The organism is Scytonema millei VB511283, assembly GCF_000817735.3.
GTDB lineage: Bacteria > Cyanobacteriota > Cyanobacteriia > Cyanobacteriales > Chroococcidiopsidaceae > Chroococcidiopsis > Chroococcidiopsis millei_B.
Genome location: NZ_JTJC03000009.1, coordinates 57,672 through 115,342 on the forward strand (window position 1 = coordinate 57,672; position 57,671 = coordinate 115,342).

A 57,671-nucleotide genomic window follows, 5' to 3' on the forward strand; every position below is an offset into this window, starting at 1 on the left:
CGTGCAACAGGCGATCGCCAGCAGTCATTTAGTCAGCGACACCCGCCAAAGCCTCACCGCGATCGTGGAAGCCACTGCTGAAATCGGTCAACTCGTCGCTGGGATTAATCAAGCGACCCAAACGCAAACTCAGCAGTCCCAGTCCGTCACCCAAGCCGTATCCGAAGTGGCAAATATTGCCACCAAAACCTCCGACGATGCCACCCTGCTATCTATCGCCTTCCACGAATTACTCATCATGTCACAAGAACTACAAGCCAGTGCTAGTAAGTTTAAAGTCAGCGACTAGCGATCGGTTATCAGTTGTCAGTTATCAGTTATCAGTTATCAGTTGTCAGCGAAGAATGGGGTGTAGGGTGTGGGGTGTGGGGTGTGGGGTGTGGGGTGTAAGAATTTTGAATGCGTGAATGCGTGAATTTTGAATTGTTTTGCTCCCTCAGCTCCCTCAGCTCCCTCAGCTCCCATTCTTCGAGAAGGGCTATTCTCCGAGAAGCCACCCTTCGGGTGTCTACGCCCTACAGCTCCCTCAGCTCCCCCTACTCCCTGCTCCCTGCTCCCTGCTCCCTAACCATATGAACGACTCGTTCCACGAACAAAGCTATGCTTACTTTCTCCAAGAAGCACCACAATTGCTACAAATTTTGGAGGAAGAACTACTGAATTTGAAAACCGAGTGGAGTATGAATAAGGTTCATACTTTAATGCGGGCAACTCACACGCTTAAAGGTTCGGCGGCTTGTGTTGGTTTGGACAGTATCAGGCAGCTTGCACACTCTTTTGAAGACATTTTTCGCCACCTGTGCCGACCGGAAGTCACGCTCGATCGCGAAACGGAAGCCTTACTATTTGAAGCTTATGACTGCCTGCGTACCCCTTTGATGGCAGAAATTACTGGCAGCCACAGTCATGATGCCGAAGTCTTCGATCGCGCTGCCGCAGTTTTTAGCGAATTGCAAGCAAAACTAGGAGTTAATTTCGCGCCAGAAGTTGAAATTCCTAACTCAGATGAATTGGGGTTTGATGTCACTAAATCTATTTTTGAAGTTGGGGTAGCTCAACGCTTGGCAGAGATCGATCGCGCTTTAGCTGGTGGGGAAGTGGAAACAATTGCCACCACGTTACAAACTCAAGCTGAAGTTTTTTTAGGTTTAGCAGAGTCTTTAAATTTACCAGGATTTGAGGCGATCGCGAGTGCGGCGATCGCAGCTTTGGCTTGCTATCCCGACAAAGCGATAACTATTACCCAAATAGCCTTAGCAGACTTTCAACAAGGGCAAGCATCCATCCTAGCAGGCGATCGCGACGGAGGTGGGAGTCCTTCGGCGCAGTTGTTGGAATTAGTAAAGGGAGCAGGGGAAAAGAGAGCTGGGGAAGCTGAGGGAGCTGAGGGAGAGAAGAGAGCTGGGGGAGCTGGGGAAGCTGAGGGAGAAAATACCAATTACCAATTACCAATCACCACCCCCGACGAAGCAGATTCTTTACTAGAGTCAATCTGGACGATCGCCGAACCTGTAGACGATGGGGCAGCAGAGCCATCAGAGACAGCCACCGCAGCAACCAATACTAACTCCGATCGAGCGGTGTCGCCGCCTTCATCCTTAGCGAAAAGAGATGCAGCTATGTCGGATACAGTCAGAGTTAATGTCGGGCATTTAGAGCGGCTGAACTATTCTATTGGCGAATTGCTGACTAATCAAAACCGCCAAACTTTACAGGATGAAAAACTACAAGGCGGGATGCAAGGGTTACTTGAATTAATTCAACAGCAACAGCAAATGTTGATGGAACTCAAGCAGCGCTTGGACTTACAGGGAAAAGACCGTTCTAGTAAACTTGCCGTGTTGGTGCAATCTTTATTAGCAAATGGAGCGCAACTGCAAGCAACTGGGGATGAAATCGATCTCTATGCTCGCCAGTCTAGCCAGATGTTGGAGAAACAAAGCCGCTTGTTAAATAGCGTGCGAGATGAGTTTTTGACGGCGAGAGTTATTCCCGTCAGCGTTGTTTTCGATCGCCTGCCTCCAATTTTGAGGCAACTAGAAACTCTACACGATAAGTCTGTAGCGTTGGAGTTCAGCGGTAAAGAGGTATTGATAGACAAAGCCGTGGCTGAAAAACTTTACGACCCCCTTTTGCATTTGGTGCGCAATGCCTTCGATCATGGGATTGAGCCTAAGTCTAGGCGATCGCAATTGGGGAAAGCGTCAACGGGTCGAATTGCCATTCGTGCTTTTCATCAAGGCAGTCACCTAACAATTGAAATCCAAGATGACGGACAAGGGCTTAATTACGATCGCATTCGCCAACGAGCGATTGAAATGGGTTTAGTTTCACCAGTAGACGCTAACAGTCTCAGCGAAGTTCAGCTGATGGATTTTATTTTTGAACCAGGCTTTTCGACTGCGGCTCAGGTGAATAATCTTTCAGGACGAGGCGTAGGACTAGACGTGGTGCGCGCTCAGTTACAATCCCTCCAAGGGGCGATCTCAGTTTATTCTCAACCCCAACGCGGTACGACTTTCATTCTCCAAATTCCTTTAAGTTTGACAATTGCGAAATTATTTCTCTGTCAAGTTGGTTCTACTACCTATGCTTTACTCGGTAGCGCGATCGAACAGATCTTACTCCCTCAACCAGAACAATTGCGTCCTTGGCGGGGAGGTAAGGTTTTGCGATGGGGTGAAGCAAATGCAGAACAGTTAATTCCTGTTTTACCCCTGAAAGGAATTTTGCCCTATTTTACGCCGCTAACGGCTCCCGCCGATAGTCCTACCACTCTACAAGGACGCATTGTATTGCTACGCTACCAAGACCAACTTATAGCAATAGAAATAGACCACGCGATCGGCGAACAAGAATTGGTGATTCGACCGCTAGACCCGATGATCGTTCCGCCTAGCTATGTTTATGGTGGGAGTATTTTGGCTGATGGCAAACTTACCCTCGCGATTGACAGTACTGCTTTAGCAAAGTATGTATTAGAGCGACAAGTCACTCAGGGCATGGGGCAGGTGAGGAGCGATCGGGATAGCGGTTTACTTGGTAGCGTTACGCCTATGCATTCAATCCCGCAGCTACAATCAGAATCATCTGCTGTGGGAGCCAAAATCTTGTTAGTCGATGATTCTCTGACTTGGCGACAAACTCTAGCGCTGACGTTACAACAGGCTGGATATCAAGTGGTACAAGCAGATAACGGTCGCGAGGCAATGACACAACTGCGATCGCATCCCGATTTTGGGGCGATCGTCTGCGATTTAGAAATGCCGCAAATGAATGGTTTGGAATTACTCCATTACTGTCGCCAGTCCCCCAGTTTCGCCCAAATTCCCTTTCTCATACTGACTGCTAACACCGACGCTGAAAATCAAAAAGCAGCAATGGAATTAGGGGCAACTGACTATATCAATAAATCGCGATCGCACCAGGAACTTTTGGCAGTTGTGGCTCAGTCGATTCGATGATTTATAGTTCATGCTTTGGGACGTATCTCAAATGCTAGTTGGGAACGGTAGAAGCAAACATCAAATTCTAGGAAAAAATTCATCCGCCCCAATAGTAAAGGCACGTTATCAGACAAACTCCATGCAAATACTAATCGTACAGGATCGAAACCACCTATCTGAGCGGAAACTAATAGTCCCCGTGCCTCTGTCGAAGCTAAATTGCCTGCCAAAATTACAGAAGTTGTTTGTTCTTCCCAGACTGCACCAAGCTGAACCCCGATGTTATGTGGTAAGACATTGACACTCGCACCTGTATCTAATAAAGCTGAACCCTCTACGGATGAATCCCGATACATGAGGGATAGCGGTAATTGAGGCAGCGCATCGGGAACGCCAAACGCATCAAATCCTTGTACGAAGTTGAATCTTTGAGCGTTACGCATTGTGCGTCGGTTGCTCTGACTCTAAAAGCTGAGCCAGTTGGTGAGCTGCTTCATGTGAGTTTAGGGGCGACCAAACCGAGTAGGTAGCTCCTGGTTCTAAAGTGGGTTCCTCTTCTTGAGCAAGTTCTGCAACCAAAAACTTCATTACTTTTAGCTTGTCTGCGCGGCTTAAACCTCTCAGAGTAGGAAATAACTCTGCTACTGTCATAGGGCTTAAAAGAATGCTTGACTTCTTTATTTTCCCATACTCACCAGCAATTATTTGTTTATCAATTTGTTTGATATTACATCATTTGCCGCGCTAACACTGCTCTCACAAAATGACAAAATCTTTCTTCCCCCTGACACTTGCCTCTCTCTTTCGATCTAGCTTATGCTGCTCGAAACGCTGCTAAACGGCTATTTTCACCCGCTAATTATTGGCTTAGGAAAATGTTAAGTTGGCAGAGCGCGATCGCATAAACTCACTATTTACTCAAGTCTTGTAGAAACCTTGTCAGCTCTTAGCAATACGCAACCTCTAGCGGCTGCAACAGAATTAACCACCCACCAGCCGCCGATAATTTCCAAACCCGTCCTTCGGACTAGCCTCAAGGCTTCTACTATTGATGGTGTCTTTGCTGCTATCTTTTCTAGCGTTACCAGTGGTGTTTTACTAACTAACTTTTTGCTTCAGTTGGGGGCAAATCCTTTAGAAGTTGGGATGCTCTCTTCGATTCCAATGCTGACGAGTTTACTACAACCATTAGGAGCATTCTTAGCCGAACGAAGTAGCAGCCGTCACTTTTTTTGTTGGTGGACTTTTATCCCCGCACGACTATTATGGTTAATTCCCATCGCAGGTATTTGTTGGATTGGTTGGTTTAATGCTAACTCTCACCAATTAGTCAGGTTGACTTTGGCAACTATTTTCGCTAGCAATATTCTTGCAGGCTTAGGTACTTCCTCTTGGCTGAGTTGGATGGCGGCTTTAGTCCCCCATCGCTTGCGGGGTCGATATTTTGGTTTTCGCAATAGTGCGGCAAGTTTGACGACTTTAATCGCCGTACCTCTAGCAGGATTGACAATTTCGATTCTGCCTGGTGATACGATTCAGGGATACGGTATCGTCTTGGGATTGGGCATTATTGCAGGAATCATCAGTTTGGCGTGTCAAAATTTCATGGTCGATATCAATCCCCAATTGCCACCACCGTCGCTATTATCGCCATCACAATCGCATTCTCTAGCAGTAGCAGAAGTCATACAACCGCCGCCAATTTTTAGCTTGTTCCGAGATTTAAATTTCGTCAAATTTCTACTGTACTTCGGTTTGTGGGCATTTGCGGTTAACTTAATCGTGCCGTTTTATAACCTTTACTTGCTAGACAATTTAAAACTAGACCTCAATTGGGTGTCTTTATATACGAGTCTCCATGCAGGCACGAACTTGGTGATGCTGCTTATTTGGGGTAAGCTAGCCGATCGCCTGGGGAATCGTCCCTTATTGTTGATAATAGGGATTTTAGTGGGAGTTTTACCTTTATTCTGGCTGGGAACGGGAAATAACTTATTATCACTGTGGCTGTGGTTGCCACTCATTCACCTAGTTAAAGGTTCGCTGTGGGCAGCTATTGACTTGTGTAGTAACAATATCCAAATGGAATTAGCACCCAAGTCTCATCCTTCCAGTTATTTTGCGATCGCTGCTGCCACTGCTGGGGTATTTGGTGCTTTGGGGACAACGGTAGGCAGCCAACTCACAACTTTAGATGCGATCGGTGGTCTCCCTGGAGTGTTTATTATTTCTACTATTGTGCGTTTACTTGCTTTATTTCCCTTGATTTTCGTCCGCGAACCGCGCAGCCAGTCCCTCACCCAAGTTTTACGCCTTCACCTACGGAAACCGCAATTAGTAACAGAGGAGCCTGCAACAAGCGCGACTAATTCTGCACAATAGTAATTAGTTGCAAGTCATTTGTTCATTGTCAGTTGTTATTTGCTAATGACCAATGACCAATGACCAATGACCAATGACCAATGACTAAACAGCATGAATAAAGTAGATTACCTCCGAATTAGCTTAATCGACCGCTGTAATTTTCGGTGTCAGTATTGTATGCCCGAAGGTGCAGAGCTGGATTATATTTTGCGACAACAGCTATTAACGGCTGAGGAATTGCTAACTTTAATTCGCGAGGTATTCATTCCAGTAGGGTTTACGCGATTTCGATTGACTGGTGGCGAACCGTTACTGCATCCGCAGGTTGTAGAAATTGTCCGAGCGATCGCAACTCTACCTCAAACTCAAGACCTGGCGATGACAACAAACGCATTTTTGTTGGCAAACAAGGCGCAAAATCTCTACGATGCAGGATTAAGACGGATCAACATCAGCCTCGACTCCCTCGATCCTGAAGTGTTCGATCGCATTGTAGGCAGTCGCGGACGTTCTCGCTGGCAGCAAGTTTGGGATGGGATTCAAGCCGCGCATCGGGTGGGTTTCGATCCCTTGAAATTGAATGTCGTCGTGATTCCTGGGGTAAATGATTGCGAAGTCTTAGATTTAGCCGCCCTTACCCTAACTCGTTACTGGCACGTCCGGTTTATTGAATTTATGCCCATTGGTAACTCGCAAATGTTTGGCGATCGCGGTTGGGTTGCTTCTGCTGAGTTACGCCAGCGCATCCGCGAGGCTTACGGCTTAGTCGAGTCGCAAGTGCGGGGTAATGGACCTGCGGATGTATTTCAAATTCCTGGGGCAAAAGGTACGCTGGGATTTATCAGTCAAATGTCAGAATGTTTTTGCGATCGCTGCAATCGGATGCGTCTGTCTGCCGATGGCTGGCTGCGTCCCTGTCTGCTCAACGAAATGGGACAAATTGACCTTAAATCTGCCCTGCGCGCTGGTGTTCCTACTGACGAAATTCGCGATCGAGTTACCCAACTACTTGCCCTGAAATCGGATATTAACTACAAACAAAGAGAATCTGGAACATCTACCGGAATTTATGCTCGTACCATGTCGCAAATTGGTGGGTAGAAGTAGGGGCGCACAGCCGTGCGCCCCTACTCAAAATCAAACGGGCAAAAATCAACAAGCCCTCCAATTGACGGAATCGGAGGGCTTGATATTAACAATTACAAAACCTAATCATAAAATTGTCAATGGCGCACCGCAGCCGCACGAGTGTAGCCATCGAAATTAAGCCTGTCTGGAGTAGTATTCAACTACCAACAGTTCGTTCACTTGCAGAGCAACCCATTCGCGCTCAATAACGCTGTTCACTTTACCTTCCAGCTTATTCTTATCAAATTCAAGGTGACTGGGTAGGTTTGCTAAACCAGGATACTGGAGATTATTTTCTACTAACTGCCGCGATTGCGCTTTATTTTTGATACCAATGACCTCCCCTGGACGACACTGATAGCTAGCGATATTAACTTCGCGACCGTTTACCGTAACGTGACCGTGATTGACTAGCTGCCGCGCTGCTGGGATGGTGGGAGCCATACCCATACGAAAAACGGTATTATCCAAACGCATTTCCAACAGTTGCAATAGCACTTGTCCGGTAGAGCCAGTTACTCTTCTTGCCCGCCGCACGTAGCGCAGTAACTGCTTTTCAGTCAAGCCGTAGTTAAAGCGGAGCTTTTGCTTTTCTTCCAAACGGATAGCATACTCAGAACGCTTCTTGCGAGCCTGTCCGTGTTGTCCAGGTGGGTAGGAGCGTCTGGCATTTTTCCGAGTCAAACCTGGCAGATCGCCCAGGCGACGAACAACTCTTAGTCTTGGTCCTCGATAGCGGGACATTCAATCTTCCTCTGCTTAATCTGCGCGAACTATTCCAAAACTACAATTATAAATCTAAAATATGGTATCTGAAAAGCCCTGGTTAGTGGCTAGTGGCTAGTAGCTAGTAGCTAGTGGTTGGTGGCTGGCGGTTAGTGGCTAGTAGTAGAATTCTTCATCTAGTCACTAGTCACCAGCCACTAGTCACTGACAACTGGTCGCTGATAACTGATAATTGATAACTGATAGCTGATACCCTCAAATTGTAGTTATTTACAAATTTCTTGGTGGGAGTGTTATGGGGAAAACAATTTATTTGGTGGCTGGCTCATTGGCGATCGCTGGTTGGATCGGTAGCAATTTTCCTGCAACTGGGGCTGAAATTGTCACCGACTCTTTACGTAACGGTTATCGTGCTTGTACGGCGCGAATGCTTAATTCTGGAGTTTCACCCGAAGCAGCAGCGAGAGCCTGTGCGGGGGCGCTTTACCCGAAGGATGTCGCTCGTTGCGTGACGAGAATTGAGGGGCAGACGGAAATTTCTGCCCAAGATGCTTTAGCGACTTGCACCCAAGCCCGCCGACCTATAGAGTTGTCAAGGTGTGTCGTTGGCATTAGCGAAAATAGCCAAGGGCAACCCGTACCAGGTGTACTAGATTTTTGTGGTCGCAGTTTGTTACCAATTCGTTATGCTGAATGTGTCGTTGGATTGCGGCGAGAAATTAATGAGTTAGCTCCTACCCAAGCAATGGAAACTTGTATTAGTGCAGGCGATCGCCCTTTGGATTTTGCACCTAATTTTATTCCCCAAGGTCAATTACAACAACCAGTAACATCTCCGGCTCTGACTGCACCTGCAACACCCGAACAAACTGCTCCCACACCAGATGCACCTGCATCAGATACGCCGACTCCAGCTACGCCCTAGAAAGGGCAAGGGAGAATTCGGAATTCGGAATTACTTCTGTAGGGGCGGGTTTTGACTGAAGATAGCTTGTTGGCAGTGGTGAATCTTGGGCTAAACCTGCCTCTACGGTTTCCTGATAACTGATAACTGATAACTGATAACTGACTCCCCGTTATGAACCAAGAAATTAAATTACTCGTCCTCGATATTGATGGGACGATCGCGGGTAAGTCAAATCAAATTAATACCAAAGTTAAAAAAGCGATTCAAGCGGTGCGGGCAAAAGGCATACAAGTGGCTGTAGCAACAGGACGAATGTATCGTTCTGCTTTGCGTTTCCATCATGAGATAGGTTCGACTTTGCCCTTACTTGCCTATCAAGGTGCTTGGATTCAAGATCCAGCTACCCAGAAAATGCACCGTCATTGGACTGTTGCCAAGCAAACAGCAATTCAACTGTTAGATTACTTCGAGCAACCTGAATTGCGATCGCTGCTTTCGGTTCATTTCTATATCAACGATCGCCTCTACGTGCGCGAACTGACTTCTGAAACCCGACTTTACTCCGAACGCTCTGGGATTGAGGCGATCGCGGTGGGAGATTTACGCCAAGCTTTAACCACAGAACCAACGAAAGTATTGGCTCTGTGCGACGACACCGAAATCATCGATCGCTTACTCAGCAGCCTGCGTCAGCAATATACCCCCGCTGAACTATACCTGACTAAATCCGTTGCTACCTTCTTTGAAGCAACTAACCCTTCAATCAATAAAGGTGTAGGCGTGCGTTACTTAGCTGAAGAACTCCTGGGGATCGCTGCTGCTAACGTGATGGCGATTGGTGATAACTTTAACGATGTAGAGATGTTAGAGTATGCAGGGATCGGTGTAGCAATGGGTAACGCTCCAGCTGACGTACAGGCGATCGCTCAGTGGGTAGCGCCTAGCGTCGAGCAAAACGGAGTTGCAGTTGCAATTGAAAAATTCTTACTTTAAATCAGTCATTTGTCAGTTGTCATTTGTGAGTGTTCTACTAACGACGAATGACCAAAAATCAGAAAGGACACCAACGACTGTCCGTGTTTCGTCTTGGTGTCCTGACTGGTTCGCTCCTCACACACCCTTATAGTAGAGTAATGTTTTTGATTTGTCACCCCCTTGAACGCTAATTTCTACCTAAAGACAGATAAGATTTGCCTATAGAGCAAGATGCCTTTTACAGTGACCAGTGACCAGTGACCTGTTACCAGTTTTATACTGTTTGCTAGTTCAAAGTTCTAAGGGTGCGCAACTATTTAATACTTCTACTAAGAGTATTCTAAATAGAGATTGAGCGATCGCCACTAAGCCAAGTCGCCCTTGTGCTAAGTTGAGATTTTGATTTTTGACCTCTCCCCAAATGCGACATTGACTATAAAAAGTTTGAAAAGCTTGACTCAGATTCAGAGCTATTTTTAACCAATTTAAAGACTTGCGAGTAGGATTGGGGCAATAAAGATCGTCTAATACTGCGATCGATTCGAGGAGTAGATTTAACTCGGATGGGTGTTGCAAACAAATTTTTGCGTCACTCAACCAAGGAATAGGTTGAGGTGATATAACCTGTAGGCATGAAGAATTAATGTCAGAGTTTCTTGACGTAATTGTAATTATTTTCTCCCGATGAGCCATGTGTAATAGAGAACAACATCGAGCATGAGCGTACTGAATGGGAAATAGGGAATTGGTAGTTGGTAGTTGGTAGTTGGTAGTTGGTAGTTGGTAGTTGTTTTTTGCTCCCTCAGCTCCCATTCTTCGAGAAGGGCTATTCTCCGAGAAGCCACCCTTCGGGTGTCTACGCCCTACAGCTACCTCAGCTCTCTTCTCCCCCCTGCTCCCTGCTCCCTGCTCCCTACTCCCTAAACTGGGTAGTGTCTCAATCCAGTGTTGCAACCAAGCAGCCAGACTGGGTTGAGTTAATTCTAAGTCGATCCACCCTGGGGGAACGACTTGAAAAATCAAGTTTTGTTGATGGTTTTGTTGGGCAATTAGCTGCGATATAGATTGGGCAACTTCTATAGTTGGGGAGTTGACAAGTTGACTTAATTTGAACGCGACCGCGCACCTGTAAACACCGGGACGCTGCTTAGATAACTGTAAAGGAATATAACTTTTGCGATCTGTTAAGGACGGAGTGTCTAATATATACAAACTTAGTGCTGCTTGTATGCACTGTAACAGCGCTCGCGTAGGTGTTAACTCGGCTGCTGGAGGTGACTGACGATCCACTTTTAATTTATAGTTAAAACCTCTATCCCTACCTGGGGGATCTACCGAGGTTTCATGTAAACCAATTAGTTAACCCCTATTTTTTGAATAGTTGCTTGAGAATACTATACTCTAGCGAAACTTACTATTGCTAGAGCGTTCGTTCATCCGCGATTGTACTGAAAAATTTATCGGCTTTCGCTGAAAAAATCTGGCGATTTCAGTAGATTTACGGTACAAAAAAACTTAGTCCCATGTTGTTGACAATCTCTTGTCACAATTTTCCCTAGCTCAACTACAATCATTTGTACAGCTGTTACTTGCAATTCCCTGGTTTGATTGTTTACACTTATCTGTTGTTTTAAATATGAACTATACGGATAAAAAACTAGAAAGTAGGAGAATTGATTAAGTAATTGAGTGATTTAGAATACTAGGATTGTGTTGCAAGAATGTATAGCTAAGTTCGCTTAGCTACGATTGCTATTACTGGTTTGAGGAGTAAAGTTCGCTTGCCAACCAATTTGGCAATGGCTGAGCTTTACAGTGACGTTTCGTCTATCGCCAACTGTTGCAAATTATGCATTCCCCATCCGCTTCTCCAGAGTCGCAAAGACCATTTTTAACCTGGCAACGGATTCTTGACTGGGCGCAGGAACACTATCGCGTTCGCTCTTTCAGTAAAGACGAACGCATTCCGGCTCGACCTGGACTGCTCTATCTCGTTCAAAGAGGTGCTGTGCGACTTGTAGGTACAGCTCAAGTTAGCGCAACTAGTCAGCTATCATCTCGGCGCATCAACAGAACACCTGAAGAAGCTTTTTTAGGCTTTGTTGGCGCTGGACAGCCGTTTGAAATTGTTGCCCAATCTCCGTTTACGCTTCAAGCTTATGCCCATGTAGAACCTACTTTAGTAGTATGGATGTACTGGCATGACTTGGATAACTGGCCCCACTTTCGGCGGGAAGTTCTCGATGCATTTCGCTACCAACATCAGCGCAAGTTACTGTGGCTGAGTGCTTTAGGACAGCGACGGACGATCGATCGTCTCTTGGGATTCTTAACCCTGCTGGTAGAAGAATATGGGCAACCAGCGACAAGTGAAGAAGATCCCGATCTTCTGCGCGGATACTCTCTACCGTTTACACTGACGCACGCCCAAATTGGTAGTGCGATCGGTTCGACGCGAGTAACCGTGACTCGTTTGATGGGTAAGCTACGCCAACGCGGTTTACTCATCGCTCAAGAAGATAATCTCATCTGTTTGCCAGCCGATTCGATCAATCGAGCGAGTTAGTTACAGAGGAGTGAGGAGCGAGGAGCGAGGGTATTGAATATCACAAGAGCTGTGATTGAGAAACTAAAGCCTTTCCTGCCATTTGTCTCTCTTTCCCTCACTCCTAACTCCTAACCCCTCATTATCGCATTCGCACAAATCCAGCATTGGCGATCGCCGACTGTCCTTGCTGCGTCAGCAGTAACTTAGCATAAGCTTCTCCTGCTTGCTGTGCTAAATCGTCATCCTGCTTGACGACAACGTACAAGTTGCGTGTCAGAGGGTATTGTCCGGTTTGAAAAGCATCTGTGTTGAGCTGATTGCGCCGCTGAGGACAGTTATTTGCCGTTGCCAAAGGTTCTTGGTAGGGAGGAGTAAATTGCCCTGGCTGACGACCTAGCGGTAAGGGTCTAATCCTACACTGAGGTACGATTTCTGGAGCCGAGGCGTAGTAAATTCCGCCACGGTTACTAGCTAGCTTTTGTAAAGCTTGAGTTGTCGTACCAACCAATTCGACATTGGCAGCTAATGCTTGACCTGCTAGAACATCCTGTATGAAAAGCTCGACCGTACCACCCTCGCTCATCGGACGGGAATAAGGTTGAATCGGCAGGTTAGGACCACCGAGTTGTTTCCAGTTATTTGCCTTCCCAGTGTAAATTGCTTTCAGTTGTGCCAAGGTTAGTCCTGGTATATTTAGGCTGGGGTGAACTGCGATCGCTAAACCATCAATTGCTACCGGAATTTCTTTTAAATTAAATCCTCTTTGCTGAGCGCGAGACACCTCTCGATCTTGTAAGGGTCGAGACGACTGAGCAAAGGTAAGCCTACCTTCAATCAGCATCCGAATACCAATACTGGTTCCTGGGGAAGCATTTGTCGGTTCTACAAACCGTAACTGAAATTCTGGATAAGCTGCTCTAATTTGCGGATCGATCGCTTGTCGAATTGCTGCCCAAGAAGTACTACCACCATAGCTGAATAACCCTTTAGGAATGCCTGAAACACCGCTAAAACTTGAGCCACTCGATTCTGGATCTGAAGTTATATCGGATGTGTTGGGGGTGGAAGTAGATCTTGGCTGAGGATCGCTGAGTTCGACACTAGTGCTAGAATTTTTCGTCAGCCACCAAAAACCGCCAGCTAAACCCCCAGCTATTATCAACAGAGTCAGAACGAGAACAGCTGTTTCATTTTTTTGCGACGACATAACAGAATAATAAGTGCTGTAATAAGTGCAACATATACTTGCTTGCGTACAGATTATCCACGCAGCAAAGCAGTGTTGCATCCCTGTGAGATCGCCTCTAATTCAAGCGATCGCCCTATGATGAAATCGAGTAATTCGGTTGAGTGTTTTGCTCTCAGTAATCCTATGAATTGAATTCTTATGACTGTTTTATCATAACCTAACCTTAATCTTGTTATGATGAATGACTATTATATATTTAGCGGCTTTTAGCACAAATAATATACACACAACTATACAAAGTCACGCTCGTTGGTCATGAGAATAGGGGTAAGGGTAAGAGTTTCTTACTTACGACTTACGAATTACGAATTACGACTTATTTAACCTAGTGATTAGAGTGTCTGTAAAGATCGTCGCAGTAAAATAACCAAGCTATACCTAAAATAGCTGTAGTTATGCTAGCAACTATACCCGCCATAACCCAGCCAAATGCTCCCACTAATATAACTAATCTTCCTAGTAAAGCTAAAACTGCTTTCGCAGTAATGAATGCAGTAACGGCACAAATTATACTAATCAGTCCCAATTCTAAAAGTATAGATTTAGTATCTTTGGTTGCTAGCTCCTCATCAAAGTATATGTCCCACACCACAGTACACATAGCAACATCAGCAACCGTCAAAAATATTTGCTTGAATAATTCTAAATTTGTTGCAGGAGTTGTTGTGACTATCCCCGCAGCAAAAATCGTAGCTAAAATTACTATAGTGGCTCGTTTTCTTTTTGGATATATCTGACTCATAATTAGTTTCCTGAATCGTAAGCTTTTTTAATAAAGAAGAGTCAGAAGTGGATATTAGATTATTTTACTAAAAGAACCAAGCTGTTCATAAGAAAAGTTTCTGCATATGTAGCATCGATTGACGCTTGTTCCACAGCTACTTTTCTTACTTCTGTCTCCTGTCTCCTGTCTCCTTCTACAGATTACAGCCAGTGTTTTGGATAAGTCCTACCTGGCATGAGATTGTTAAAGACGAAAGTACAAAAGACTAAAACAATTGAACCTGCCAGTACTGGTGTAAACAGAAAACTCCATTCAGCACGGCTCATCACTCCTACTAAAGCAACTGCTCCTCCTGGTGGATGTAGAGTTTTTGTCAGTTGCATGACTTTGATGGCTGTAGCCACAGCTAAAGCCATTACCCAAGGCTCTGAGCCGAATAAATGTACCATAATTAAGCTGACTAATCCGCCGAGAAAATTGCCTACAATACAGTTGCGTGGCTGCGCTAGAGGACTATCGGGTGCAGCAAATAATAAAACAGCAGCCGCTCCAAATGGAGCTGCGATTAGAGGATAATGCGTACTAACGCTGATGTAAGCTAGCGCGGCAATGCCAATAAAGCTACCCATGTAAGAAAAAACAATTTGTTTTAAAGGAAAGCGGGGTTGATATTTAGAGCTGCCGTGAATTTTAGCTAAGAAGTTTTTGAATCGAGCCGATTTAAATTGAAAGTTCCATGTAGACTGGGGACGATTTTTTTTCAAAGCAGCTAGTTCGGCTGTGAGTTGCTCTAGTTGTTGCTGCTGAATGATTAATTGCTGTTGCTGTTGTTCTAGTTGCTGTTGATACTGCTGAAATTGTTGTTGTTTGCTAGTCAATTCAAAGGTAGACATAGCTTTGGTAAGTTTTGTCATAGAGCTAGAATTTGTATTTGGTTTTGCCGCAGTTTTACTAATGTCTTTCATACTTCGATCGCTAAATAATGAATTGCAAAAACTTAGATTAATTCTGTGATATTGCGATCGCACTACTATAAATTGTGTTAACTGATACGGAATATAAACAATTATGAAGGAAGCGCATTTTGAAATTGCTCTAACTGCATACGACCGACAGAAAAGTACCATTTTATACTTGCAACTTAGAGCAAACTACGCTCGCAATAACGCTAGGACTAATCAAATAAATTAAATGGATAAATTAATTTTTTCAAAAAATATTTACAGCGATCGCTAGTATGGGTAGGGTATATTACGCAAGTGTGTCACGCACCAAAAACTGAGAGTGATGCGTTAGCACGATCGCATAATGCATCCTACGTAGATTTCAAAAATTCAATCTGAGTCCTATAGTTCGCTAAAATATTCATCGCTGTATAACTATATTTAATTACTGTAGTTAAAAGCTGATAAAAAATTTCAGAGTCGGTCGAAGTGTTCTTTTTTGAGTTGATGGGGTTCAAAAATTTTATTTTAAGAGAGTTAATCTTGTGTTTTAATTTTATTCATCAAGATTTTAATTACTCTTAGTGTTATGGAATAGCTTTAAGATTTATTGTAATTTTACTGTAACTTTGGTTGCAGCATGTTTGCTACACAGTTGAGTAGAATCCGAAGATTAGCTTCTTATTTTCTGTGTATCCGCGTAGAACTGCTAGTAATGCTATAAATTATGGCTCGATCCAAAGGCAGATTTGTTCGTTGGGTTAATTTTAATTGTTACGCGATCGAAGTTTAAATTGTTACGTAATAGTAGCGAAACTAAACCAAGCGATCGCGATTTAACTTGAAACTCTGAAGTTGGAATTGTTAGTTCATGGGTGCTGTTGAGATAGAACGAAACTGATGATAGAAATTACAGCAAGCGTTTTTTGTACGAGTCTGGGTGCATTCTTATTCCGAAGAGAAATAATTCCTCGTTCCGTTCCGAATTTGCTAGGTCGCCTTCTTTATTGGCTGGGCGTACCGTTGCAAATTTTAGTCCTGACGCGCAAGTCAAATTTATCGCAATCGATTTGGTTGCCCCCAATCTTGACAATTGCAATATTGCTGTTAGGTTTGGGCTTAGCTTATGTCAGTTTGCAGCTACTCAAACAACTGACTCAGTACCGCTCGGTTTCATGGGTAAAACAATTGTCCGATAGTTTCTATCCTAGCGATCGCGCCGAACGAGGCAGTTTTGTCCTCGCTTCAATTTTGGGCAATACTGGCTTCATCGGGTTAGCGATCGTTCCAGCTTTTGTCAGTCAAGACTATTTAGTTTGGGTAGTGTTGTATGGCGTAACGCACAATCTAATTGGTAGTTACGGACTGGGAGTATTTTTAGCAAGTTATTTTGGGCAAACTACAGCAAATCATAAATGGAAAGCTGCATGGCGAGACATTTTGCGCGTTCCTGCTTTATGGGCGTTTGCGCTGGGTTACTACAGTAAACCTTGGCAAATTGTCAGTTTCATCGATCCCTTACTTCAGGCAATAGTCTATTTAGTCATACCTGGAGCTTTCTTATTGATTGGGATGCAATTATCACGGCTTCAAGGAATTCAAAATCTACGCGCGGCGATTATTCCCAGTACGATCAAAACATTTGTTTTGCCCATTTTGGCAGGAATGGCGATAACATTCTTAGGATTTCCTCACGAAGCACGCTTAGCTTTAGTCTTAATGTCTGGAATGCCGAGTGCTTTCGCCAATGCGATTTTAGCAGAAGAATACAACCTCAATCGTTCGCTAGCTGCCAGTACGATCGTTCTCAGTACGGTTTTGCTACCACTGGTACTCCCTCTATGGTTGTATTTATTTAGATAATAGAGATTCTGCATAGAACTTTTCTGCGTCGTTTCTCGATCAACGCAGGCTCGTATCAACTGAACTAGGTAGGGGAGTAAAATCGTAACCCGTACCGGAGTATCTACCAGGCTGAACTCTGACTAGAGTTCCTGATTCTTGGCGATCGCCTGATGGTAAAAACTTGACTATCCCAGTTGCCCCTTTAAACATAAAACCAGAATTGGATAAAGCCTTCTGTAGTTGTTCGCGATTCGTACTCGCTTTTAAACCCGTGAAAACAGCAATTGTTGCATCGTAAGTCAATGCAGTTCGCCAATTACCAGCCCCACCCCAAAACCGCTTAGCATTGGCAATAAAAGAACTATTGGGGAAAGCAGAAGGATGCCAAGGGACAGAAAGCACCATAGTATTAACATCGGCTTGTCCTTGCTGCAACGTGTCGTACGTATACATTGTGTGGCTGCCGAACAAAGTCAATCGACTGCGATTTGCTTGCGCTACTTCCACTGCACGACCCATTCTATTCACATCTGGTGCTAGCAGCAAAGCTTCTGCTCCATCGCTGACTGCTTGAGAGGGAATTTCGCTAGGGTTAAAATTAGCAGCAGCAAAATCGCAGGGGGTACTGGTGATATAACCACCATTTTCAAACACGCTAGAAGTGAACTCCTCTTGAAAGGAGCGACTTGCTTCTGCCTGAGAATCCGCACAGATCGCAATTCTGGTTTTGCGTGCTGTTTTCACTACGTAGCTCGCCAAGGCATCGGCGATCGCCCTTGAATTTGGCGTAGTCCGAAAGATAAATCTACCAACTCCGCCTAAGTTTCGCGCTACGCTGGTGGGCGAGATCATCACCAAACCGCTTTTTTGATAGATCGGAGCAGCGGCGATGGACGCATCGCTAGAGTTATGTCCAATGACAGCCAAAATCTCTGGATCGTTGACAAATTCAGCCGCAATTTGTTTAACCACAATGGGGTTATTATCGTCGTTGGCAACTTGCACTTGAACCAGCTTTCCACCAATCCCGCCACCGTGATTGATCTCGTATTGTGCCTGTGCCACACCCCGCAGCATCTCTCTGGCAACGTTTAAGTTACCTCCTACAGGAACGCTGACACCGATTTTAACTGTATTGCTAATTGCCGCTGCCGAAGCATTATTTAAATAAATCCAAGTTTCGGGATCGTTGCGCTTCACCTGCAAAGCCGCATTAAATTTGGTGACTGCCGTGGAAAAATCTCCGGCGGCAAAAGCTTGTACTCCTGCTTGTTTGTCTGGATTATTGTCGGCAGTAAATAAAACTTTATTACCTAAACTAATTCGTTTTTGCAAAGCTGGGTTGCGGTTGGGCGGATTGAGCAATCCATTGAGAGATGGCTGAGTTGCTTGTTGCCCTCCTCTACCACTGCGATAACTCAACCAAAAAATCAGCGGACCGATCAAGCAGAGGGCGATGAGGTAGAGAACCAGGACAGTGTTTTTTTTACTTTGCAACATAAAGTTTGGAACAGGAGTTAAGTCAAGTATTATTAGGCTTTTCTAGATAACCTTCCCAGCCTCATATTTTCTGTATCGCCATGACTTGGTACAGCCCGGATGTCGAAGAATCTATAAGGATCTAAATCATATTCTTTTTAGCAACAGCACCTTAACAACAGTACTGGGGGCGATCGCAATAATAGTACGAGATGAATACTCACAAACAAAGCTACAGCTTGAGAGTTTGTTTTTTTAACATATAGATAAAATAATATTTAATTTGACCCATAACCAAACAAAATAGAGCCACAACGACTTAAGTACCAACCGTAATTTTACGGAAAAAATATAATGCAGCTGATTTTAACCGTGAAATTACTTACGCAAATTTACTGAGTCTGAGCCTATACGTAAAAGAGATTTACCTAACTATAACAGTAAAGAGTTTGGCGATCGCTTCCTACTTAATCGGTATCTTCTGTAACTACTTCCCACTTAATTGCAGTCGCTTTTATTTGCGATCGCAACTGCATGACAATCTCTTCCATAAGCAGATCGTTGCGACCGTTAGAAGTATATTCTGCCTTGATTTCTACTGAAGAAAAGTTATCTAGCTCTTTGCTGTTAATATTTTTACTAGATAATTCATTTAATATCATTTTTCCTGGTGTGGTTTGTGCCAGTAGCACAGCCCTTACAGCCACTTCATCTTCGGTTAAACAAATAAGGCGACAGCAATAGCGAGTTTCTGCTTTTGAATGCGTAATCAATTGCTCGTCTAACTGTTGAAACCACTGTACCATCGGGCGCAAAAGAAGATTTGCTCCTACCACTGCTAAAGTGCCGAAATAAGCCTGAAATAGCAATCCCGCCCCGACTAAACTACCCACGGCAGCAGCACACCAGAGAGTAGCTGCGGTATTGAGTCCGCGCACGCTGGTTCCTTCCCGCAAAATTACGCCGCCACCCAAAAAGCCAATCCCAGAGACAACTTGGGCTGCTATACGTGTAGGACTGGCATCGCCAGGAATCATTGCTGAGAGCATGACGAACATAGCAGCACCAAGAGACACCAATACATTTGTTTTCAGTACTGAACGAGTTCGCCGCCATTGTCTTTCGCTGCCAATTGCCGCACCGAGGATGAATGCCAGTAGCAGGCGAATTGCAAAATCTACCCAAGTCATTGTTTGTTTAGTTTGGTTGCACCCAAGTTGCTATTGTCGCACTGGTACGAAATCATAGCCAGTACTTGTATTGACTTGACGCACGACTTGTACCAGCTGCACTGGTGCGTTACTATCCCCAGAAGGAAGAAATTGCACTGGATTCGCTGCGCCAGGAGTGGAAAAATCAGTACTAGTCAGAGTTTGTTGAATCCCTTCGCGAGTGGGAGACTTCTGCATTGCCGCAGTTAAAGCCTTGGTTGCATTGTAGGCAAGAGCGGTACGCCAGTTGACCTCAGCCCCCCAAAACTGTCGTGACTGACGCACGAACTGAGATTTCGGATCGGTGTCAATATCCCACGGAATAGCGACTACCATATTCACAGCTGCGTCTCCCGCGACTTCGAGCGTGGTTGAGTTATAAATGGCATCGCCACCTAGAAGTTGCAATCGTCTGCGGTTGACTTGCACGACCTGTAGGGCTTTATCGATAATGCTAGTGTTAGACCCAGTGTTAGGTGCTAACATCAGAACTTTTGCCCCTTGCTTGATGGCTTGGTTAATGCTGTTAGCTGGGCTAAAACTAGGGTCTGATAAGTCAAACTCAGATGTGACTTTGCCACCTCCGAGTAAAACAGCTGTGACAAACTCAGATTTTAAGGATTGGCTGTAAGCACTTTGGGGATTAAAAAAAACAGCAGCATTTTTTTGCTGTAAATTGGTCAGCATGTAATTTGCCAAAGCTCTTGCAGCAATATAATCGCTGGGAACGGTACGAAAAATGTAGGGACTGATGCCGGAAAGCTTAACAGAAGTACTGACCGGAGAGATCGCGACTAACTTGCCCTCATCATATATAGGTTCAACGGCAAGGGTGACTTGACTTGCCCAGTGACCGATAACTGCCAAAATTTCGGGAGTGTTGACCAAAGTTGAGGCAACTTGTCGAGCTTGGTCTTCTTGATTGTTGTCGTTGACGATCGCTACTTTCAAGGGAACACCATTAATATTCCCAGTTTGATTTGTTTCTGTCTGTGCCTGGGCAACGCCGCGTAGAACTTCCAAACTCCCATTCGGACTAGTACCAGTGGGAACGACAACAGCAATTGCGTAGCTTTTGCGATCGCCAATCTTGGCATTGTTGAGGAAAATTACGGTCTCGGGGTCGTTGCGATTTTGCGTTAGTGCTGCTTGTAATTTCTCAGTTGCAACACTCCAATTTCGAGCCGCGATCGCCTCTATTCCTGCCTGTTTTGCTGGTAAAATTTTCCCTGAAAATAATGTTTTGTTGCCAAAACTAATCGCTCCACCCGGAGAAGCACCACCTGTAGTTGACGAGCTAGAATTATTCCCAATTCCGACAAACGATTTCCCAAAAAGATGACTGAATAGTAAAGCTCCTCCCCCTACTAATCCGAGCGTAATTAGTAGCGATAGTAGCAGCAGCACTGTTTCATTTTTACGCGACATATTAGAACTAGGGGTGAGGAGTTAGGAGTGAGGGGACAAGGGAGACAAGGAAGCAGAGGGGCAGAGGGAGCATTTTTAGCCACTAGCCAAAGCGCCACTAGCTACTAGTCACTTGATAACTGATAACTGATAACTGTCACAGAATTCGATCGAGCAGTTGATAAATTATTTTAAATAAAGCTGTGAGGGCAACTGCAATTAATCCGCCACCGATCGCCAGAACCAAAATGCTAGAAACGTTGAGATTGGCGTGCAGGGCGGGAATTAAAACGACAGTAACTGAGGAAATTACTGAAATAATTAATAAATCTACTTTTTCGATCCAGCGACGAGATAAGGCAAAAACTAGAGCGCTCAGAATCAAAGCCGCGATCGCCCAACCAATAGCGGGAGTGGGAAAAAGGCTGGAAAGCGCGATCGCCAGCAAAGCGCCTTCAAAACCGCTAAAAGCCGCTCCTGCTAAAACTTCCCACAGAGGGAAACTCGGTCGTCTGGTTATCGATGGCGGAGTAGGTGGTGTAGGGGTGGGGCGATCGAGCTGATGCAGAGCGGTAAGGACTTCGGCGGCTGACTGGTAGCGCTGCTGCGGTTGAGCTGATAGCATCTTGGTCAGAATGCTAGCCAACCCATTGCTAACCTCAACATGCATTCGCCAATGCCATTGATTGCGACCGGCATCGTATAAATCCGTGGGTTTTTTGCCAGTGAGTAGGTTGACTGCGGTTACAGCCAAGGCATACAAGTCCGTAGAAGGGTAAACTTCCCCACCTGAGACTTGTTCTGGAGGAGCAAAACCCATAGAATAAATTCCGGTCGAAGCAGATTGCGCTCCTCCTGCTTGGCTCGTCACTTGTTTGACCGCACCAAAATCGAGTAAGTAAAGTTTACCGTGGCGATCGCGGATGATATTAGAAGGTTTGATATCCCGATGAATCGCTTTTTGCTCGTGAACGAACTGTAAAACGGGTAAAATGGCGTAGAGCAGTTGCAAGACCTGCGATTCGGAGAACCGACCTTGAGATTCTAGTTCTGCTTCTAGAGTTTCACCGTCGATAAACTCTTGAACGAGATAAAAAAACCGTTCGTGTTTATTGGGCTGCCAACTCGGGACGCTCAATTCAAAAAAAGCCAACAAATCGGGGATTTGGTCGTGGCGATCGCCAAGTTGCTCTAAGGCGACTGCTTCCCGTTCAAATAGAGTTTGGGCAGTCATCAGCTGAGTAGCGCTCAAGTCACCAGAGGGCTTGAATTGCTTCACGACACACTGACGCATCCCAGGCGTATAGCGATCGCGTGCCAAAAAAGCCGCACCGAACCCCCCTTGTCCTAGTAGTTTTACTGGTAGATAGCGCCCCTGTAAAATCAGCGGCATACCGCAACAGGTGCAATATTTTTGTTCTGTTGTTTTGAGAATGGCGCTATTATCGAGATCGGCAAAATGATTGAGCGGACGGGGACAGCCTAAACGAGTGCAGAAAACTTCCATGAACGGCAAAGGCTAGGGGCTAGAAAGATAAGTGGCTGGTGGCTAGTGACTGGTGACTAGTGACTGGTGTTTTCTAGCCGCTAGCCACTAACCACTAGCCACTCCTATAGCTTTTAATTTAGCTGTCTAGCTCAAACAACTCAATTTACTTCCTCGACCTCTGGCGCGACGACTTCTATAGTTTCCTTGGCAACTCGTGGCGACTCTAACAATTCCTTGCCCCAACCAGGAGTTGTAAATTGAGGTAAAATCTCGCGGATAAACGCATCGGCAGCTTTCGAGCGGTAACGGTTGGGGTTTAAGATTGCTGCTAGTGTCCGTCGCACCACGACCCCCTCAATTGCAGAGCGGTGCAAGATACCCATTTGTAGCTCTTTGGCGATCGCGGAAACGGAAACAAAAGCCGCTCCCAACCCCGACTGCACGGCGTTTTTAATTGCCTCAATTGAATTGAGTTCCATTTCAATTTTGAGCCGTCGCGTATCGATCTCGCAGCGAGTTAATACGGAGTCAATGACTTTGCGAATGGTCGATTGGGAGTCGAGAGCGATGAACTGAAGTTTATAGAGGTCGTCTTTATAGATTTTCTCGGCTTTTGCTAAGGGGTGCAGCACTGGTAAGATTAGGGCTAGCTCGTCTTCGGCGTAGGGAGCGATCTGTAAAGATTCGTGTAGCTCCGAGGGAATTTCTCCACCGATGATCGCTAAGTCTACCTGTCCGTTTGCCACGCTCCAAGCAGTGCGGCGAGTTGAGTGGACGTGCAACTGTACCGCGACATCAGGATATTTTTGACGAAACATGCCGATCATGCGGGGCAAAAGGTACGTGCCAGTAGTTTGAGAAGCACCGACAATCAGAGTTCCGCCTTGAAGGTTTTGCAAATCCTCAATTGCCCGACAGGTTTCTTGACATAGGCTGAGAATTTTTTCTCCATAATTGAGCAGCAGATACCCTGCTTCTGTCAGTTGCGCTCTACGTCCGCCTCGGTCGAATAAAGGCACGTCCAATTGCCGCTCTAAATTTTGCACCTGCAAGCTCACCGCAGGTTGAGAAACATAAAGACTGTCAGCGGCACGCTTGAAGCTCCCTTCAGCAGCGATCGCTTTAAGAATGCGTAACTGATCTAAGGTGAAAGGTAGGTCAGACATACAGCTATATCCATGAATACGAAAGGAGACTTCAGGCAACCTACTCGATTAGTAAGAGAACGCGAATGTGTCATCTGCTCAAAGTGGGAAACATTCTGCGAAAATGACCATAACACCACATTAATATATAAAGTTACCTAATAATTCGCGATCGGAGCTTTACAGGAACAAAATATATAAAATTTACTAATAGTAAGTCGTAAGTCGTAAATCGTAAGTCGTAAGTTATTTCCCCCTACTTCTAGTCTCCTCAGCTCCCAGCTCCCTCAGCTCCCTCAGCTGGGCGACTCTCTCTTTCCCCTGCTCCCTTACCCCTAAAATGAATCACAGTTGGTTAACGCCCAGCCATTTTGTCATGCTGGGTCTATTACTAGGATTTGCGATCGCCCATAGTGGTCTAGCCGCCCTGCGAATGCAGGCAGAAAAAGCGATCGGTGCTAGGCTTTACCGAGTCTTATTTGTAAGCGTCAGCTTACCTTTAGCTGTCGGATTGGTAATTTACTTTTTCAACCATCGCTACGACGGAGCGCAACTCTGGCAAGTGCAAGCTGTCCCAGGCGTGCGCGAGATTGTTTGGGTGCTATCGGCTGTTTCTTTCCTCTTTCTCTATCCTGCCACGTTTAACTTACTGGAAATTGCCGCAGTGCAAAAACCCGAAGTCCACCTCTACGAAACGGGAATTATCCGCATCACCCGTCATCCGCAGATGGTAGGACAGTTGATATGGTGTATTGCCCATACTTTGTGGTTGGGGACGAGTTTTACCCTCGTCACTTCCATTGGCTTAGTCTTGCATCATCTCTTTGGAGTGTGGCATGGCGATCGCCGCTTGAGTCAACGTTATTCAGAAGCATTTGAAAAAGTTAAGTCTCGCACCTCCATCATTCCCTTTCTAGCGATCGTGCAGGGACGGCAAACATTATCTTGGCAAGAATTTCTCCGCCCTGCATACATAGGTGTTGCCATTTTTATCTTTTTATTGTGGCGATCGCATCCACTACTGATCCAAGCTACAGCCAAAGTTCCCTGGTAATGGAGAAATCAGAAGTCAAAACTATGGAATTAAAAGTCAGGAACTATAACTAACCACTCCCGACTCCCGGCTCCCGACTCCCGACTTCCTGACAAAATCGATCTTTCCCACTTTTGAATTGATCCCGAATCGATGTAGCATAATTCCAAGTTGATAGCAAACTCAGATAATTCCGCCTAGAGGAAACATGGTATTGTCAGTTAACGAGCGGACGTTTACAAAAGAAGTTTTAGAATCTTCAGTTCCAGTTTTGGTCAATTTTTGGGCTCCCTGGTGTGGGTTGTGTCATTTAATCCAACCTGTACTATCAGAGTTTCACAAGCATGGTGGTCAGCACGTCAAGATAGTGGGTGTAAATGCTGATGAAAATTTTAGATTATCCAATACTTATCGACTCACAACCTTACCCACACTGATTTTGATTGAGAAAGGTATTGTCAGACAGCGATTAGATCGCCTACACAGTCGAGATGAACTTCGGCAAGTCCTAAAGTCAATTCAGTACGACTACGCTAACTCTGTTCGACTTGAAATAGGGGCGAGGAGTTAGGAGTGAGGAGTGAGGGAAAGAAGTCAGAAGTCACAAGTCAAAAGTCGAAAGTGGGAATTGATTGTCAATTGAATCGTCTTCCTTGTCCTTTCTTGCCCTCGCTCCTCGCTCCTCGCTCCTCACTAAAGCTAAAGTCATAGTAAATTTTCCCCATCTAGGTTCTCTCAGGTGGGGTATTTTACGATCGGAGCCATGTGTCACAATTGTTAACAGTTTGGAGCAAGCGATTAGTCGTCAGAGGTTATTCATCATCAGTTATTTGTAATCAATTCTATACAAATGACAAATGACAAATGACAGATGACAAAAAAACTAATAGCTTCAATAAGTTAGTAGTAAAGTTCTCAAAGTAGGCGCAAGTGATGGAAGCAATCTATCAATATGCCTGGCTGATTCCGGTATTACCTCTGGTCGGGGCGATGCTGGTCGGTCTGGGGTTAATATCGGCAAATCAGGCGACTAACCGCCTGCGGCAACTCAATGCTGTATTTGTCATCTCTTTAATGGGAGCAGCAACGGCACTGTCTTTCGCGATTCTTTGGAGTCAAATTCAAGGACACGCGCCCTATAGCAGAACCCTGGAATGGGCAGCAGCCGGAAATTTCCATTTAAGTATGGGATATACGATCGACCATCTGACAGCCATGATGTTGGTGGTAGTGACCACGGTAGCTTTGCTAGTGATGGTGTATACCGATGGTTACATGGCTCACGACCCAGGTTACGTGCGCTTCTATTCCTACCTGAGTCTGTTTGGTTCTTCCATGCTCGGTCTGGTAGTCAGCTCCAATATCGTCCAGATTTACATTTTCTGGGAACTAGTGGGGATGTGTTCGTACCTACTAGTTGGGTTCTGGTACGATCGCAAAGCAGCGGCAGATGCTTGTCAAAAAGCATTCGTCGTCAACCGCGTGGGTGACTTTGGTTTATTATTGGGTATTCTAGGGCTTTACTGGGCAACCAACAGTTTTGAGTTTGGCGAAATTGGCGAACGGTTGCAAACTCTGGTTGAATCAGGTTCTATCAGCAGTTTCTTGGCGGTTGTATTCGCCGTTCTCGTATTCTTAGGACCAGTTGCCAAATCAGCTCAGTTTCCTTTGCACGTCTGGCTACCGGACGCGATGGAAGGTCCCACCCCCATTTCGGCTTTGATCCACGCGGCGACGATGGTGGCAGCTGGGGTGTTTTTGATCGCTCGGATGTATCCCTTGTTTGAAGGCATACCAGCGGCAATGAATGTGATTGCTTATACTGGTGCGTTTACAGCATTTTTAGGGGCAACGATCGCAATTACTCAAAACGACATTAAGAAAGGCTTGGCTTATTCCACCATCTCCCAATTGGGTTATATGGTGATGGCAATGGGTTTAGGCGCGTATGGCGCGGGATTGTTCCACTTAATGACCCACGCTTACTTCAAAGCAATGCTCTTCCTTGGCTCCGGTTCGGTCATTCACGGGATGGAAGCTGTTGTCGGTCACGATCCCGTTTTGGCGCAGGATATGCGACTCATGGGAGGATTGCGGCGCTACATGCCTGTGACGGCGATTACCTTTTTGATTGGCTGTTTGGCAATTTCGGGAATTCCGCCTTTTGCTGGTTTTTGGTCGAAAGACGAGATTCTAGGGGCAGCTTTTGCCACGAATCCTTTACTTTGGGGTGTAGGTTACCTGACAGCAGGAATTACGGCTTTCTACATGTTTCGGATGTATTTCTCGACATTTGAAGGGAAATTCCGAGGCAATGAAATGGAAATCCGCCACGAACTCAAATCCGCAGCCCTCGTACCCAATTTTGGTCCAGGGGCGATGGATACGCGCGAATTGGCAGCAACCGCCAGCAGCCACGACAGTCACGACCACGGACACAGCGAACATCCTCATGAGTCCCCTTGGACGATGGCTCTACCTTTGGTAGTCCTAGCTATACCGTCGATGCTGATTGGTCTGGTGGGTACGCCGTTTGCTAATTACTTTGAGGAATTTATCTATCCTCCCAGCGAAACTGCGGCTATGGCGATGGAGAAAGCTGCCGAGTTCGAGCCGACAGAATTCTACACTTTGGCAGGGGCTTCGGTAGGGATTTCTTTGCTAGGAATTACTTTGGCTTCGTTGATGTATTTGTGGCGCAAGATCGATCCTGCCGCGATCGCTGCCAAAATTCAACCACTTTACGAGCTATCGCTTAACAAGTGGTACTTTGACGACATTTACTACAAAGTGTTCGTCTTGGGTAGCCGTCGCCTTGCCCGTCAAGTCATGGAAGTCGATTATCGTGTGGTCGATGGTGCGGTGAACCTCACGGGCTTCTTTACGCTGATTAGCGGTGAAGGCTTAAAATACCTAGAAAACGGTCGCGCCCAATTCTATGCCTTGATTGTGTTTGCCGCAGTTCTCGGTATGGTAATCGTGTTTGGCGTAACTTAATTCAGGGGCGAGGAGCGAGGAGTGAGGGGCTAGAAGAGAGCTGGGGAAGCTGAGGGAGCTGAAGGGGCTGAGGGAGAAAAACCACGCACCACTCACCACTCACCACGCATCGCTCTCTTTCCCGACTCCCGACTCCCGACTCCCGACTCCCTACTCCCTATTCCCTAGTTAGAGATGAATACAGCTAATTTTCCCTGGCTGACAATCGTAATTCTGTTTCCAATCGTTGCCTCGCTATTCATCCCGCTACTGCCACCCTCCAAAGAGGGATCGACGGGGCGCTGGTATGCTCTGGTAGTGGGGCTAATCGATTTTGCAATTATCGTTTACGCGTTTTACACTCAGTACGATCTGGCTAATCCAGAGTTGCAATTGGTGGAAAGGTACGCCTGGGTTCCCCAATTAGACTTGAATTGGTCGGTAGGGGTCGATGGTTTGTCGATGCCCTTGGTGATTTTGACAGGGTTTATCACGACGCTGGCAACTCTAGCGGCTTGGCCCGTAACTTTAAAGCCACGTCTGTTCTACTTTCTGTTGCTGGCAATGTATGGCGGACAAATTGCTGTATTCGCCGTGCAGGATATGTTGTTGTTTTTCCTGGTGTGGGAACTAGAACTGATTCCTGTCTACTTGTTGCTGGCAATCTGGGGTGGTAAGAAACGGCAATATGCTGCGACCAAATTCATTTTGTACACTGCTGGCGGGTCGCTATTTATTTTGGTAGCTGGTCTGACGATGGCATTCTACGGTGATACCGTAACATTTGACATGCGATCGCTGGCTGCTAAAGATATTCCCCTTAACTTTCAGCTTTGGCTGTATGGGGCTTTTCTGATTGCCTACGGCGTAAAATTACCAATCTTCCCGTTACACACTTGGCTACCCGATGCCCACGGTGAAGCGACAGCCCCAGTACATATGTTGCTGGCTGGTATCCTGCTGAAAATGGGCGGCTATGCCCTAATTCGGATGAATGCGGGGATGCTTCCCGATGCTCACGCTTTCTTTGCCCCTGCGATGGTCATTCTGGGGGTAGTAAATATCATCTATGCTGCTTTAACATCTTTTGCCCAGCGGAACTTGAAGCGCAAAATTGCTTATTCTTCAATTTCTCACATGGGATTTGTGGTCATTGGGATCGCTTCCTTCACCGATTTAGGATTGAATGGCGCGATCTTGCAAATGATTTCCCACGGTATGATTGGCGCGAGTCTTTTCTTCTTGGTAGGGGCTACTTACGATCGCACCCATACCCTAATGTTGGATGAAATGGGTGGTGTCGGGCAACAAATGCGGAAGATCTTCGCCATGTGGACGACTTGTTCGATGGCATCTTTAGCGCTGCCAGGTATGAGCGGTTTTGTCGCAGAATTGATGGTATTTGTAGGCTTTGCAACTAGCGATGCTTATAACCCCACCTTCAAAGTAATTATCGTCTTTCTGATGGCAGTGGGCGTAATCTTGACCCCGATTTATCTCCTTTCCATGCTGCGAGAGATTTTCTACGGGCAGGAGAACAAAGAGTTAACTTCTCACGAAGCTTTGATTGATGCCGAACCACGAGAAATATTTATTATCGCCTGCTTGCTAGTACCAATTATCGGTATTGGCTTGTACCCGAAAATGCTGACTCAAATGTATGATGCCACAACCGTACAATTGACAGCTCATTTACGGCAATCAGTGCCAACATTAGCAGAACAAAAGCCAACACCAGCTGTATCTTTGAAAGCACCTCAATTGGCGATCGAATAGTTGGCTTGTACGAAATTTTTCAGCCCTTGCCGCGTTGTCGGCAGGGGTATTTTATTGTCTACTAAATTTTTTGTAAAATATGCAAAGTTTCCAAGTTTAAACATATCTAATGTGGGAAAAGTCTACCAACAGTTTTTATGTTAGTAGTAAGGTGGATATCGCTTGCCTTATATTTGAATCTCGCTAATTGAGCCTGAATTTTTAAAAGTTAAAATTTCGATCCATACTATTATAAAAAGAGAAATTTCTTGTACTGTAAGAGAATAAATATATAACTACAGGAGCGCACTGAGATGTTTCAGCTCGGCTCTATCTTCTGCTCGTTTGTTGGTTCCATCGGCGGTTCGTTGGTTGGGTCAGTTGCGGGGGCAATTGTAGGTGGTATTGGCGGTTCAATTGGTACAGCACTCCTTGGCTCTTTAGTTGGTTCTCTGGCGGGATCGGTAGTCGGATCGCTGCTGGGGGCTGTTGTTGGTTCGGTTGTGGATTCAGCAATGGATAGACTCAGGGACGAACTCACCGAACAACAGAGAGATATGTATCCGATGAAGTCTGCTGCGGTTTAATTTAAATACTTAATGGGAAAAACGTTTTAATCCAGCTAAGATTCGGGCATAGGGCGTTTCGTGCAGGTGTGCCTTGCCGACAGAGCCGAAGAGATGCAATTTTTCGGCAATCACTTCCTGCATAGCCGCGATCGCCACGCCTGCCATATCGAGTAAGTCGCTGCCATTACCCGCACAAACTTCTGATTTGAGCGATCGCATATAAGCTTGTCGTACTTCAGTATTGACATTAAACTTACACACGCCTAATTGGATGGAACGGCTAATCATCCACGCTGGTAATCCCGACGCGCCATGCAAGACGAGGGGAATATCAATTAAGCGGCGAATGCGAGCAAGGCGATCGAAATCCAAACGGGGTGGACTTTTATATTCTCCGTGAACGTTACCAATCGTGACTGCCAAGGCATCCACCCGCGTTGTACGGACGAATTCCACAGCTTGGGCGGGATCGGTCATTTTGGCTTCTTTTTCCGCGATCGTTAAGCCATCTTCAGTACCGCTGATCCGACCAATTTCAGCTTCGACGATCGCACCAGATTTATGGGCAAGGCGCGTCATCTCCCGCGTAAATCCCATGTTTTCTGCATATGATAAGTGGGAACCATCCGCCATAATCGAGTTCATGCCTGCTGTAAGGGCTTGGCGAATATCGCTGGCGTTAGTGCTGTGGTCTAAGTGGACGGCAATAGGGACTGTAGCAGCGCGTGCGGCTTCCAAGCACATTGCTACTAACGCCGATCTCCCGTACTTTAAGGCACTGGGATGGATCTGCAACATAGCAGCACTACGATTTGCCTCGGCTGCACTCACTACCGCTTTGACTCCCTCCAAGTTATAGATATTAAAGGCTCCGATCGCGTAAATATTCTGCCGTGCTGTTTGGAGGAGTTCTTGGGTAGAAGCAAGCATATTTAAAATCGTAGGGGCGGTTTTTTTGAATATACCTGTACTGGAACAAATAATACTGTGGATAAACCCGCCCGTACAACCGTAGGGGCGGGTTCACCCGAAATCTTGGTCGAAGTCACAGTTAATTGGTAAACCCGCCCGTACAACCGTTAAAAAATCACCTGAATTTCATCGAGTTGGGAAATCGCCACGTCTGCTGCTTCTAAATGGGCGGCTTCTGGTCTGCCCCAACAGATACCGATACAACCCGCTGCCCCTGCGTTGCGTGCCATTTCAATATCGGCAGCGGAATCTCCTACCATTAAAGTATCGTGGGGCGCTACACCCAAGGCTTGACAGGCTTGCAAAAATAGTACCGGATCGGGTTTACTGACACCAGTATCTACACCCATCTGTAACTGCACGTAAGCTTCTAGTTGATGGCGCTGAACGAAGGCGCGAACTCGTTCGGTGGAAGCGGCGGAAAGAATTCCCAGTTTGAGACCAGCATCGCTGAGATATTTCAGTACTTCCAAGCTGCCTACAAATAGGGGCGAAGGGGCAGTACCAATATACCGATCGGCTTCCTCAAAGGTACGACGGGCGATCGCCAAGGATTCAAACCAACTGCGCCCAGTCTCGGCGATATAAGCAGCTGCGGCAATTTCCGTTTCGCGCCGACTGCCCACGGCTAACAGTCCTGTCGGATCGAGGCGATCGCCATTAATTCCAAATGCCATCAGCAGAGGTTCGCCAATCCCAGGAATTTGGGCATCGATCAGGCGCGATCGCTTTTGTCCTAAATTGCGTAAATACTCTTCAGAATTTTCTAACGTGCCATCTTTATCGAAGACAATTGCTTGGATATTACTGAAGCGCTTGTCTTTACACTGAATTGTTGCCATATTTGTATTAACTTACGCTTCTACTGAAATTTATTGTAAGTTCTGTAAATGAGTATTTCTACCTTTTAATTTGCCCCATGCAGTTAGCTAGACCTCAAGTTTACTAGAGCTTTTAGTCTTTTGACTTTTAACTTTTAACTTTTGACTTTCTCGGTAATGGGCTTCATTTTACGACAAGCACGCCTGGACGAGCGTGTCCAAATCGAACGATTAATTGCTGCTTCTGCACGGGGTTTGAGTCGAGCAGATTATACTGACGAGCAGATTGAAGCTGCGATCGCTTCGGTTTTTGGTGTCGATACAGATCTGATTGTAGATGGTACGTACTTTGTTGCCGAAGCGACTGAAATGTTAGTGGGGTGCGGTGGTTGGAGTAAACGCAAAACGCTATTTGGCGGCGATCGCTATAGCGATCGCGAGTCAGGCTATCTCGATCCCAACTGCGATGCGGCAAAAATTCGGGCTTTTTTCGTCCATCCTGACTGGGCAAGACAAGGTATCGGCAGAGCAATTTTACAACGATGCGAACTCCAAGCTCAAGCCAGTGGTTTTCGATCGCTGGAATTAATGGCAACCTTACCAGGAGTCAAACTGTATCGAGCATATGGGTATACGGGTAGCGATTCCGTTACCTATACAATTGGCAACGGAGTCAGCATTGAATTTGTCCCCATGAGCAAAACAATCGCGCAACTGTAGGGGCGGGTTTATTAACCATTTCCAACTAGGACAAATATTTCAGGCAAACCCGCCCTCCGAGATCTAGCAATCTGGTAGGGTTGCACAACTGTGCGCCCCTACTGCCTATTATTCCAGCAGATGCGATCGCCACAAAAAAAGAGGGTTTAACCCCCTTTGATATAGAAACGTCAAATATAACGCCTCTACATTGAATTGCTAAATATTCTTACTCAACTGCTGCTGGCAAATCCTCATCATCCGTAGCAACTGGCTCTTCCGTAGCAATTGGCTCTTCCGTAGCAACTGGCTCTTCCGTAGCCTCTGGAATTTCTTCTTCCACTGCTGCTGGTTCTTCTACCTCAGCAGGAGCATTTAAATCAATTCCTTGTTGCTTAGCTGCCATCTGTTCGCGATATCTTGCAGCCATTTCTTCTGCTTTATCGTAAACTAGGTCGCGGTTCTTGATCATGTCACCTGGTTCTGGCTCTAGCTGTTTTGTAGACAGAGAAATCCGACCTCGTTCGGCATCTAAGTCAATGATCATGACTTTGACTTCATCGTTGACGTTGAAAACGCTGTGAGGTGTATCGATGTGGTCGTGGGAGATTTCCGAGATGTGCAGCAGACCGCTAACACCTCCAATATCGATAAACGCACCGTAAGGCTTGATCCCGCGTACCGTACCGATGACGACTTCGCCAACTTCCAAGCGGTTCATCTTGCGCTCGACTAAAGCACGACGGTGTGACAGCACCAAACGATTGCGGTCTTCATCAACTTCTAGAAACTTTAATGGTAGCTCCTCGCTAACCAACTCTTCTTTGGGCTTGCGAGTGCTGATGTGAGAACCAGGAATAAATCCGCGCAGACCTTCGATTCGCACGAGTGCGCCGCCGCGATTTGTAGCGAATACGAGCGATCGCACCGTTGCATCTTCGTTTTGTAACTGTCTGACGCGCTCCCAAGCTCGCATATACTCAATGCGGCGAATCGAAAGCGTTAGCTGTCCGTCTTCGTTTTCATCGGTAAGAATGAAAAACTCCCGCGTTTCGTTGGGTTGCAAAACTTCTTCTGGAGCATCCACCCGATTTATCGACATTTCCTGGATGGGAATGTAGGCAGCGGTCTTAGCACCAATGTCAATCAGAGCGCCCCGTGGCTCCATGCTAAATACCGTACCAGCTACGATGTCGCCAGGGCTGAAGTGGTAATCGTATTTGTCGAGTAAAGCCGCGAAATCTTCGTGAGTAAAGCCTATTTCTGTAGTAAGTGTTTTCTGATTGACCATGCTGGTTGTTTCCTGGGAATAGTCTCCGAAAGGTTTTTCCTCCTCTCGATGTATATGCAAGTCGATCGTAGGCAAATTACACCTACATCTCTGATTCCATCCTAACGTAGGAGAAGTTAATCTAGACGCAATTTTAAGTACAGACTCTCAATTATAACTGAGCTTTGTGAATAAATTTACTGAAAATCTTTAGATATAGTCCGAATCGACAGAGTTCGAGTGATGGATTCGTAGAATTCAATCTATAGATGTCATTGCTTACCTTAGCAGAAAAGCGCCTAATGTGAGTTAATCGTACAAGGTTACCATAGTGCGATCGCGATAAAATCTTTCAATCGGCGATCGCCACAGTATGAGTTGGGGATTCATGGCACTGGCAATATTCATCTTCAATCGGGATATTATTTGGAGCTTCCTGACGCGATAGATCGTCCAAAGTTTCGACAAAATCTTTCATAGTTTGAAACTGGCGATAGACAGAAGCAAAACGCACGTAGGCAACTTCACTCTCGCAACGCAGTTGTTTTAAAACTAATTCGCCAATTTCCAGACTGCTAACTTCCCGTGAGACACGTTGTTGCAGTTCTGCTTCAATTTCATCGACGATCGCTTCCATCCGCAAAGCTGAAATTCCCGTTTTCTCGCAAGCACGGACAATTCCCCGTAAAACTTTAGAGCGATCGAATAACTGGCGATCGCCATTCTGTTTCAGAACGGTAATTGGAACAAATTCAATCCGTTCGTAAGTTGTAAAGCGGCGATGACAACGCAAACATTCCCGCCGCCTGCGGATACTTTGTCCCGCTTCAGCAGAACGCGATTCTAAAACGCGATTATCTGGATGCTGGCAGAAAGGGCATTGCATGGCAAGGGGTGAGGAGTGAGGAGTTAGGGGTGAGGGAATGACAAGGGGGACAAGGGAGAAGTCGTAAGTCGTAATTAACTGATAACTGATAACTGATAACTGACAACTGACAACTGATAAAGGAATATCCGCTGCTACCAAGAGCGATAACAGCGGTGGAAAATGGATATGATTTGGCTATTTTTAGTAAATTCAGCCGAAAAAAATTTACTTTTTCTCAATGCGAGGCGGTTCGCGAAAAGCTATGGCAAAGAATAGAGTACCAATAGCCAGCGCGAGAATCAAAATGTAAGCAACGCTTTCCATGTCAGTATTCCCTAACGACTTCCTTCTTACTGATAGTTTATCAATCAAAAGAAAAGAACGGTTACATTCACTGCTAGAAAAATTGTTTCCCGACAATATATTTAACCGTTCTTAACAATTGACCTCAGTTTAGGCTTCCTTACGGCGAGTGGTCTTGTCACCCACTTTCTGGAACAGCCCCCATTCGACTTGTTCTTCCAGATCTGCCTCGACTCCTGCGAAGACATCGCGGAAGATCGTGCGAGAACCGTGCCATAAATGACCGAAGAAGAACAGCAACGCAAAGGTAGCGTGAGCAAAGGTGAACCAACCTCTAGGGCTAGTACGGAATACGCCATCAGGCTTAGCAAGTGCTAGATCGCCAAATCTGGTGCTTTGATCGCCGTCAAAATTGATGATTTCGCCACCTTGAGCTTTACGAGCATACTTCTTCACGTCGGCTGGGTCGGTAAAGGTTTGACCGCCCAACTCACCGCCGTAGAAGCTAACAGTTACACCTGTTTGCTCGAAGCTATACTTGGATTCTGCCCGCCGGAAAGGAATATCAGCGCGAACAACACCGTCTTTATCTGTTAAAACAACAGGGAAAGTTTCAAAGAAGTTAGGCAGACGACGAACTTCTAATTCTCGCCCTTCTTTATCTTTGAATACGGGGTGTCCTGCCCAAGAGAGAGCAATACCGTTGGTCTTATTCATCGGACCGACGCGGAACAAACCGCCTTTAGCAGGGCTGTTACCTACGTAGTCGTAGAACGCCAGTTTTTCGGGAATTTCCGACCAGGCTTCAGACAAGCTCTTACCCTCAGCCAGGCTAGCTTGCACGCGACGGGTCATTTCTTGTTTGAAGTAGCCATCATCCCACTGATAACGGGTAGGTCCAAACAGTTCAATTGGAGTTGTGGCGTTACCGTACCACATCGTTCCTGCTACAACGAAAGCAGCAAAGAAGACAGCCGCAATACTGCTAGAAAGCACGGTTTCGATATTCCCCATCCGCAAGGCTTTGTAGAGCCGTTCGGGAGGTCGAACTGTCAAGTGGAATAAACCAGCAATAATACCGACAACACCCGCAGCAATGTGGTGAGCTACCACACCCCCAGGATTAAACGGGTTAAAGCCTGCGGGTCCCCATTCCGGCGCGACTGCTTCTACGTGTCCGGTGATGCCGTAGGGGTCAGAAACCCACATCCCTGGACCAAATAGTCCGGTGAGGTGAAAAGCACCAAAGCCAAAGCAAAGTAGACCAGACAAGAATAAATGGATACCAAACATTTTTGGCAGGTCTAGGGCAGATTCGCCCGTGCGGGGGTCTTGGAAGAGTTCCAAGTCCCAATAAACCCAGTGCCAGCAAGCAGCTAGGAATAATAAACCGGAAAGAACGATGTGAGCGGCAGCAACGCCCTCAAACGACCAGAAACCAGGGTCGTAGCTGGGAGCGCCCATGACGTTCCAGCCACCCCAAGAGCCAACTACACCCAAGCGTGACATGAAGGGCAGTACGTACATACCTTGCCGCCACATGGGGTTTAATACTGGATCGCTGGGGTCGTAAATAGCTAGTTCGTATAGAGCCATCGAACCAGCCCAGCCTGCAACTAGTGCTGTATGCATTAAATGTACAGCAATCAACCGCCCTGGATCGTTCAGGACGACTGTGTGTACTCTGTACCAAGGTAGTCCCATCGACTACGCTCCTCCTCGATGAGTTATTTCTACAGGATAATTTTTCGGCTTTTTGTTATTGCCATCAACCGAGCCTTACTACATCTGGATTTGGACGATCCATATGGCTTGTAAAATTCAGCAATGGTATTCAATACAAAAATGAGAATTATTAAAGAAGTGTAACTATTGGCGGGACTGAATGCAAGACGAAAATCAGTTATCAGTTATCAGTTGTCAGTTATCGTAGGGGCGGGTGCGCGCAAATAGACAGACAACTGAGGCAGTAAATCTTCGCTTCATACCCGCCCGTACAGGAGCCAGGAGTCGAGAGTCAGGAGAAGACAAATAGAAATCTTATCACTCACCACGCACCACTCTCTCAGCTCTCCTCTCTTGCCAACTACCAACTACCAACTACCACTCTTCACTGACAACTGATAACTGTTCACTGTACTACAGATTGAATGCTTTTGAGTTGGCACATGGCTTCGGCAGCTCCCAGGCGCTCTATAACTTGTTCGGCGGCGATCAATCGCTTGAGTACAACTTGTCCGATCGCTTGTTTTGTGCCATTACTTGAAGCAGTAGCGGGTCTGACTTCTACAGTCATAATCGTGTCTTCTACCCGATACAGCCATAATTTTTCGTTTGCTTCTACTAGACAAACGTTAAGTCGCTGAATGTCTGGTCGTCGCCGCCATGCTGTTTCATTCCATAGACCATCAGATGCCCAGATTCTACCTACTGTCCATCCTTCAGTGAGAAAGAAATATTTCACGGGTTTTTGCAGCTATTCGACTGGATACTCCTCGACTAGCTTAGAGGATTTAATTTTTAGAAACAAACTGGATTTGATACAGTTTTCAGGAAGATATGAGATGCGATCGCCATGACTTCGATCGCAATGTCTAACCAAACAATCTTGCCACAGCACAGCTAGAACCAGGCAATAAAGGCGAAGTTAGTTCGTCACTAGCAAACAAAGTTGCCACCATCACCAATGTTGCATTTTCGCGGCGATAAACTTGAATTTGCTGCAAGCGCGGATCTGCGATCCAATATTCACGCACTCCTTGAGCAGCATATAGTTTCAGTTTAGCCTCTTTGTCGCGGCGCTCGTTGGTTTCCCCTGGCGATAGCACCTCAACCACCAATTCTGGTGCGCCAGTCAAGTGTTCTGCTTCGTCTAACAAAGCAGCCAATCGCTCTTTACTAATCCAAACCACATCTGGGATAACGTTATCAGCATCAGTAAAAATAATGCCAGGGGTAGTGACTGCTTCCCCTAATCCAGTTTGTTGCGACCAAAGATTTAATTCCGTACAAATGTTATTACAAACTCTTTGATGTTTCCAACCTGGTGCGCGGGTCACAAATAATTCCCCGTCTACAATTTCATAGCGATTGCCATTATCTGGCAACAACTCTAAATTGCTAGTTGTCCATCTTACCTGCGCCTGGTTCATAGAAAACTCCTTTTTTGTCAACAGTCACGCGAATGACAAATGACCAATAACTAATGACTAATGACAACTTTATTCTACTTTTTGTAGCGGATCGATTTTAGGATTAACAATTTTTGGCGTGCTGAGGTTAGCAAACCGAACCGCTAAAGAAATCTTGTTACCAGAACCGAAAATGTGAGTCACTTCACCAATACCAAAGTTTTTATGGAAAATGCGATCGCCTACACGCCAATCTCGCTCTGCGTCTGCGGCTGATGAGTTGTTATTAGCGCTATTATCTTGAGGATGACTCCACTTTTGAGTTGGTTGGTGAGTCGATCTCGATGTACTAGAAACTTTCGCTTGACTAGAAAGATGGAAACTGAGTAATTCTTTGGGTAATTCTGCTAAAAATTGAGAGGCGATCGCAGGTTCGCGGGAACCGTAAAGGCGGCGTTCGCGGGCGTGGGTGAGGTAAAGTATTTCTTGAGCGCGAGTAATCCCCACATAACACAAGCGGCGCTCTTCTTCCAAGGATTTAGGATCGTCAAGCGAACGATAGTTAGGAAGTAGTCCTTGTTCCAACCCCACGAGAAAAACAACGGGAAATTCTAATCCTTTGGAAGCGTGGAGAGTTAATAGAGAAACAGCAGCTTGTCCTTCTTTCAAATTATCTAAATCGGAAGTTAAGGCAGTACTAGCAAGGAAATTTGATAAATTAACTTCTTCATTTTCTTCTTCAAATTGTAGAACGGCGTTGTAAAGTTCCTGTACGTTTTGCAGTCTATCTAAACTTTCATCTGTACCTTGATTTTGGAGGTCTTTGACATAGCCAGATTCATCTAAAACTCCCTGCACGATCGCGCTAGGAGAAAGAGTGTCTACCTGTTCTTGCCATTTGCGAATTAATTGGGCAAAATTGTTGACACCCTTAGCCGATCGCCCTGCTAAAGTGTTAACTGATGTTTCGTCGTTGAGAATTTCCCAAAAGGGTAAATTAAGTTGTTGGGCAGCATTAACTAAATTATCAATTGTAGTTTTACCAATGCCTCGACGAGGAGTATTAATCACTCGTAATAAACTGACGGTATCGTAAGGATTGACAATTGCTCTTAAATATGCCAAAACATCTTTAATTTCTTTGCGATCGTAGAACTTCAATCCACCGACAATCGTATAAGGAATACCCTGACGTACTAGATTCTCTTCTATAGGACGAGATTGAGCGTTAGTACGATAAAGAACGGCAAAACTACCCCAATTAAATTCTGAATGTTGCTGTTCTAAACTCCGTAAATGGTTGATGACAAATTGGGCTTCGGCGATTTCATCATCAGCTTTATAGCAATAGATTTTTTCTCCTTCTCCTCGCGTTGGCTTCAGAATTTTATCGATTCGCTGGGTATTATTTTCAATCAGTTGGTTAGCGGCTTGTAGAATAGTTTCTCTAGAGCGATAGTTTTCTTCTAACTTAACCATCGTCCGAGTATCTTCGTCAGGTAAGCCATCACCAAAGTCGGCTTGAAAGTCTAGCAGAATGGTGAAATCTGCCATGCGAAAACTATAAATTGATTGATCGGCATCGCCAACTACAAAAATTGAGCGATCGCGCCAATCCCATTCACTTTTTCTCGTCTCGCCGTTTGTTGTGAGTAAATTAATTAAATCGTACTGAATTCGGTTTGTATCTTGATACTCATCAACTAAAATATGTCTGAATCTTTGATGCCAATAACCCAGAACTTGTTCGTTCTGCTGAAATAATTTCACTGGCATTAAAATGAGATCGTCAAAATCCAAAGCGTTGTTTTCGGCTAGCTTATCTTCATAATATCCGTAAACTTCGGCAATAACTCTCCCGCGATAGTTAGGCTGTTCTCGTTCAAAGTCGCGGGGAGAAAGTCCCTGATTTTTAGCATTGCTAATAGTGTAGCGAACGGAACGAGGTTCAAATTTTTTATCGTCTAGTTGAAGTTTTTTGGTAATAATCTCTTTAACTACAGATTGAGCGTCGGATTCATCAAAAATAGAAAAGTTTTTCGTCCAGCGTCTACCTTTCTCATCTTGATATTTTTCAATATCAAATCGCAATATACGCGAAAACAAACTGTGAAACGTACCGATCCACAAATCTTTGATATAGGTTTTGTAAACTTGCGATCGCAATCTTGTTTGTTCGTGTGGGGCTAATTTATCTAATGTTTTATTGTATTGACTCAGTGCTATTTGTTCGGCAAAGATTTTTTGAATCCTGTCTTTCATCTCCCGTGCCGCTTTATTGGTAAAAGTCACGGCTAAGATATTATGAGGATCGACACGGTGTTTGAGAATCAGATTTGCAATCCGATAAGTTAATGCTCTCGTTTTACCAGAACCCGCACCCGCAACCACTAACAAGGGACCGCAAAAATGCTCTACAGACGTACGTTGACTGGAGTTAAGGTGACTTAAAAAATCTGTGGTTTTGGTCATAGTTTAAAAACTAGAATTATAGTTTTATATTTAATAGCTGGAAATGTGCTATTCTTCGCTAAAATGTCCATGAATCTGTTCTAGAACCGAGTTGCTGCGACATGACAATAATTTTCGGACTCCTGCAATAGCCATTCTTACTATAGAATGCCTCTGCTTGCCCGTCCCTAAGTGTCAGAAGAAAAATTTGGGACACGTTCATCGGAGTCAGCACGATTGTCAGATGATTGAGTAGCTTTGTTCCTATTCCTTGGTGCTGTTTATCGGTTTGTACGCAAAAATCTTTCACAAAAAAGTGCTTACCATCATAAAATTGTTCGCAATAACCAAGGATAAATCCTAGCGGTTCATGATGGTGTAACACAAATCCAACAAAACCTGGAGTATTGAGTGTCTCCCACAATCGTACCCTTGCCGTTTCAAAACTCCAACACTCGTTCCAAGGTTCTTGTTTAAAAGTTTCAACATATACATGAGCGCAGGAATCGAGATGCTCGGCGGAGAAAGTTAAAATTTCTTCTAACATCGGGATTTATACTCAAAGTCCAGCACGTAGCAAGCTAAAGCAACTTTTCTCAGCATTAGGGTAGAGCGAACAGACTATAGAGATTATATGTTAGCGGCTTTGCGGCTGTTATAGGGATGCGAATTGAGGAGTGAGGAGTGAGGAGTGAGGGGAATCTAAAGGTATGGATGATATTGTAATTGTGGAATACGATCGCAAATGGGTAGAGTTATTCGAGCAAGAAGCTATTTACCTACGAAGTCTGTTGGGAGAAGCTTCGATCCTCCGAATCGAACACTTTGGCAGTACGGCTATACCTGGAATGCCTGCTAAGCCCATAATCGATATGTTAGTGGAAATTCCCAGCTTCGATCGCGCCCAACAAGAAGCTTTACCCAAGCTAGTAGATACGGGATATGAATATCTATGGCGTAGCGATCGCCCCCCTGGGCATATGATGTTTGTTAAGCGATTGCCTGATGGTAAGCGTACCCATCACATTCATATGGCTATTGCTGGACACACATTATGGGAAAGATTGTATTTTCGCAATTATCTCTGTAGCCACCCAGAAGAAGCCACACGCTACGCACAACTAAAGCGAGATTTAGCACAAAAATTTCCAGGCGATCGCGAAGCTTATACTAATGGTAAGAGCGAGTACGTTAATCTAATTACTACCAAAGCAAAATTAGACACAATAAACTCTTAGTCCGCGCAGGCGGACTTTCCCCGTGTAGTCGCGAATTCTATTCGCCTTATTTTAATCCTGACCGATCGGATTCTAGATTGAAACTGGATCGCCAATTCTTAAGATTTTTCCTGTTTCTGACGATGGAATTTTTGTATTGATACTTAACCGATAAAAGTGGTCGAATCTCTCTGGAGTTGTCCAATCTGGTAAGGTTTCTTTACGTTTAGAAACAAAGATTTTCTGAAAATTCTCTGTTGCTACTGCTGTTTTTGAATCTCTTGTGGGTACGATGCATCTCGCACAAGGATTAATTCCAGCAAATACAACTGCTCCAATTTGAAACTGGATACTATCCCCTACTTTGGTAAATAATCGGTCTTCCCAAAATGGAGGTACGCCATCAATTTCTATATTTGCTCGTATCCGATTCCTCATTTCCTCAACACTTATATCAGGAAACCAGGAGGCAACTTCTGCAAGCGTAGCTGCACTAATTATTGTAGGTCCAGAAGCATTAGTATCATCTGGAAATCCTGTAAAATTATTTTGCTTAATGTTGACAGGTAAACCAAAATAATTACTCAACCAAGCTTCTAACTCCGAACGCTCTTTATTCAAGTGAAAAGTAACGCTCTCATCTGTTCCTTGGACTTGTAACGATAGCTGTTGACAATCTGCATCGAATTGCGATCGCAGCCAATGAACCTTAGCATTGCGCTTACCATTCACAAATCGTCCCTTTTGGTCAAATAAGGCATACTCGCGATCGTGCTGGAGTGCGCCACTTGCCAATACACTGACTTGAGACAAAGTGATGCCATCAAGCGATTTAACCGGAAAAATCGAAATTTTTGCCAGATAAGGCTGTATCATAAGCCATCACTTTATATCGCTACTCAAGACAATAGCCGACGTGAAGTTACACGAGTTACAGCGTTAGTAGATCCTACACCATTTCTAACCAATCGAACACGCGGTTTAGTTGTGGCAAGGTAAGAAATCCATATTGCCAAAGTACCATCGGCAGAAAGTTTAGTTCCTGTTCTCCTTTTTTTAAAGCTAACGCGATCGCTGCTTCTGAAACCGACAATTCGTCGCGTAAAAAGCTCATCAAATCATCCCGAACGTTAGATTTCATATACGTTTATCCAATTAATGTCTTTTTTAGCTAAATGGTAATGTAACAAGCATTGTAAAGTTATGCAACGTTTTCTCAGAATTATTTAGCTTGCAGGCAGCACTTGGACTAGCCGCTCCTGTGTAACTTGGTCTGCGACTGCGCGATCGCTTGCTCGATTAAACTACCTAATGGCGCGTGCTATCTACTGGATCGAGCGGCAAAGCGATCGAAATCGATAAGTTTCTTTACAAAAATTAACTAGTTTGTTACATTCATTTACGTAACCAAGTGGGTACGTGCTAAAGCCCCAGCTTTAGCATTTTGCCTTGAATCTCAAAATTGACAAACATAAAGCAATCTGGAGTTTCCGATCGTGACTTATACTATCGAGTCGGCACAAAACATTTTCTCTGGAACTCAAATCCCCAGTCCAATTCCAGCCACCATAGCGCTGTTCGACCAACTGAGCGTTGACGATCGCCTAGCGTACCTTTGGTATGCTTACACGGAAATGGGTCGGACAATCACCCCCGCAGCTCCAGGCGCGGCTCGTTTACAACTGGCGGAAGGATTGCTCACCCAAATCAAACAAATGTCTCCTGAAGAGCAAACCAAAGTCATGCGCGATCTTGCTAATCGCATTGACACTCCGATCAACCGTTCCTATGGTTTCTTCAGCGTGAATACCAAGCTAGCTTTTTGGTACGAGTTAGGAGAGTTGATGAAACAGGGGATCGTCGCTCCAATTCCAACTGGCTATCAAATGTCTCCTGGTGTCAAAGTCGTCCTAGAAGCAACCCAGAAACTCGATCCAGGTCAGCAGATCACAGTTCTGCGTAACACAGTTGTAGACATGGGATTCGATACATCCGACTTGACTCCCAGCAGTTCTCGAAAGAGTGTAGAACCAGTATTTGAACGCACCGAACCCGTCACCACCAATGTCAAGATTGAAGGCATTGACGAGCCTGCGGTGTTGCAATATGTCGAAGCAATGAACGCAGACAATTTCGCCGCTGCTATTGCTTTGTTTACTGCTGATGGTGCTTTACAACCCCCATTTCAAAAGCCAATTGTCGGTCATGAGGCGATCGCGAAATACATGCGCGAAGAAGCACAAGGGTTAAACATGATGCCGAAACAAGGGATCTGTGAAGTACAACCGGATGGCTCCAAACAAGTAAAAGTCACTGGTGTCGTCCAAACTCCTTGGTTTGGTGTCAACGTTGGGATGAATATTGCTTGGCGGTTTTTGATTAATCCTCAAGGCAAGATTTTCTTCGTAGCAATTGATATGCTTGCTTCTCCCCAAGAGCTACTCAACCTGCGCCGGATGTAAAACGTTCTAGATGAGGGAGTGGTGCTAGTTAGTACTGCTCTTTCAAACCCAATATATCTCGCAAGCGCGGGGAAAAAATTGAGGAGATCCCCCAACCCCCTTAACAAGGGGGCTTTATAGGAGATCCCCCAACCCCCTTAACAAGGGGGCTTTATAGGAGATCCCCCAACCCCCTTAACAAGGGGGCTATTATTTCCCCCCCTTTTGAAGGGGGGTTAGGGGGGATCGAGATCTTCAACTTCCGTGCGTAACTCCTGGCGTATTTTATGAATGCCGATCTATGAATGTTGATACTCTACTAGAGCTTTATACTGCTGGCAAAAGAGATTTTAGCTGTTTTGACTTGCGCAGAGTTGATTTGAGTGAAATCAATTTGAGTGGAGCCATCTTGAGTAGAGCAGAGTTAGCTGGAGCCAACCTGAATGGAGCCAACTTAAAAGGAGTCAAGCTCAGCGAGGCAAACTTATCTGGCGCTACACTCTGGAGAACTGACCTTAGCAATGCGACTTTGTATAAAGCCATCCTGAGTAGAACAATTCTCATTAAAGCCAATTTGAGCAGTGTGGATCTACGTGACACTTTATTAAATAGAGCAGATTTGCGCTTAACGAATTTAACTGGAGCCAATCTCAGTGGTGCTAATCTGACCGGAACAGATTTACGTTACGCGCAATTAAAGTTAGTAGAACTAACTGGGGTAGATCTGAGTCAAGCATGTATAGTTGGAGCATCGCTCCAAGACTCATTATTGTATGATTATGACGAAAATAATTAGCTCTCTACCATCTGAGCAATGAAGCGATCGCTTAAAAGCTAAACTGCGCCCTTAAGTTACCTACATAGATCGTTGGGTTATCGCTAAAGTTATTTGGATTGGCAATCAGATAAAACGCTGGTACTAAAGCTATATTATCTGTGAGTGGAAAATAGTAATTCGCTTCAAACTCGTACTGCACGCCACCATTTCCGCCGCCAGCAACGAGAAAATCGCGCCCGTCCAAGATGGCAAACGGTCTGACATAAGAGATAGTTAACAGCGCCCCCTCCTTACCCAAATCGGGAAAAGCAACACCAGCCTGCATTGCTTGGGCTTCAATTTCTCCATCACCAGGCACTAGATTTGTCTTGGCGTAGGTGTAACGTCCGAATAAACCGATACCTGGAGTGACCAACCAATCGAAGTTAACTCCAAAGGTATTGGCTAAACCAGCATCCAAACCACCATCAGCAACTAGTCCTGTCACAGGGTCGAATACTGCCGAACTGCCGTTATCTGCAATTCCGTAAATTGGCTCTCCCGTCGCTCCGCCAATCACGCCGTTAATGGCTTGAATCCGAGTCCGGTTATATAGAAATCTCAAATTAAAATTTTGGCTGGGCGAGTAAGTGAGTTCAGCCGTTGCCGTATAAGTACCACCAAATAAGCCAAATCTCGGATCGCTAGAGGTGTTGTACCCAGTTGCGATCGTACTAGAGAGAAATTCTGTGTTTTCTCCAAGATAAGCGACTGCAAATTGAAATTGCTCGCTGGGTTTCCAAATTACAGCTGCTCCCGAACCTCGGTCGATCGCATTGACTAGCGTACCGCCATTGGAGTTAAAACTATTCGCACCTGTGAGGATGAAGGTAAAAGCGTTGTAGTCAAAATAACGATACCAATTAATGCGGGGACCAAAAACAATTTCAAGATTGTCTCCCACGGGAAAACTATAAAACAATTCATGAAGGAAGATATCGTTATCTAACCCTTGGATACCCGCAGTTTGATCGAAAAAGGGTACGCCATAGGTATTGTAAAGCCCTGCGGAGGTAAATTGATTGGCGGGAGAATCAGCATTTCCTGCGGCTAGCCTTAGTTTAAGGCTGTCTCTACCGTTAAAGGAAGTATCGAAGTTGAGCCATAGGTGATTGCTAAGAGTGATTTCTGGATCTTCTGTTAGTTCTTGTACGACTGGTCTACCAGTTACTGCATCTCTTCCCCCTCGTCTAGCCACAACACCGCCAAATGCATCTGGGGGAAAGATATCGACTGATTCAAACTGCACGTCGCCATCCGCAAAGGCTCCCGTAACGTGAGACCAAACTAGAGCGTTTAATTTCGTCGTCGTCGAGAATTGATTGGCTTCTAGTTCTGCTGTCGCTGCTTCTAAAGTATCCACACGACCGCGCAAAGCAGACAATTCAGCGGCAAATTCTGTCTGCAATTTTTGCAGTGTATCGGCATCTTCTTTCTTGACGGTATCTGCCGATGCTGTGGCAATAAGTTCGTTAATTCTGTCCAAACAGGCATTCAAACCAGCCGCAAATTCATATCTCGTTAAAGCACGGTTGCCGCGATAGGTGCTGTCTGGATATCCGGCAATACAACCGTAGCGCTCTACCAATGACTGTAACGCTTGAAATGCCCAGTCAGTCGGTTGGACATCTGATAGCTGCGATACAGATGTGACTTGCGCCATCGGGTCACCACTTGCTGCTTCCGGTATCTCGACTCTAGGAATCGTCGCTAGATCGGTTTCAGGTTCTATGGAAGTACGATCGGTTGCGTGACGATCGCGCCTATCAGCTGGTAACAATAATTTAGCTTCGCGAGCGTAATTCGTGCTAGCTAGTGTCTGTTTTGAGCTAACTTCTACCGTGTTAGTCTCCGCACTTGCCCTATAGCTATCAATAGCATGACACGCTAATATTACCGAGGCAAGCGGCAATACTTGCAACAAGAATTTATGCATTTATCCTCACACCCAAACGCACACTTTGATATTCAGAATGCAGGGTTTAGACTAGCAAAACTAGCTTTGATTAAATGTATTTTTATATACAATTGATTTGTGTGTGCTGCGAATTCTACAGCGATTTTCATTCGATTGCAATACGTTATAGGGGCGCACAGTTGTGCGCCCCTACAGTTCATGTATCTCATCCAATTGAAAACTGCTATAAGTCAGGATCTCGATCGCGTAACCAAAAAGCAAGCAAAAAATTTAAGTTTGTCTAACGCTTATATTCATCCATCAGGAAAATTTGAAAATATTGACTTTATACTTAAGTTCTATAATTATTTGCTTGTATAAAAAGCATGTTTCAACTAATTTAAAATTGCCAACATAGGAAAAATATATTTTTCTGAAACAGAGATATTTTCTATATTTTTAAGTTTAGCATTTTGAATCAAACATAAGTTTTATGACTACTAAACTTTTCAATTAAATCTGAGATGGAATGCAGCTGCTTAGCATGAGTAGATTTAAAATAGATAAAAAACTAACCGCACTAGTCAAACTGCCGTGACTCAACACTGGGGAATGCCAAATAATAGCGATCGCCCCATGTCAGACCGCGTGTCAGACCGCATGACAGACCAAGCCACTCACTATACCCTGCTTGGACTGCATCCCTCGGCATCGCCAATCGAAATTCGTCGTGCCTACCGACATCTCAGCAAACTTTATCACCCTGACACAACTGACTTACCTTCAGCAATTGCTACTGTCAAATTTCAGCAGCTCAACGAAGCATATGCCACGCTGAGCAATCCAGAACGGCGGACGAATTACGATATGCATATTGGCTATTCTCGTCTGTATGTCATCCAACCACCTCCAGATTTTCAGCGCGCAGCCTCACGACAAGACGGACGGCGTTCCTCTGCTTACCTCGACCCTACAGATCGTCCCCTGTCATCTGGAGAAGTGTTTGTCTTATTTATTTTGGGATTGACCTTCATAGGTTGTATATTATTGGCGATCGCTATTGCTACGATCCGGGGTGATACCTTGCAAACTCCAGTCCCGCCAGCTCAGTTATCAATTGTCAGTTATCAGTTATCAGTAAAGAGTGGCTAGTGGCTGGTAGCTAGTTAATTCCAACTTACGACTTACGACTTACGACTTATTCATATGTCCTTACCTTCTGCCGATACTCCCTTATACAATCATCCTTTACCTCGAATCGAGCAGTGGTTGAAAGACCACGGTTGCCAACAAGACCAAAAGCAACTGCATTGCTGGCGCATTCAAAAATCGAACTGGGAAGCCGAACTATGGCTAGATATCGACCAGTTGACGATCCGATACATTGATGCTGAAGGAGTAGGACAAGATATTCAACGCTCTTTTAAATATTCTCTCAGCCGGAAAGACGTAGAGCAGGCTGTATTTTCAGGTCCGTGAATAGGAGCGAGGAGCGAAATAGGAGCGAGGAGCGAGGAGTGAGGAGTGAGGGAAAGAGCGTGGGGTGTAGGGTGTAGGGTGTAGGGTGTAGGGTGTAGGGTGTAGGGTGTAAGAATTTTGAATGCGTGAATGCGTGAATGCGTGAATTGTTTTGCTCCCTCAGCTCCCTCAGCTCTCTTGTTCCCCTCGCTCCTCACTCCTCACCCCTCACTCCCGATCTACACTTTCCCAAACCGTCGTTCCCGTTGTTGGTAAGCAGCCAAAGCCCGATGAAACTCGGTGCGGTTGAAGTCGGGCCACAGAGACTCGGTAATATAAATTTCGGCATAAGCCATTTGCCAGAGGAGAAAATTACTGATGCGCATTTCTCCACTTGTGCGGATTAATAAGTCAGGATCGCTAATTCCAGCCGTGTAAAGGTGGCGCTCGAAGATTTCTTTGTCAATTTCTTCTGGTTGGAGCAAACCTTGCTGTACTTGCTGGGCGATCGCTCGACAAGCGTGCAAAATTTCCTGTCTACCACCGTAATTCGTGGCAACAGTGAAGCGGATACCTCGATTCGACCTCGTTTCAGCCATCGATCGCTCGATTTCCGATTGGAGACTTCGCGGTAAAGCCTCCAAATCGCCTACAAACCGAATTTGGACGTTTTCCGCTAGCATTTCCTGCAATTCTTTCCGCAGAACGCGCTCGAACAAAGTCATCAAAAATTCCACTTCTTCTAACGGTCTGCCCCAATTTTCGGTCGAAAAGGCATACGCCGTTAATGCTTGTATACCCCAATCTCGACAACAGCGTAATAAATCTTTGAGAACATCTACCCCCCGTTTGTGTCCCATGATACGGGGTAAACCCTGCTTTTTTGCCCACCTACCATTACCGTCCATAATTACTGCAACGTGTCTGGGCAGTTTTTCTTTTTCTAGATCGAGAGGCAATTGCAACACAATCGGCTTTACAGTCATTTTTTATTTCGGGGAGACGCTGGTAAGTTTAGACCAAAAAGCGCAAAAAAACGAGTCATGAGAATCCTAACTCGGTTGCCAATTTGATTTACCAGACCGCGTATGCTTGGGGCTACAGCTTCCCGTTCCACAGCTGGCGAGAATCGAGCTTCCAACAATTCTTTCAGTTTACTGCTGGTCAGCGGTTTATTTAATATCCCCCGTTCTGCAAGCGAAATTGACCCTGTTTCTTCCGAAACGACCACGCATACGCAGTTTTCTACCTTCTCCGTGATACCTAAAGCGGCTCGATGGCGCGTCCCCAATTGACGAGGAGCTGGACGTTCGTAGAGGGGCAAAATCACCGCTGCTGCGACTACCCGCGAACCTCGAATCAAACAAGCGCCGTCATGCAATGCTGTTTTTGGATGAAAAATTGTCAGTAAAATTTCTTTTGAAACTTCCGCATTTAACTTTACGCCTGGAACTTTGAGATCTCGCTCGTCAATGGGGCTGTCTGTTTCCAAAATGAGCAAAGCCCCGATGCGATTTTGAGACAGTTCTCTCACCGCATCTACGATTTCATCAATGACGCTATCAGGTTTGGGTACGATACGTCTTCCTGGCTGCAATAACTGTCGAAATTCTCCCCTACCCAATTGTTCTAAAAAACGGCGAAACTCAGATTGGAAAGTGACTGCCATTGCTACAGCAGAACCAACCACCAATTTCTCCAAGACAAAACTCAATAGCGGCAAACCCAGTCTGGCACTGATGGCAGAAGCAAGCATGAGGAGAATAAAACCCCTGACCATCCACAAGGTGCGGCGCTCTCCAATAATGACCAGCACCATGTAGATTAGCGCCAAAACCAAGCCCAGATCGATAGCGTAAAATAACAACGACTGAGTCCAGCCAAAGTCTGTTGTCAGCCATTGCTTCCACCAATCTCTCATGAGCGAAATATGAAATCTGAAGAATTGAGTTTGTTGACGGTTGGCGGTTAACGGTTAGTGGCTGACGGTTAACGGTCAACTGTTAACTGCCAACCTTGTGTTCTTAGCCTAGTAATGAATTGGGCAGGCAATCTTGCCGAATTAAGTCTTGATAGGTTTCGCGCCGCAGAAGCAGCTTTGCTTCTTGGTTCGCTACTACCACTGCTGCTGGTCGGGGCAAGCGGTTGTAATTGGAAGCCATGCTGTAGTTATAAGCACCAGTTCCCATTACTACCAAAATATCCCCTGGTTCGGTTTGTGGTAAAGATGCCTCTTTTATTAGGATATCGCCTGACTCGCAGTGTTTTCCAGCTACTGTGACGGTTTCGCTGACTGGTGCGGACATTCGATTGGCAACTACAGCACGATAGAGCGATTGATAGGTAATCGGTCGAGGATTGTCGGACATGCCACCATCGATCGCCACATATGTCCGAATTTCCGGTACGGTTTTGCTAGAGCCAATCGTATAGGCAGTAACGCAAGCAGTACCGATTAGCGATCGCCCGGGTTCGCATAATAATTTTGGTAAAGGTAAGTTTTGGGACTCGCAGGCTGCTTTCACTGCTTGGCAAAGTGCTTGTACCCATTCGTCAATACTGGGTGGATCGTCGGATTCTGTATATCGAATTCCCAATCCACCTCCTAAATTTAACTCCGTAACTGGCAGTCCGTAACTTTTCGCTTTTTCCATCCACTGCACCATCACCTCAGCCAAATCTTGATGGGGTTGGCGCTCGAAAATTTGCGAACCGATGTGGGCGTGCAATCCGACACAAGTTAAATTGGGTTGTTGTCCGATAAAGGCAAAAACTGCTTCAATTTGGTCGGGATCGAAACCAAATTTACTATCCAAATGCCCAGTTCTAATGTAATCGTGGGTGTGGCAGTCAATCCCTGGCGTTAATCGCAGCATTATCCGAGTTTGTTGTAGAGACGTTGCACGCAACGTCTCTACAATATTTACTAAGGACTTCAGCTCGTACCAGTTGTCTACTACAATCGTGCAGCCAGACTCAATCGCCAGCGACAATTCTTCTACAGATTTGTTGTTACCGTGAAAGTAGATAACTTCTGGCTTGACACCTGCTTGTAGTGCAGTATAAAGTTCTCCTCCAGAAACGACATCAATACCCAAGCCTTCAGAGTGGGCGATCGCGCATACTCCCAAGCAACTCCAAGCTTTTGAGGCATAAAGTACCTGAAATTCACCAGGGTAATAGTTTTGAAATGCCGAGCGATACTGACGGCAAGCGCTGCGGAGGGTTTCTTCGTCTAGAATATATAGCGGCGAACCAAACTGCTGTACGAGTTTTGTCACATCGCAACCACCAATTTCTAGATGGTCGTGGCTGTTGATTCCTGCTGTCAGTGGTAAAAGTTCTTGGTTGGGCGATCGCTTAGCAGCGTCTCCATTGTTGCCGTTGTTTGCGTTATGAATATATTGACGACCGGAATTTTCGATTCCAGCGGGCTGAGTCGATAACATAATCGTGTAAGCTATCCTCTTGCAGGACGTGAGTGGGTCTAAACTTTAAGTTTACAATTGCAGCCTGTCAGTTATCAGTTGTCAGTTATCAGTGAGTAGTGAAAAAACAAACGATCGATGACAAATGACCGCTACTCCCCATCCAGAATGAGTGCTAGCCTGTCAATTCAACCAATATTGCCATCTGTCCTACCTGCGGTACTGGAACTCGACAACCTTTGTTTCGGTAAACTGTGGACTCTCGAAGCCTATCAACGGGAAATAGACAGCCCAAATAGCGAGTTATTAGGGTTATTTCTTCAAAAAAACCAGGATCGAGAAAATACTTACGACTTACGACTTACGACTTACGACTTACTCGCAATGGGCTGTCTCTGGGCAATTTTAGATGAAGCTCACATTACCTTGCTGGCGGTTCATCCCGATTACCAGGGACGAGGTTTGGGACAAGCACTGCTTTGGGGATTGATGCAGGTTGCACGCGATCGCGCTTTGTCACGAGCGACTTTGGAAGTGAGGGAATCTAATCAACCAGCTATCTCTCTTTACAGCAAATTTGGTTTTCAACTAGCTGGGCGCAGGCGGCGTTACTACAAAGATACGAATGAAGATGCCCTGATTCTGTGGCAGAGTAGGTTGCAACAACCGGAGTTTCAAGCCCAGTTGACAGGCTGGCACGATCTGGCAAGCGATCGCCTCCAACAATCTGGTTTCAGTTTAAACGTTCAAAAACTGGAGATTATTCATCCAGAGTCAAGAAATTTGAGCTAAAAAGCTTGACAAGTGACTGATTTTATCCACATAATTTCTGTTTGGAAGCAATTACGCGGCTGAAATACTGATGGATTTATCCCGAACTAAGAGCGACAAGCAATCGCTCTTTCAGGCTGAGTCAAGGACAGCAATTACAGCAGATAAGCGGAGCTTCTGACTTGAGGCAAAAATTTTGACTGCATAAGGCGGTTTTTGCCAGGTTAGGTGGCGTAGTGACGCTCTCACAGATGAATTGCAAAGTAGGCGTGGATACAAAAACTATTAACAAAAGATAAAGATTGCGATCGCAGTAGGTGAATCCTGAGCTGGTTGTCGGTAATATCAATAGACAGCCAGATAATTAGCATGTGCTAAAATCAGCGTACCGGCACGACTCAGGTGATGGAATACAGCCATGTTTGAACGCTTCACAGAAAAAGCAATTAAGGTGATCATGCTGGCCCAGGAAGAAGCTCGCCGCCTGGGTCACAACTTCGTAGGCACAGAGCAGATCCTCCTGGGTCTGATTGGAGAAGGCACGGGCGTAGCAGCTAAAGTCCTCAAAACGATGGGTGTCAATCTCAAAGATGCCCGGATCGAAGTAGAGAAAATTATCGGACGCGGCTCGGGATTTGTAGCTGTAGAAATTCCCTTCACCCCAAGAGCGAAGCGGGTTCTGGAGCTATCTTTAGAAGAAGCTCGCCAATTAGGGCATAACTACATTGGCACTGAGCATCTCCTGTTGGGTCTGATCCGTGAAGGAGAAGGCGTAGCGGCTAGAGTGTTGGAAAACTTGGGAGTTGACCTATCGAAGGTACGCACTCAGGTAATTCGCATGTTGGGAGAAACGGCTGAAGTATCGGCAGGTTCCCAGTCTGGACGCACCAAGACCCCCACGTTGGACGAGTTCGGGTCCAATTTGACCCAAATGGCAGGAGAAGGCAAACTCGATCCTGTAGTCGGTCGTGAAAAAGAAATCGAGCGAGTGATTCAAATTCTGGGTCGGCGCACGAAAAACAATCCCGTGCTGATTGGGGAACCAGGGGTAGGTAAGACCGCGATCGCCGAAGGTTTAGCCTCGCGGATCGCCAACAAAGACGTACCCGACATTTTGGAAGAAAAGCGCGTCGTCACCCTTGACATTGGCTTGCTGGTAGCAGGTACGAAATATCGAGGTGAATTTGAAGAGCGCCTGAAGAAGATTATGGACGAAATCCGTTCTGCTGGGAACGTGATTTTGGTAATTGACGAGGTGCATACCCTCATCGGTGCGGGCGCAGCAGAAGGGGCGATCGATGCAGCAAATATCCTGAAGCCAGCCTTGGCACGGGGTGAATTGCAGTGTATTGGTGCGACAACCCTTGATGAATATCGCAAGCATATCGAGCGGGATGCAGCCCTAGAACGACGCTTCCAACCCGTGATGGTGGGCGAACCTTCCGTTGATGAAACTATTGAAATTCTCTTCGGACTGCGCGATCGCTACGAGCAGCACCACAAGCTGAAAATCTCCGATGCGGCGCTAGAAGCAGCAGCCAAACTGTCCGACCGTTATATTAGCGATCGCTACCTGCCAGACAAAGCCATTGACTTAATTGACGAAGCAGGTTCGCGGGTACGGTTAATTAATTCCCAGTTACCGCCAGCGGCGAAGGAATTAGATAAAGAACTGCGTCAGGTATTGAAAGAAAAAGACGATGCCGTTCGCACCCAAGACTTCGACCGGGCGGGAGAACTGCGCGATCGCGAAATGGAACTGAGAGCAGAAATTCGGGCGATCGCTCAATCCAAGACTGGTACTACTAAGAGCGAAGGTGAAGACTCCCCCGTAGTCACCGAAGAAGATATCGCTCAAATCGTGGCTTCTTGGACTGGCGTACCAGTTAACAAGCTGACTGAATCCGAGTCTGAAAAGCTGCTGCACATGGAAGACACCCTGCACCAGCGCTTGATCGGTCAAGAAGAGGCTGTAAAAGCAGTTTCTAAGGCAATTCGCCGCGCCCGCGTCGGCTTGAAGAATCCTAACCGTCCAATTGCTAGCTTCGTGTTCTCCGGTCCTACTGGGGTTGGTAAAACCGAGTTAACAAAATCTTTGGCGGCTTACTTCTTCGGTTCCGAAGATGCGATGATCCGCCTGGATATGTCGGAGTACATGGAACGGCACACCGTTTCTAAATTAATTGGTTCGCCTCCTGGTTACGTCGGTTATAACGAAGGCGGACAGTTAACAGAAGCCGTGCGTCGTCGTCCTTATACCGTAGTGCTATTCGACGAAATTGAAAAAGCACACCCCGATGTCTTCAACATGCTATTGCAAATTTTGGAAGACGGGCGGTTAACGGATGCCAAGGGGCGTACTGTAGACTTCAAGAACACCTTGATCATTCTTACCTCTAACATTGGTTCTAAGGTAATTGAAAAAGGTGGCGGTGGAATCGGCTTTGAATTCTCTTCGGAAGATGCAGCGGAAACCCAATACAACCGCATTCGTTCCTTGGTAAACGAAGAATTGAAACAATACTTCCGTCCAGAGTTCCTCAACCGCTTGGATGAAATCATCGTCTTCCGTCAGTTGAGCAAGGCAGAGGTGAAAGAAATTGCCGATATCATGCTCAAGGAAGTCTTCGGACGCTTGGATGAGAAAGGCATTACCCTCACTGTTACCGAACGATTCAAGGATCGCTTGGTAGAAGAAGGCTACAACCCCAGCTACGGTGCGAGACCATTACGCCGCGCCATTATGCGCCTGTTAGAAGATAGCTTGGCAGAAGAAATTTTGTCCGGTCGCATCAAAGAAGGCGATGAAGCTGTGGTGGATGTCGATGACACTGGTAATGTAAAAGTGTTATCGCAAGAGCGCAAAGAGTTATTGCCTCAAGCAGCCGAGTAATTAGTTTAGTTAATTAGGCTAGCTCGATCGAGTAGATAATAAAGTAGGGTGGGCAATGCCCACCTTTTTTTATTTACTAATTTTTATTGGCTAATCGATAGTAGTGACTAGTCGTACCGTTACCTTCAGCTCAATACAAGTTTAATTTGCCTTCAACATTGCATTTTTAATAGCTTGATGCCCGAAATCATTAGGATGAATGAAATCGTTGCTAACTAAAGAATTAGCGCCACGATTGAGCATGTACTGGTAAACGTCTGCCCATTTCGTATGATATCGCTGAGCGATCGCTTTTGTTGCATCCCGATATTGCCGATGTTTTGTAGTAGAACCTGCGTTATAGGGTGCGTAAAGAGAATAACCAGTGGGATTTATGTAAGGGGGAGAACCAATAACAATGTGACTGGAAGGGATTCCAGCTGAAATTAGTCCCGCTACTACTTCATCTAAATCATTTTGAAAATTCATTGTCGAAAAATAAGCTCCGTTGTAGCGCAGATCGTTTAAGCCGTAGAGAATATAAACATAATTAGGAGAGCGCTGAATGATATCTTGCTGATAGCGATCGCGACCGTTGTTTGCTAAAATTGGAACAGTATTTTGTAAAACTGTAGCGGAAATTGCTTGGTTATCTTCTCGTAAATTCAAAGCATTTGCTACTAAAGTAGACCAGCGAGTGTTGCTATTTAATGCACCATCACCATATGTAATGCTATCACCAAAAAAAATTGCAACTTGATGACTAAAAGTTACACTCTTACTACTATGTACGATTATTATTATCGCTACGCATAGTATACCTAGTAAAATCGGTTTTAGTAATAAGAAAACTGGCTGTTTGGAACGAGTTTTGTCACTGTTCAATAGAAATACGCTCCTCAACTGACGAGATTTTTTTCAAACTTGTAAATATATAGCGTTTCCTATCCTGAGAAAATATAGCAGGGAGCAGGGAGCAGAGAAAAAAACTTGGCTAATATTGCTCGTAGACAATTGAAATGTCCCGATCTATCCGCCTCTGTTATACATTCGTAGGGATGCACATCTGTGCGCCCCTACAGATCTATGTACCCCATCTAATGGAGAGTTATAGTTAATTTTAAAATAACTATAGCTATTCTGTATCCAACAACTGGCGAATAGTTCTTAGTAACTCTTGAGCAGTGTAGGGTTTGATCAAAAATGCCTTGACCCGATCGCTTACAGATGTCAATAATCGATCGTTTGCTGCCAACCCACTCGTCGCTATAATTTTGACCTCAGAATTTAGTTTCTGTAACGTGCGAATCGTTGTTGTACCATCCATTGCAGGCATCATCATATCGACCATTACCACGCTAATTTCCGAGCGATGTTGCACGTAAATTGCGATCGCATCAATCCCATCAGCCGCAGTCAGAACTCGATAATTATGCGCCTCTAAAGAAGTTTTGATAATCTCGCGAATCGCTACTTCGTCATCTGCAACTAAAATTAATTCTCCATGACCAAATGGAATTTCTGGTTCGGGCGATCGTGGTTGTTCTACAGCCTCTTTTGCAGGTAGATACACCTGAAATTGAGTTCCTTTTTTCTCCTCACTCGTGACTTGAATAAACCCCCCGTGTCCTTTGACAATTCCAATTGCGGTAGATAGTCCTAACCCAGTGCCTTTTCCAATGTCTTTGGTCGTAAAAAAAGGCTCAAAAATTCTCTCTTTCACCGCTTTTGACATTCCCATTCCTGTATCTGCAATGGTGATAACAACATATGCACCAGCCTTTGCTTCTAAATGCATCCTTGCATAGTGTTCGTCTACTAACAAGTTCTCAGCCGCAATTTTTAAAACTCCACCATTCGGCATTGCATCGCGAGCGTTGACGCACAAATTCATTAATACTTGATGCAGTTGCGTAGCATTGCCAGCCGCCGCCCATAAATCTGGGGCGATATCTGTATAAACTGCTATTGACTTAGGAAAAGTCTCTTTGATAACTTGTTTGATTTCTGCTAATAAATGTCGCAGTTGTAAAACCGTTTGTTGTCCTTCAACCCCACGGGCAAATGATAGCACTTGCTTGATCAAAGCCGCGCCCCGCTTTGCATTAGTTTCAATTGCCTGTAAAATCTGCAAGTTGCGCGTGTTGTTGGTTTTCAGTTGCAACAGTTGGGCTGACATTAAAATTGGAGCCAAAACATTGTTTAAATCGTGAGCAATACCGCTTGCTAAAGTACCAATACTTTCCAATCGCTGAGCGCGTAAAAATTGAGTTGTTAGTTGTTTTTTCTCAGTAATATCTGTATCGACGCATAAAATCGATTTGGGTTGTCCTTG

53 protein-coding genes (2 of these 53 cut by a window edge) are annotated in these 57,671 nt (G+C 45.4%); 21 read left to right on the forward strand and 32 right to left on the reverse strand.

Annotation, left to right across the window (positions count from 1 at the left end; translation table 11 throughout):
- Nucleotides 1–289: the 3' portion of a GAF domain-containing protein gene (locus QH73_RS23500; protein WP_039713515.1), read on the forward strand. 3,329 nt of this gene lie to the left of the window's left edge; 289 of the gene's 3,618 nt are visible here — the last part of the coding sequence; its start codon lies beyond the left edge, outside the window; it ends in the stop codon at nt 287–289.
- 38 nt (nt 290–327) lie between these two features.
- Here QH73_RS23500 and QH73_RS23505 read toward each other — a convergent pair whose 3' ends face one another.
- Nucleotides 328–465: a hypothetical protein gene (locus QH73_RS23505; protein ID WP_236147153.1), complete on the reverse strand. Its 138-nt coding sequence runs from the start codon at nt 463–465 to the stop codon at nt 328–330.
- Between the two features lie 107 nt (nt 466–572).
- Between QH73_RS23505 and QH73_RS23510 the strand changes: the two genes are divergently transcribed.
- A complete protein-coding gene (locus QH73_RS23510; RefSeq protein ID WP_039713516.1) occupies nt 573–3,464 on the forward strand; it encodes a hybrid sensor histidine kinase/response regulator in 2,892 nt (963 codons plus the stop codon).
- 8 nt (nt 3,465–3,472) lie between these two features.
- On the opposite strand, the gene QH73_RS23515 is transcribed toward QH73_RS23510, so the two are convergent.
- Both QH73_RS23515 and QH73_RS23520 read right to left on the reverse strand, forming a co-directional pair.
- Nucleotides 3,473–3,889: an aspartyl protease family protein gene (locus QH73_RS23515; protein ID WP_039713517.1), complete on the reverse strand. Its 417-nt coding sequence runs from the start codon at nt 3,887–3,889 to the stop codon at nt 3,473–3,475.
- Nucleotides 3,882–4,097, reverse strand: coding sequence for a hypothetical protein (locus QH73_RS23520; RefSeq protein ID WP_039713518.1), 216 nt, complete (start codon nt 4,095–4,097; stop codon nt 3,882–3,884). Before QH73_RS23520 ends, QH73_RS23515 begins: the two co-directional genes overlap by 8 nt.
- A 285-nt stretch (nt 4,098–4,382) precedes the next feature.
- Between QH73_RS23520 and QH73_RS23525 the strand changes: the two genes are divergently transcribed.
- Both QH73_RS23525 and moaA read left to right on the forward strand, forming a co-directional pair.
- Entirely contained in the window at nt 4,383–5,828 is a 1,446-nt protein-coding gene (locus QH73_RS23525) for an MFS transporter (RefSeq protein ID WP_039713519.1), read from the forward strand.
- Nucleotides 5,829–5,921: 93 nt separating this feature from the next.
- A complete protein-coding gene (moaA, locus tag QH73_RS23530; protein WP_039713520.1) occupies nt 5,922–6,911 on the forward strand; it encodes a GTP 3',8-cyclase MoaA in 990 nt (329 codons plus the stop codon).
- 162 nt (nt 6,912–7,073) lie between these two features.
- Here moaA and rpsD read toward each other — a convergent pair whose 3' ends face one another.
- Nucleotides 7,074–7,682, reverse strand: a complete 609-nt coding sequence (gene rpsD, locus QH73_RS23535; RefSeq protein ID WP_039713521.1) for a 30S ribosomal protein S4 — start codon at nt 7,680–7,682, stop codon at nt 7,074–7,076.
- A 277-nt stretch (nt 7,683–7,959) separates the two neighbouring features.
- Between rpsD and QH73_RS23540 the strand changes: the two genes are divergently transcribed.
- Nucleotides 7,960–8,589, forward strand: a complete 630-nt coding sequence (locus QH73_RS23540; RefSeq protein WP_052289761.1) for a hypothetical protein — start codon at nt 7,960–7,962, stop codon at nt 8,587–8,589.
- Nucleotides 8,590–8,742: 153 nt separating this feature from the next.
- A complete protein-coding gene (locus tag QH73_RS23545; RefSeq protein WP_039713522.1) occupies nt 8,743–9,564 on the forward strand; it encodes a Cof-type HAD-IIB family hydrolase in 822 nt (273 codons plus the stop codon).
- A gap of 273 nt (nt 9,565–9,837) precedes the next feature.
- Here QH73_RS23545 and QH73_RS29240 read toward each other — a convergent pair whose 3' ends face one another.
- Complete coding sequence (locus QH73_RS29240; RefSeq protein WP_132867503.1) at nt 9,838–10,836, reverse strand: DALR anticodon-binding domain-containing protein; 999 nt, start codon at nt 10,834–10,836, stop codon at nt 9,838–9,840.
- 559 nt (nt 10,837–11,395) lie between these two features.
- On the opposite strand from QH73_RS29240, the gene QH73_RS23555 reads away from it, so the two are divergent.
- Nucleotides 11,396–12,112 carry a Crp/Fnr family transcriptional regulator gene (locus tag QH73_RS23555; protein ID WP_039713524.1) on the forward strand — a complete coding sequence of 239 codons (717 nt, stop codon included), beginning with the start codon at nt 11,396–11,398 and terminating at the stop codon, nt 12,110–12,112.
- A 121-nt stretch (nt 12,113–12,233) separates the two neighbouring features.
- Here QH73_RS23555 and QH73_RS23560 read toward each other — a convergent pair whose 3' ends face one another.
- From QH73_RS23560 to QH73_RS23570, 3 genes are all read right to left on the reverse strand, one after another.
- The gene (locus QH73_RS23560) at nt 12,234–13,301 is read right to left on the reverse strand and encodes a PstS family phosphate ABC transporter substrate-binding protein (RefSeq protein ID WP_039713525.1); all 1,068 of its coding nucleotides are present in this window, start codon (nt 13,299–13,301) and stop codon (nt 12,234–12,236) included.
- Nucleotides 13,302–13,668: 367 nt separating this feature from the next.
- Nucleotides 13,669–14,085: a hypothetical protein gene (locus QH73_RS23565; protein ID WP_039713526.1), complete on the reverse strand. Its 417-nt coding sequence runs from the start codon at nt 14,083–14,085 to the stop codon at nt 13,669–13,671.
- Nucleotides 14,086–14,267: 182 nt separating this feature from the next.
- The gene (locus tag QH73_RS23570) at nt 14,268–15,032 is read right to left on the reverse strand and encodes an HPP family protein (protein WP_132867504.1); all 765 of its coding nucleotides are present in this window, start codon (nt 15,030–15,032) and stop codon (nt 14,268–14,270) included.
- Nucleotides 15,033–15,911: 879 nt separating this feature from the next.
- Between QH73_RS23570 and QH73_RS23575 the strand changes: the two genes are divergently transcribed.
- Entirely contained in the window at nt 15,912–16,874 is a 963-nt protein-coding gene (locus QH73_RS23575) for an AEC family transporter (protein WP_039713527.1), read from the forward strand.
- A gap of 39 nt (nt 16,875–16,913) precedes the next feature.
- On the opposite strand, the gene QH73_RS23580 is transcribed toward QH73_RS23575, so the two are convergent.
- The 5 genes from QH73_RS23580 to QH73_RS23600 all read right to left on the reverse strand — a co-directional run bounded on the left by QH73_RS23580 (nt 16,914) and on the right by QH73_RS23600 (nt 23,608).
- Complete coding sequence (locus QH73_RS23580; protein ID WP_039713528.1) at nt 16,914–18,356, reverse strand: ABC transporter substrate-binding protein; 1,443 nt, start codon at nt 18,354–18,356, stop codon at nt 16,914–16,916.
- A gap of 446 nt (nt 18,357–18,802) precedes the next feature.
- The gene (locus QH73_RS23585) at nt 18,803–19,525 is read right to left on the reverse strand and encodes an MgtC/SapB family protein (protein WP_039713529.1); all 723 of its coding nucleotides are present in this window, start codon (nt 19,523–19,525) and stop codon (nt 18,803–18,805) included.
- 30 nt (nt 19,526–19,555) lie between these two features.
- Nucleotides 19,556–20,974 carry an ABC transporter substrate-binding protein gene (locus QH73_RS23590; protein ID WP_039713530.1) on the reverse strand — a complete coding sequence of 473 codons (1,419 nt, stop codon included), beginning with the start codon at nt 20,972–20,974 and terminating at the stop codon, nt 19,556–19,558.
- A gap of 136 nt (nt 20,975–21,110) precedes the next feature.
- Entirely contained in the window at nt 21,111–22,460 is a 1,350-nt protein-coding gene (locus tag QH73_RS23595) for a serine/threonine-protein kinase (RefSeq protein ID WP_039713531.1), read from the reverse strand.
- Nucleotides 22,461–22,600: 140 nt separating this feature from the next.
- On the reverse strand, nt 22,601–23,608 hold the full coding sequence (locus tag QH73_RS23600; RefSeq protein ID WP_039713532.1) for a LysR family transcriptional regulator: 1,008 nt from the start codon (nt 23,606–23,608) through the stop codon (nt 22,601–22,603).
- Nucleotides 23,609–23,927: 319 nt separating this feature from the next.
- Between QH73_RS23600 and QH73_RS23605 the strand changes: the two genes are divergently transcribed.
- The 5 genes from QH73_RS23605 (at nt 23,928) to QH73_RS23625 (ending at nt 29,938) form a co-directional block, all read left to right on the forward strand.
- Nucleotides 23,928–24,641 carry an NnrU family protein gene (locus tag QH73_RS23605; protein ID WP_039713533.1) on the forward strand — a complete coding sequence of 238 codons (714 nt, stop codon included), beginning with the start codon at nt 23,928–23,930 and terminating at the stop codon, nt 24,639–24,641.
- Between the two features lie 187 nt (nt 24,642–24,828).
- On the forward strand, nt 24,829–25,191 hold the full coding sequence (locus QH73_RS23610; RefSeq protein WP_132867505.1) for a thioredoxin family protein: 363 nt from the start codon (nt 24,829–24,831) through the stop codon (nt 25,189–25,191).
- 362 nt (nt 25,192–25,553) lie between these two features.
- Complete coding sequence (locus tag QH73_RS23615) at nt 25,554–27,617, forward strand: NAD(P)H-quinone oxidoreductase subunit 5 (protein WP_039713534.1); 2,064 nt, start codon at nt 25,554–25,556, stop codon at nt 27,615–27,617.
- Between the two features lie 174 nt (nt 27,618–27,791).
- Nucleotides 27,792–29,372, forward strand: coding sequence for an NAD(P)H-quinone oxidoreductase subunit 4 (locus QH73_RS23620; RefSeq protein ID WP_039713535.1), 1,581 nt, complete (start codon nt 27,792–27,794; stop codon nt 29,370–29,372).
- Between the two features lie 293 nt (nt 29,373–29,665).
- Complete coding sequence (locus tag QH73_RS23625; RefSeq protein ID WP_039713536.1) at nt 29,666–29,938, forward strand: hypothetical protein; 273 nt, start codon at nt 29,666–29,668, stop codon at nt 29,936–29,938.
- 9 nt (nt 29,939–29,947) lie between these two features.
- Here the strand turns inward: QH73_RS23625 and QH73_RS23630 are convergent, their stop codons facing one another.
- Together QH73_RS23630 and QH73_RS23635 are read right to left on the reverse strand one after the other, a co-directional pair.
- Nucleotides 29,948–30,850 (reverse strand): class II fructose-bisphosphate aldolase, encoded by a 903-nt coding sequence (locus QH73_RS23630; RefSeq protein ID WP_039713537.1) that lies wholly within the window; start codon nt 30,848–30,850, stop codon nt 29,948–29,950.
- Nucleotides 30,851–30,999: 149 nt separating this feature from the next.
- On the reverse strand, nt 31,000–31,734 hold the full coding sequence (locus QH73_RS23635; RefSeq protein ID WP_039713538.1) for an HAD family hydrolase: 735 nt from the start codon (nt 31,732–31,734) through the stop codon (nt 31,000–31,002).
- Between the two features lie 141 nt (nt 31,735–31,875).
- Between QH73_RS23635 and QH73_RS23640 the strand changes: the two genes are divergently transcribed.
- Nucleotides 31,876–32,433 (forward strand): GNAT family N-acetyltransferase, encoded by a 558-nt coding sequence (locus QH73_RS23640; RefSeq protein WP_236147154.1) that lies wholly within the window; start codon nt 31,876–31,878, stop codon nt 32,431–32,433.
- 208 nt (nt 32,434–32,641) lie between these two features.
- On the opposite strand, the gene QH73_RS23645 is transcribed toward QH73_RS23640, so the two are convergent.
- The 8 genes from QH73_RS23645 to QH73_RS23680 form a co-directional block, all read right to left on the reverse strand.
- Nucleotides 32,642–33,703, reverse strand: a complete 1,062-nt coding sequence (locus QH73_RS23645) for a 30S ribosomal protein S1 (RefSeq protein WP_039713539.1) — start codon at nt 33,701–33,703, stop codon at nt 32,642–32,644.
- Nucleotides 33,704–34,034: 331 nt separating this feature from the next.
- Nucleotides 34,035–34,709, reverse strand: a complete 675-nt coding sequence (gene nrdR, locus QH73_RS23650) for a transcriptional regulator NrdR (RefSeq protein ID WP_236147155.1) — start codon at nt 34,707–34,709, stop codon at nt 34,035–34,037.
- Between the two features lie 66 nt (nt 34,710–34,775).
- Entirely contained in the window at nt 34,776–34,874 is a 99-nt protein-coding gene (locus QH73_RS23655) for a photosystem II reaction center protein T (RefSeq protein WP_009632497.1), read from the reverse strand.
- A 129-nt stretch (nt 34,875–35,003) separates the two neighbouring features.
- Nucleotides 35,004–36,557, reverse strand: a complete 1,554-nt coding sequence (gene psbB, locus QH73_RS23660; RefSeq protein WP_039713541.1) for a photosystem II chlorophyll-binding protein CP47 — start codon at nt 36,555–36,557, stop codon at nt 35,004–35,006.
- A gap of 427 nt (nt 36,558–36,984) precedes the next feature.
- The gene (locus tag QH73_RS23665; RefSeq protein ID WP_039713542.1) at nt 36,985–37,317 is read right to left on the reverse strand and encodes a hypothetical protein; all 333 of its coding nucleotides are present in this window, start codon (nt 37,315–37,317) and stop codon (nt 36,985–36,987) included.
- Between the two features lie 130 nt (nt 37,318–37,447).
- Nucleotides 37,448–38,005 (reverse strand): Uma2 family endonuclease, encoded by a 558-nt coding sequence (locus QH73_RS23670; protein ID WP_039713543.1) that lies wholly within the window; start codon nt 38,003–38,005, stop codon nt 37,448–37,450.
- Nucleotides 38,006–38,074: 69 nt separating this feature from the next.
- The gene (gene pcrA / locus QH73_RS23675) at nt 38,075–40,456 is read right to left on the reverse strand and encodes a DNA helicase PcrA (RefSeq protein ID WP_039713544.1); all 2,382 of its coding nucleotides are present in this window, start codon (nt 40,454–40,456) and stop codon (nt 38,075–38,077) included.
- Between the two features lie 58 nt (nt 40,457–40,514).
- A complete protein-coding gene (locus QH73_RS23680; RefSeq protein WP_039713545.1) occupies nt 40,515–40,982 on the reverse strand; it encodes a GNAT family N-acetyltransferase in 468 nt (155 codons plus the stop codon).
- 163 nt (nt 40,983–41,145) lie between these two features.
- Between QH73_RS23680 and QH73_RS23685 the strand changes: the two genes are divergently transcribed.
- On the forward strand, nt 41,146–41,673 hold the full coding sequence (locus QH73_RS23685; protein WP_039713546.1) for a GrpB family protein: 528 nt from the start codon (nt 41,146–41,148) through the stop codon (nt 41,671–41,673).
- A gap of 72 nt (nt 41,674–41,745) precedes the next feature.
- Here QH73_RS23685 and QH73_RS23690 read toward each other — a convergent pair whose 3' ends face one another.
- Both QH73_RS23690 and QH73_RS23695 read right to left on the reverse strand, forming a co-directional pair.
- The gene (locus tag QH73_RS23690; protein ID WP_039713547.1) at nt 41,746–42,528 is read right to left on the reverse strand and encodes an MOSC domain-containing protein; all 783 of its coding nucleotides are present in this window, start codon (nt 42,526–42,528) and stop codon (nt 41,746–41,748) included.
- A 73-nt stretch (nt 42,529–42,601) separates the two neighbouring features.
- Nucleotides 42,602–42,793 carry a DUF2949 domain-containing protein gene (locus QH73_RS23695; RefSeq protein WP_039713548.1) on the reverse strand — a complete coding sequence of 64 codons (192 nt, stop codon included), beginning with the start codon at nt 42,791–42,793 and terminating at the stop codon, nt 42,602–42,604.
- 355 nt (nt 42,794–43,148) lie between these two features.
- Here QH73_RS23695 and QH73_RS23700 point away from each other — a divergent pair, with 355 nt between their 5' ends.
- Nucleotides 43,149–44,114, forward strand: coding sequence for an orange carotenoid-binding protein (locus QH73_RS23700; protein WP_039713549.1), 966 nt, complete (start codon nt 43,149–43,151; stop codon nt 44,112–44,114).
- A 280-nt stretch (nt 44,115–44,394) separates the two neighbouring features.
- A complete protein-coding gene (locus QH73_RS23705) occupies nt 44,395–44,889 on the forward strand; it encodes a pentapeptide repeat-containing protein (protein ID WP_039713550.1) in 495 nt (164 codons plus the stop codon).
- Between the two features lie 31 nt (nt 44,890–44,920).
- Here QH73_RS23705 and QH73_RS23710 read toward each other — a convergent pair whose 3' ends face one another.
- Nucleotides 44,921–46,846 (reverse strand): iron uptake porin, encoded by a 1,926-nt coding sequence (locus QH73_RS23710; protein WP_039713551.1) that lies wholly within the window; start codon nt 46,844–46,846, stop codon nt 44,921–44,923.
- Nucleotides 46,847–47,443: 597 nt separating this feature from the next.
- On the opposite strand from QH73_RS23710, the gene QH73_RS23715 reads away from it, so the two are divergent.
- Nucleotides 47,444–47,959: a J domain-containing protein gene (locus tag QH73_RS23715; RefSeq protein ID WP_039713552.1), complete on the forward strand. Its 516-nt coding sequence runs from the start codon at nt 47,444–47,446 to the stop codon at nt 47,957–47,959.
- Nucleotides 47,960–48,013: 54 nt separating this feature from the next.
- Nucleotides 48,014–48,286: a DUF3143 domain-containing protein gene (locus QH73_RS23720; protein ID WP_039713553.1), complete on the forward strand. Its 273-nt coding sequence runs from the start codon at nt 48,014–48,016 to the stop codon at nt 48,284–48,286.
- Here QH73_RS23720 and QH73_RS23725 read toward each other — a convergent pair.
- From QH73_RS23725 to lysA, 4 genes are all read right to left on the reverse strand, one after another.
- Complete coding sequence (locus QH73_RS23725) at nt 48,220–48,483, reverse strand: hypothetical protein (RefSeq protein WP_132867506.1); 264 nt, start codon at nt 48,481–48,483, stop codon at nt 48,220–48,222. The genes QH73_RS23720 and QH73_RS23725 overlap by 67 nt on opposite strands.
- Before the next feature lie 21 nt (nt 48,484–48,504).
- The gene (gene uppS, locus QH73_RS23730) at nt 48,505–49,251 is read right to left on the reverse strand and encodes a polyprenyl diphosphate synthase (RefSeq protein WP_039713554.1); all 747 of its coding nucleotides are present in this window, start codon (nt 49,249–49,251) and stop codon (nt 48,505–48,507) included.
- Nucleotides 49,248–50,186 carry a diadenylate cyclase CdaA gene (gene cdaA / locus QH73_RS23735; protein ID WP_015157366.1) on the reverse strand — a complete coding sequence of 313 codons (939 nt, stop codon included), beginning with the start codon at nt 50,184–50,186 and terminating at the stop codon, nt 49,248–49,250. The genes uppS and cdaA overlap by 4 nt, the downstream gene beginning before the upstream one ends.
- Before the next feature lie 103 nt (nt 50,187–50,289).
- Nucleotides 50,290–51,714, reverse strand: a complete 1,425-nt coding sequence (gene lysA, locus QH73_RS23740; RefSeq protein WP_039713555.1) for a diaminopimelate decarboxylase — start codon at nt 51,712–51,714, stop codon at nt 50,290–50,292.
- Between the two features lie 117 nt (nt 51,715–51,831).
- On the opposite strand from lysA, the gene rimI reads away from it, so the two are divergent.
- Both rimI and QH73_RS23750 read left to right on the forward strand, forming a co-directional pair.
- Nucleotides 51,832–52,485 (forward strand): ribosomal protein S18-alanine N-acetyltransferase, encoded by a 654-nt coding sequence (gene rimI / locus QH73_RS23745; RefSeq protein ID WP_374189064.1) that lies wholly within the window; start codon nt 51,832–51,834, stop codon nt 52,483–52,485.
- A 397-nt stretch (nt 52,486–52,882) separates the two neighbouring features.
- Entirely contained in the window at nt 52,883–55,357 is a 2,475-nt protein-coding gene (locus QH73_RS23750; RefSeq protein WP_039713557.1) for an ATP-dependent Clp protease ATP-binding subunit, read from the forward strand.
- A 141-nt stretch (nt 55,358–55,498) separates the two neighbouring features.
- Here the strand turns inward: QH73_RS23750 and QH73_RS23755 are convergent, their stop codons facing one another.
- Nucleotides 55,499–56,221, reverse strand: a complete 723-nt coding sequence (locus tag QH73_RS23755; protein ID WP_165587771.1) for an SGNH/GDSL hydrolase family protein — start codon at nt 56,219–56,221, stop codon at nt 55,499–55,501.
- A gap of 250 nt (nt 56,222–56,471) precedes the next feature.
- A protein-coding gene (locus tag QH73_RS23760) for a hybrid sensor histidine kinase/response regulator (protein WP_052289762.1) crosses the window boundary here: on the reverse strand, nt 56,472–57,671 show its 3' end. It continues 1,584 nt past the right edge of the window; the window shows 1,200 of its 2,784 coding nt (coding positions 1,585–2,784); the start codon falls outside the window, past its right edge; the stop codon is at nt 56,472–56,474.

Excerpts from the sequence above, each read along its gene's own strand:
- QH73_RS23505 (WP_236147153.1), bottom strand. The coding sequence starts at position 465 with ATGGGAGCTGAGGGAGCTGAGGGAGCTGAGGGAGCAAAACAATTCAAA.
- QH73_RS23510 (WP_039713516.1), top strand. The coding sequence starts at position 573 with ATGAACGACTCGTTCCACGAACAAAGCTATGCTTACTTTCTCCAAGAA.
- QH73_RS23515 (WP_039713517.1), bottom strand. The coding sequence starts at position 3,889 with ATGCGTAACGCTCAAAGATTCAACTTCGTACAAGGATTTGATGCGTTT.
- QH73_RS23520 (WP_039713518.1), bottom strand. The coding sequence starts at position 4,097 with ATGACAGTAGCAGAGTTATTTCCTACTCTGAGAGGTTTAAGCCGCGCA.
- moaA (WP_039713520.1), top strand. The coding sequence starts at position 5,922 with ATGAATAAAGTAGATTACCTCCGAATTAGCTTAATCGACCGCTGTAAT.
- rpsD (WP_039713521.1), bottom strand. The coding sequence starts at position 7,682 with ATGTCCCGCTATCGAGGACCAAGACTAAGAGTTGTTCGTCGCCTGGGC.
- QH73_RS23540 (WP_052289761.1), top strand. The coding sequence starts at position 7,960 with ATGGGGAAAACAATTTATTTGGTGGCTGGCTCATTGGCGATCGCTGGT.
- QH73_RS23545 (WP_039713522.1), top strand. The coding sequence starts at position 8,743 with ATGAACCAAGAAATTAAATTACTCGTCCTCGATATTGATGGGACGATC.
- QH73_RS23555 (WP_039713524.1), top strand. The coding sequence starts at position 11,396 with ATGCATTCCCCATCCGCTTCTCCAGAGTCGCAAAGACCATTTTTAACC.
- QH73_RS23560 (WP_039713525.1), bottom strand. The coding sequence starts at position 13,301 with ATGTCGTCGCAAAAAAATGAAACAGCTGTTCTCGTTCTGACTCTGTTG.
- QH73_RS23565 (WP_039713526.1), bottom strand. The coding sequence starts at position 14,085 with ATGAGTCAGATATATCCAAAAAGAAAACGAGCCACTATAGTAATTTTA.
- QH73_RS23570 (WP_132867504.1), bottom strand. The coding sequence starts at position 15,032 with ATGAAAGACATTAGTAAAACTGCGGCAAAACCAAATACAAATTCTAGC.
- QH73_RS23575 (WP_039713527.1), top strand. The coding sequence starts at position 15,912 with ATGATAGAAATTACAGCAAGCGTTTTTTGTACGAGTCTGGGTGCATTC.
- QH73_RS23580 (WP_039713528.1), bottom strand. The coding sequence starts at position 18,356 with ATGTTGCAAAGTAAAAAAAACACTGTCCTGGTTCTCTACCTCATCGCC.
- QH73_RS23585 (WP_039713529.1), bottom strand. The coding sequence starts at position 19,525 with ATGACTTGGGTAGATTTTGCAATTCGCCTGCTACTGGCATTCATCCTC.
- QH73_RS23590 (WP_039713530.1), bottom strand. The coding sequence starts at position 20,974 with ATGTCGCGTAAAAATGAAACAGTGCTGCTGCTACTATCGCTACTAATT.
- QH73_RS23595 (WP_039713531.1), bottom strand. The coding sequence starts at position 22,460 with ATGGAAGTTTTCTGCACTCGTTTAGGCTGTCCCCGTCCGCTCAATCAT.
- QH73_RS23600 (WP_039713532.1), bottom strand. The coding sequence starts at position 23,608 with ATGTCTGACCTACCTTTCACCTTAGATCAGTTACGCATTCTTAAAGCG.
- QH73_RS23605 (WP_039713533.1), top strand. The coding sequence starts at position 23,928 with ATGAATCACAGTTGGTTAACGCCCAGCCATTTTGTCATGCTGGGTCTA.
- QH73_RS23610 (WP_132867505.1), top strand. The coding sequence starts at position 24,829 with ATGGTATTGTCAGTTAACGAGCGGACGTTTACAAAAGAAGTTTTAGAA.
- QH73_RS23615 (WP_039713534.1), top strand. The coding sequence starts at position 25,554 with ATGGAAGCAATCTATCAATATGCCTGGCTGATTCCGGTATTACCTCTG.
- QH73_RS23620 (WP_039713535.1), top strand. The coding sequence starts at position 27,792 with ATGAATACAGCTAATTTTCCCTGGCTGACAATCGTAATTCTGTTTCCA.
- QH73_RS23625 (WP_039713536.1), top strand. The coding sequence starts at position 29,666 with ATGTTTCAGCTCGGCTCTATCTTCTGCTCGTTTGTTGGTTCCATCGGC.
- QH73_RS23630 (WP_039713537.1), bottom strand. The coding sequence starts at position 30,850 with ATGCTTGCTTCTACCCAAGAACTCCTCCAAACAGCACGGCAGAATATT.
- QH73_RS23635 (WP_039713538.1), bottom strand. The coding sequence starts at position 31,734 with ATGGCAACAATTCAGTGTAAAGACAAGCGCTTCAGTAATATCCAAGCA.
- QH73_RS23645 (WP_039713539.1), bottom strand. The coding sequence starts at position 33,703 with ATGGTCAATCAGAAAACACTTACTACAGAAATAGGCTTTACTCACGAA.
- QH73_RS23655 (WP_009632497.1), bottom strand. The coding sequence starts at position 34,874 with ATGGAAAGCGTTGCTTACATTTTGATTCTCGCGCTGGCTATTGGTACT.
- psbB (WP_039713541.1), bottom strand. The coding sequence starts at position 36,557 with ATGGGACTACCTTGGTACAGAGTACACACAGTCGTCCTGAACGATCCA.
- QH73_RS23670 (WP_039713543.1), bottom strand. The coding sequence starts at position 38,005 with ATGAACCAGGCGCAGGTAAGATGGACAACTAGCAATTTAGAGTTGTTG.
- pcrA (WP_039713544.1), bottom strand. The coding sequence starts at position 40,456 with ATGACCAAAACCACAGATTTTTTAAGTCACCTTAACTCCAGTCAACGT.
- QH73_RS23680 (WP_039713545.1), bottom strand. The coding sequence starts at position 40,982 with ATGTTAGAAGAAATTTTAACTTTCTCCGCCGAGCATCTCGATTCCTGC.
- QH73_RS23685 (WP_039713546.1), top strand. The coding sequence starts at position 41,146 with ATGGATGATATTGTAATTGTGGAATACGATCGCAAATGGGTAGAGTTA.
- QH73_RS23690 (WP_039713547.1), bottom strand. The coding sequence starts at position 42,528 with ATGATACAGCCTTATCTGGCAAAAATTTCGATTTTTCCGGTTAAATCG.
- QH73_RS23695 (WP_039713548.1), bottom strand. The coding sequence starts at position 42,793 with ATGAAATCTAACGTTCGGGATGATTTGATGAGCTTTTTACGCGACGAA.
- QH73_RS23705 (WP_039713550.1), top strand. The coding sequence starts at position 44,395 with ATGAATGTTGATACTCTACTAGAGCTTTATACTGCTGGCAAAAGAGAT.
- QH73_RS23710 (WP_039713551.1), bottom strand. The coding sequence starts at position 46,846 with ATGCATAAATTCTTGTTGCAAGTATTGCCGCTTGCCTCGGTAATATTA.
- QH73_RS23715 (WP_039713552.1), top strand. The coding sequence starts at position 47,444 with ATGTCAGACCGCGTGTCAGACCGCATGACAGACCAAGCCACTCACTAT.
- QH73_RS23720 (WP_039713553.1), top strand. The coding sequence starts at position 48,014 with ATGTCCTTACCTTCTGCCGATACTCCCTTATACAATCATCCTTTACCT.
- uppS (WP_039713554.1), bottom strand. The coding sequence starts at position 49,251 with ATGACTGTAAAGCCGATTGTGTTGCAATTGCCTCTCGATCTAGAAAAA.
- cdaA (WP_015157366.1), bottom strand. The coding sequence starts at position 50,186 with ATGAGAGATTGGTGGAAGCAATGGCTGACAACAGACTTTGGCTGGACT.
- lysA (WP_039713555.1), bottom strand. The coding sequence starts at position 51,714 with ATGTTATCGACTCAGCCCGCTGGAATCGAAAATTCCGGTCGTCAATAT.
- rimI (WP_374189064.1), top strand. The coding sequence starts at position 51,832 with ATGACAAATGACCGCTACTCCCCATCCAGAATGAGTGCTAGCCTGTCA.
- QH73_RS23750 (WP_039713557.1), top strand. The coding sequence starts at position 52,883 with ATGTTTGAACGCTTCACAGAAAAAGCAATTAAGGTGATCATGCTGGCC.